The following is a 57,671-nucleotide window of genomic DNA, read 5'->3' on the forward strand; positions in this document are numbered from 1 at the left end:
ACACGCCATCCCTTCATCGCTCTGCGTCCCGGACACGCCGGACGGGTTCGCCTCGCTCCTTGGGGATGACGACAAGGCGCGCGACTATCTGCTCTCGCTGGCCTGGCCCACGGGAGACACGTTCTGTCCGCGCTGCGGACACCGCAAGGTCTATACCCTGTCGGGCGAGCGGCTGCGCTGCGCCAGCTGCAAGTACACGTTCCAGCCCTTTTCCGGGCGCTGGATCAACAACGGCGCTCTCTCGCCCTCGGAGTGGCTGAGGCTGGTCTCGCTTTTTGTGGATGAGTGCTCGGTACACCGGATGAAGGAGCAGCTCTCCCTGTCCTACAATACGGTATACAAGGCCCTCACCGCCATCCGGTTCGCCATCCTTGCACACGCCATCGACGCCCGCGCGCTCATCTCGCCGGCCACGGGCCTCGATTCTTATCTCAAGGGAAACCGGCTCACCGGCGGGCCGCGCGAGATGCGTATGGACACCATCCCCGTCTACGGCATCCTGCGCAGGGACGACCTCGTCTTCATCGACCTCGTGCCGGGGTTTCACGCGGAGACGCTCTTTCACTTCCACATGAACTTCCACCTCAAGCTCATCCGCACCGGCAATCTGGTATACACGGATCGCTACAAGGAATACGACGCGCTGCTCTTCTGCGGCAACGACTCGCTGCCCTACGAGATCATCCGGCGCTACGACGAGCCCCCGCACATCGACGCGGTGAGCGACGATTTCTGGGAGTACGCCCAGCAGCGCATCAAACGCTTCCGGGGCATCTCCTGCCAGCGTTTTCCGCTGTATCTCAAGGAATTGGAGTTCCGGTTCAACAACCGGGACAAGTCCATCGCCGAGATCATCGCCGCCTATCTCTGCGCCCTGGTTCCCGACCTGGACGAACCGACCGGTGTGGGGCGTTGAGCCGGGCGCGCTGCGCGCCGCTTCGATCCCTTCGAGGGCCTGACTAGTTCCTGCCCCACATGCCGTTCTGGACCCAGCCCAGGTGCTGCCGGGCGATGAAGGCCGCCACCTGCTTGGCCTCGTCCAGGCCGAAGGTGGGTTGTTTGGTGTCCACGGCAACGTCGGAGACCATGGCGATCAGCTTTCTGTCGACCTCGTTGCCGCTTTCGCAGAGGGGGCGGTCGTGGGCGTCGGAGCGGTGGATCTCGATCTTGGGAAAGTCCGAGCGGAAATACCCCTCGGCGATGACGAGCTGGCGGTCGGCGAAAAATTCTTCGAGGAGTTCTTCGAGGGTGAGTTCGCGCTGAACCGTTTTGATCACGGCCACACGCTCCGGGGAGGAAACGCAGACCGTTTCCGATCCGGCCTTGCGGTGCCGCCACGAGTCCTTGCCCTCCGTGTCCATCTCGAAGGAGTGGGCGTCGTGCTTGATGGTCCCCACGGAGATGCCGAGGGCTTTGAGCTCGGGGAGGAGCTTTTCGATGAAGGTGGTCTTTCCGGACTGTTTTTTGCCGACGATGCAAATGAGGGGTGCTGCCATGGATGAACCTCGTCAGTGTGAAAGCTGGAGTAAAAGGGCGAACGTTGCGCCGCCGTGCCGAGTGTCAGTATAGGATAGGAACGGGAAAAACGCCATGGCCGGGGGGAAGGATTCGGCCGGGAGGATGTCATGGAATCCTATGATTACGTGGTACAGGAGTACCGGGGCGGTTTCGTCCGCACTGATATCAAGTCCATTCGCGAGGTGCCGCTGACCATCATGCTCAACGGGCGTGAGGTGGTGACCCTGCTCTGCACCGCCAAGTATCCGGAGTACCTCGCCGTGGGCTTCTTGAAATCGGACGCCTTCGTGACCGCGCCGGATCAGATCACGGACCTGACCATTCGTGATGAAGGCGATCGCCTGGTGGCCGAGGTGGAGACCTGCCACGACCCGTGGAAGGATCGGGTCATGGAGCGTTCCATCACCTCGGGCTGCGGCAAGGGCACCAACTTCGGGCGCAACGTGGCCACCGTATCCAAGCGGCGGCTGGGCGGCGACATCCGGGTCACGCCGGAACAGATTCTCAGCCTGGTCCGGGAGCTGCACTCCCGCTCCGAGCTCTATTGCTCCACTCGGGGCTGTCACAATTCCTCCCTGTGCACGCCCGAGGAGATGCTTCTGTTCCGGGAGGACATCGGGCGGCACAACGCCATAGACATGATCTGCGGCCAATGCTTTCTGGACGACGTGTCCGTGGAGGACAAGATGATCGTGTCCACGGGCCGCGTGGCCTCGGAGATCCTGCTCAAGGTGGTGCGCATCGGTGTGCCCATCCTGGTCTCCACGGCCGTGGCCACCAGCTTCTCCGTGGAGCTGGCCCGCAAGACCGGCATTACCCTGGTCGGCAACGTCAAGGAGGACAGCTTCTGGGTCTATAATGACAAGGGGAGGATCATCGGTTTCTAGACGACGATCCCGTGCGGAACCGTCTCGGCAAACTTATCGGTAGCACTTTTTTCAAAGAAGATTTATGGATGGGGTCATGAGTGACAGCACCGTTTCCCGCAGCCGAGCCCTCCGACGTCTTTCAAAGTACGCCCGGCCGCTGGAAGCGGTGTCTGTTTTTCCAGGGGATGCCGTGGGCCTCGCGGCCTCTCACAACGTGACCGCTCATTCCGACGTGCCGGAGCAGGCCTGCTCGGTTCGCGACGGTTATGCTCTGCATACGGCGGATATCGAAAAGAGCGGTCCCATGCACCCGGTGCGCCTGGCCGTGACCCAGACCGTGCGCGCCGAATCCCTCAGCCCGGCCGAGGTCCTGCCCGGCACGGCCGCCCGCGTCCTTACCGGCGGCCTGGTGCCGCCCGGCGCAGATTGCGTTCTGGCCGAAGAGGACGTGGAAGAGATTACGGACGGGGAGGGCACCGCCATCCTTGTCCGCACACCGGTCCGTCCCGGCTGGTTCGTGCGCCCGGCGGGCGGCGAGATAGCCCGGGAGTCCGTCATTCTTCGCGCGGGCAACGTGGTCACCCCCCAGGCCGCGGCAGTGATGCTGCGCACCCGCGTTCCCTCCCTGCACGTACGTCCCCGCCCCAGGGCGCTCTCCCTGGCCCTTGGCAGCGAACTCTACGACCCTACCGACCCCACCGCCACAGGCCGGGTTCCGGCAGACAACCTCCTGCTCACACGCTCCCTCCTGGAACAGGCCGGGGCCGTGGTCACGGGCACGGGTATCGTCCCGGACGAGGAGGAGCGTCTGGTCGAGGCCCTGTCCTCCGCCGATCTGCCGGACATGGTCCTCACCACCGGCGGCACCGGACGGAGCGAGCGGGACCTTGCCCGGTCCTGCGCCCGCAAGGCCGGGTTCGAGACGATTTTCGACCGGTTGGATATCCGGCCGGGGAGGCACATGTTCGTCGCCCGCCGCGACCGGACCCTGCTCTTTTGCCTGCCCGGTCCGCCGCCCGCGGTCTTTGCCTGCTTCCATGTGGCGGTCCTGCCCGCCGTCCGCATGCTGCGGGGGCTCGGCGAGCTTCCGCCTGTCATGGCGAGGCTGGATCAGGGCCTTTCGGCCCGACCCGGCGGCGAGTGGGTCTTTCCTTGCGCCCTGGAACGCCGGGGCGCGGCGCTGGCCGGGACGCCGCTGACGGGCAAGGAACATCCCCCCATGCTGGCTTTGGGCCGAGCCCGCGCCGTGGCCGTGCTCAAGGGCGGGGACTCCATCCTGCCCGGCGGTGATGTGGAAATTCTGACCACCCTTTTCGAGTAGCCGCACGTTCCGTGCGGACGACCTTCTCCCGTATTTCGTTATCGGCGTAGTCCCGCCAGGGCCGCATCCAGGGCGTCCAGAGCGCTGGCCTTGCCCGAAGGAAGCCTGACCTTGAGGGGCAGGTGGTTGGAGGCATGGTTGGCGAGGAACAGGCCCCGCTTCAGCTCTATGCCTTCGAGCATCTCGCGGATTTCGGTCAGCAGGCCCGAGACCGTAAGGGGGACGAACTCGCCGCGTTCGGCCCTGGCGTACAGTTCCGTGCCCGGCACGAGCATGAGGGAGAGGGCGCCGATCTGATCGGGCTGCATCCGGGTGAGGGCTTGGGCCGTGGCCCCGGCGTGGCGTGAGGAGCGCTCCGCACCGCCCAGGCCGTTGATGACCGTGACGTTCAGCTTGAACCCGGCCTCGCGGGCGCGGCGTCCCTGTTCGATGATGGCGGCGGCGGTGCCGTGCTTGCGCATCTCGGCGAGGATGGCGTCGTCGCCCGACTCAAGGCCCATGTAGACGATGCCGATGCCCGCTTCCTTCAGTTCGCGCAGTTCCGCGTCGCTCTTCATGGCCAGGGACTTGGCGCTGGCATAAGTGCCGATGCGGGTCAGCCACGGCAGCCCTTCGCGTACCTCGGCCAGGATGGAGAGCAGCTTGCGCTGGGGGATGATCAGCGCGTCCCCATCGCAGAGAAAGAGGTGGCGCTGCCTGCGGCAGTAGGTCGCGGCGAACTCGATGTCGCGCCGGATGGTGGCCTCGTCCTTGATGGCGAAGCGCTTGCCCTGGTACGCGCCGCAAAAGGCGCACTTGCCGTGAGAGCAGCCCAGCGTGACCTGGAGGAGGATGGAGTCCGCCTCGCTGGGCGGCCTGATGATCATGCCCTGGTGGTCCATGGCCGCAGGATAGCATCGGGTTCGCCGGTTGAAAACCTCGGAGAGAAGGAAGAATCATTGACCAATTCATGATGATCTTTTAATGTTTTTACGGTGTGAAATGCCTTACGCCCCAGGACGGGCTCATGGCCGAAAGCCTGTAAAAATTGGACTGCTCCATGCCTCTGAAGAAGAACCCCGCCAAACCCACCTCCTACGTCTCCCTGGACGAAACCTCGCGCGCTCTGCTCGATTCGTCTGTGGAGTCGGCCTACGTCATGGACGTAAGCGGCTATGTCCTGGCGGCCAACGACGCGGCGGCCCGGATGTTCGACCTGGAGAAGGGCTCGGCCCTTGAGCAGAACAATGTGTACGACCTCCTGCCGGAGGGGGCCGCCGAAGTGCGCAGGGCCAAGGTCGGGGAGGCCGTGGCCTCCACCAAACAGGTCCGTTTCGAGGAAGAGGTCGCGGGCAGGGTGCTGGTGCACTCCATCGTGCCCGTCCCGAACCCCTGGGGAGAGGTGGGCAGGCTCGCGGTGTCCACTCTGGACCTGACCGAGTTGCGCCGCACCGACGAGGACCTGCGCCGCGAGCAACAACGCCAGATTTTCTTCATGGAGTCCCTGCCGGGCATCGTCTACCATCTCTACCCGGACAAGAGCATTCGCTACGCCAACCGCTACTTCCGCAAGTATTTCGGCAGCCCCAGGGGCAAGGATTGCGAAGCGGCCCTGAACTGTTCTGCGGACTCCTGCCTGGGATGTCCGCCCATGGAGGCCATGGAAACGGACCGGGCCGTGGAATGGGACTGGACGGACAACAAGGGCCGGACCTTTCATCTCCAGTGCAGCCCCATGACCGACTCGTCGGGTGAGCGCATGATCATGGTCCTCGGTATCGACATCACCGCGAGAAAGAGGGCCGAGGACGCCCTTAAGCTGGCTCACGACAAGTTGGAGGACCGGGTCCGCCAGCGCACCAGGGACCTGGAGAAGGCCAACACCCAGCTGGTCAACAAATCCCAGCGGCTGGTCACGGCCATGAAGAAGGCGGACGCCGCCACCCGGGCCAAGTCCGCCTTCCTGGCCAACATGAGCCACGAGATCCGCACTCCGCTCAACGCGGTGCTGGGCATGGCCGAGCTGGCCCTGCACACGGGCGACGACGGGAAGAAGGACACCTATCTCAAGCAGGTCATGGAAGCTGGCAACTCCCTGCTTTCCGTCATCAACGACATCCTTGATTTCTCCAAGATCGAGGCCCGCAAGATGACCTTGGAGAAACTGGACTTCGACCTGAAGGCCACCCTGGACGCGGCCCTGGACATCCACCGCCTCCAGGCGGCGGAAAAGGGGCTCAACCTGAGCTTTTCCGTTGCCGACGACGTGCCCCGAACCCTCTGCGGGGACCCGGCCCGGCTCAAGCAGATTCTCATCAACCTGATATCCAACGCCATCAAGTTCACCGAGCAGGGCGGGGTGGACGTGGGGGTTTCCCTGGTCTTCGCGCCGGTCGAACTGAAAACCGGCGAGGCCGTGGTGCTGGAGTTCGCGGTGTCCGACACGGGCATCGGCATTCCGAAGGACAAGCAGGAGGATGTGTTCAAGTCCTTTCTCCAGGCCGACGACTCCATCACCCGCAAGCACGGCGGAACCGGATTGGGCCTGGCCATCTGCACCCTGTTGGTGGAACTCATGGAGGGTGAGCTGAGTCTGGTCAGCGAGGTGGGCGAGGGGTCCACGTTTTCCTTTACCGCCGGGTTCACCCTGGGCGACCCCGAAGGGATCGTTCGCGAGGGTGGGGAGGCGGCCCAGGACGCCGTCAACATCCCCAAGCTCAAGGTGCTGCTCGCCGACGATAACGCCCTCAACCGCGAGCTGGCCTCCACTCTGCTGGAGGAGCAGGGGCACGAGTGCGTCCGGGTGGAAAACGGAGCGCAGGCCCTGGAGGCGGTCAAGGAGGAGCATTTCGACGTCATTCTCATGGACGTGCAGATGCCGGTCATGGACGGCATATCGGCGACGCGAGCCATTCGCGATCCCAACTCCGGCGCGCTCAACCCGGCCATTCCGATCATCGCCATCACCGCGCACGCACTGGTCGGCGATAGGGAGCGGTTCATCGCCGCGGGCATGAACGATTACATTTCCAAGCCGATCAAGATGGCCAGCTTCTACCATGTCCTGGCCCGGACCGTGGGCCAGGTGCCACCGTCCGGCATACCCCATCCTGAAGAAAGCGGCGCAGAGCCCGAATCGGCCAAGTTCGAGCGGGAAAAGGCGCTGGAGATGCTCGGAGGGCGTGAGGACCTGCTCGGCCGCATGGACGCTATCTTCCTGCGCGACGTGCCCGGCGAGTTCGAGGAGTTGTGCTCCTTTTGGGAAAATCGGGATTGGGACAACGCCAAGCGCATGGCACATTCCATCAAGGGCTCCGCCCGCACCGTGGGAGCCCAACGCGCAGGCGCCGTGGCCGAGCAGATGGAGTTCTTCTGCAAGCACAAGGATGCGGCCTCGGCCGGGAAGGAACTGAAAACTCTTGAGTCGGAAGTAAAAAACGCGTTAGAATTCATACAGAACGCAACGAACTCTTGACCGGCGAATCCGCCATTAGCGAAGGAGCGGAAGGATGAAAACCATTCTTGTTGTAGATGATGCCCCGATGATCCGGGAGCTGCTCAAATCGGTACTGGAAGCCGAAGGCTTCGCCGTGATTGAAGCCGCCGACGGGGAAGAGGCCATCAGGCTGTGCCGGGACAAGGACGTCGACCTGTCCATCATCGACATTTTCCTGCCCAAGAAGGGCGGCCTCCAGGTCATGGGGGAACTGATCAAGTCGGACAAGCAGCACAAGTTCATCGCCATCTCGGGCGGCGAGGCCTTCAATCCCGAGGCCATCGTGGAGCTGGCCAAGGTCTTCGACGTGGTCGAGACCTTCACCAAGCCCATCGACACGCGCAAGCTGGTCGAGACGGTCAAGGCCGCACTGGAAGACTAATCCAGGCGGACTGCGGTTGCCTCGCCATGAAGAAAGCCCCGGACCGTTATAGTCCGGGGCTTTTCTCCGATTTTTCTTCGGGAAAAACATTCTGTGACGGTCAGGCCGCCCTGCACAGTCAGCTCACGTCCACGGTGATGCCTTCGTTGACGTAGAAAAGCACCTTGAACCTGCGTTGCAGCTTGACGACCACTTCCTCCACGGAGCTCTCGCCAATGCCCTCCACCCGGATATAGGTGATTCGGGTGCCGCCGTCGCTGGCGGTGAAAACGTTGGAGCAGGTCAGCCCCATGTCGTGAATCTCGCTCAGGAGTTCGAACAGGGGCGCGGTCTGGGGATCGATCCGGAAGGCGAGCCGTGTGCCGGAGTTGGTGGACCCGGACACCGAGCAGAGAAAGCGGAGAATGTCGATCTGGGTGATGATGCCGGTCAGTATGCGTCCTTCCAGCACGGGCAGTCCGCCGATCTTGTGTTTGACAAGAATTTCCGCAGCCTCGTCGAGGGAGGTGTGCGGTGAGACGGTGATGGGATCAGTGGTCATGATATCCCCGGCGGTCAGCGTGTAGAGGCCGCCGCTCCTGCCCGAGGTCACGTCGCCGGGAATGAACTTTGAAGGCATGGCGTCGCGGATGTCGCGGTCGGAGACAATGCCCACCAGCTTGTCGCGGCTGTCCAGAACGGGGAACTGGCGGATGTTCTTTTCGCGCAGGATCTCCGCCGCATCCATGACCGAGGAATTCACCCCGAGCGTTATGACGTTTCTCGTCATCCAGTCTCTGACAAGCATTCTTTCCCGCCTTTGTTGTCCCTCGCGACTTCTGCATGAAGCCGAATTGATTTCTTGTAAGCGGTCGGGAAACAAAATGCAACGTGTCGGCACGTCACAAGGTTTTTGATTTTTCCCTGACTTCCCTGACCAGGGCCAGGAATTGCGGCCTGAGCGCTTCTACTTCCGGCCTGATTTCTTCCAGGGGCTCGCTGTAGCACTGCTTCTCCAGCGCCCTGGCCCGATGCACTATTTCCATGGCAAGCACGTGGCTGGCTATGTTGGTGATGGAGTGGACGGCTTCGCCCAGTTCGGTCATGTCCTCCGTCCGCAACGCGTTGTCGAGCTTGTCCAGCTTGGCATCCGCTTCTTCCAGGAAGAGTTCGAGGATTTCCTTGAGTAGCTCCGTGTTGCCCTCGAAGCGGCTGATCAGGCTGTCCATGTCCAGGCTCACGGTTTCCTTGCGGGCCGCCGGGCGCGAGGGCATGGCCGGCTTGGAGCGTGGCTCGTTGGGGGTGTGCGCCGCCACTGTGCGGGCAATGGCGGCCGAAAGCTCCTTCATCTCAACAGGCTTGCTCACGTAGTCGTCCATACCCGCCTCGAACATGCGCTCCTTGTCACCTTTCATGGCATAGGCGGTCAGGGCGATGATCGGGATGGAGGGGTCGACTCCTTTGGCCCTGCCTTCTCGGATGCACCGGGTGGCGTCGATGCCGCCCATTTCCGGCATCTGGATGTCCATGAGTACGAGGTCTGTTTTTCTCCCGGTTTCCTCCAGGAGCCGAATGGCCTCCAGTCCGTTGCCTGCGACCGTGACCCGGTGGCCGAACATGGTCAGGAAATGGGTCAGGAATTTCTGGTTCAGGGGGTTGTCCTCGGCCAGCAGGATGTCGAGGTGCAGCCCCGCGGGCAGCACGGCCCGTGCGGGCTCGCACCTGGGTGCCGTGGTTGCGGGGACGTCCATCCAGGCGGTGAAGGAGAAGACGGAGCCGAAGCCGTCAGCGCTCTTGACGCTGATGTCCCCTCCCATCATCCGAACGAATTCCCTGGAGATGGTCAGGCCGAGGCCGGTGCCCTGGTGTGTTTTCGCGGAGGAACTGTCCACCTGCGTGAAGCTGTCGAACACGGTGGCCAGCTTGTTCTCGGGGATTCCTATGCCCGAGTCCTGCACGGTGAAGAGGAGACAGACCCGCTCTTCCTGTCTTTCCGAAATCTCCACCGAGACGTCCACATGGCCGCGTTCGGTGAACTTGACGGCGTTGCCGATCAGGTTGCGGAGAATCTGCCCCAGCCGGTCCTTGTCGCCGCGAAGGGTTTCGGGGACGTCTCCGGCTACCGCCTGATTGAGGGCGATGGGCTTCTTCTCCACTGCCGGTGCAAAGTGGCGGGTGGTGGTTTCCAGCAATTGCCGGATATCGAAATCCTCGGGCTTCAGCTCCATCTTGTGGGCCTCGACCTTGGAGAGGTCGAGGATGTCGTTGACGATGGAGAGCAGGGACCGGGCAGCCTCGCGGATCATGTCCATGTGCTCCCGCTGCTCCTTTGTCAGGCCCGTGGTGATGGTCATCTCGGCCATGCCCAGGATACCGCTGATCGGCGTACGGATCTCATGGCTCATGTTGGCCAGGAAGCGGCTCTTGGTCCGGTTGGCCTCCTGCGCTGCGATGCGGGCCTCTTCCGCCGAGCGGTTGGCCTCTTTCAATTCGTCCTCCATGCGGTCGCGCAGGATGGCGGCCCCGAGTATGTCGGCCAGCATGGTCATGGACTCGATTTCCACGGGCATCCACTCCCGCTCCTCCCGGCTGTTCGTCAGGCCGAAGAAACCCCACCAGGTATTGCCCACGAAGACAGGGACGAGGATGACCGACTGGGTTTGCAGCCGTTCGAAGAATATCCGCTCGCCGGTTTGGAAGTCCCGGACGTTTCCCGCCACGATCTTCCGCTCGCCCAGGATGGTCTTCCAGCGGTCGAAGGTTGGGGAAAAGGGCTGGTCCTGGAACTCAGGGGATTCGAGGAGGGGCGTGACCTGTCCGTCGGTCCACTCATGGATCATGGAAAAGACGGTATTGTGCGAGGCGGGGCTCTCCTTCCGCCGGAACAGAAAGCTGCGGGAGACCTCCGAGACCTTCCCCAGGTTGGCCATGGCCTCCCCCAGGCCGGACCGCCAGTCCGGATCCCGCAGCACTTTGGAGGCGAAAGATGCGACGATCTGGAGAATTGCGTCCCTGCGAAAAAGGAAGTTCTCGAACTCCCGCTCGGGCGTGACGTCGCGGATCATGCCGAGGACCCTGTTTTCGCCGCTTTCGCTGTCGAACTCCACCTGGCGGTGCAGACTCAGGTAGCGGATTTCGCCGTTGTCCAGCACCACGCGGTATTCGAAATCCAGCGACCAGCCCTGCTGGAACGTGGCCTTGTTGGCCTGCTCGAAGATTTCGAGGTCCTCCGGATGAACCAGCGTGCGCATGCTTTCGAAACTGTCGGTCAGCCGCTCGTCGTCGCCCAGGATGCGCCGGAGCCCTTCGGACCAGCGGGTTGTGCCATCCTTTTCGATTTCCCAACTGCCCAGCCTGCCGCTCTTCTCCTGCCAGCGGAACAGCCGTCTGTCGTCTTCGAGCTGTCGCTGCAGTTCCCGTTGCCGGGCGAGGTGTCGAAGGCAGCAGGCCATGCCTTCCGGAGAAGCGCTGAAAGGGTCGAAATAGGCGAAAGCTCCGGCTTCCAGCGCCACCTTGTGCATGCCGCCCGGATCCGGTGCCAACAGCAGGGTTTCACGCTCGTATTCCTCCCTGATGCGGCGGATGGCGCGTCGCCAGGAATCGTCGTCCGGGCCCGGCACGAGAATGACCAGGTCTGTTTTGCGGCCTTCCAGTTCCCGGACCCCTTTGGACACCGTGTCGTAGGACAACGGCTTCGTGTAGCGTTCGGCCAGCAGTCTACGCAACAACCCTCGGTCGGCTTCCTTGTGGGCGAGGATGAGTATGCCCTTTTCATTATTCACTTTTTTGGCCTCCGGCGTGAGCTGCATGGTGGAGCTTCATCACTCCCTACCATCTTTACTATCCGCACTTTCCCGTGAGTACAACCGCTTTGCCCCTTTTCCGTGTTTTCCATGTCGTCTCGGAAAACCCAACCGTGATCGTCTGAAATGACAACGTGTTATCCTGTCAGCTCCCTTGCTTTCTCCTGGTGGCCGGTTTACCTTTGGGGCAGGCTCGGTTTTTTCCGCGCCGGACGGGGCCTGAGAGCCGGACGGAGGCCTCTCCATTGGGGAACCGGCGCTTCGGGTGCGGTCGGGCCGTCCTGTCTTCGCGTCGGCGGGGTACGGGCGAGACGCAAACACGGCGGGGACTCATGCGTTTTTTCAGTTGGTTTCTCTCCATTCTCCTGCACGTCGTGGCGGCGGTGCTCCTGATCCAGGCCGTCCGTCTGGCCCCGCCGGAAGCGCCGGAATGCATGGAGCTGGACCTGACCAGGCTGGAGCGGCCGGAGGAAGCACCTCTTCCTGTGCCCGCCCCGCTTCCCGCCCCTGCGCCCGCGCCGCTCCCTGCGCCAGCCGAGCAGGCTCGGCCCGAGCCCGCTCCTCTGCCCATGGACAAGACCGTGGTGCTGGACGACGCACCACCACCTCCTCCCGCCGAGGCCCCGGCTGCCGTTCCGCAATCATGGCCCGAGCCCGGCGTGGCGGAGATCAGCCCGGTCAAGGTGCCCCGGACCGAGCCTCTGTCCAAGCCCGTTCCTCCGCCTGCTTCAGGCCCTGATCCCGATGCGGGCAAGATCATCGTGCGCAAGGACGACACTATCGTGCACCGGGGACACGAGGCGCGTTTCGGCCGCTCCATGATGGCGGACTACTATTCATACTCTTCCTCGGAGTTTTCCGGCCAGTTCCGCACCAGGGATGACCGGACCATCTCCATCATCGACGCACGAAACACCCAGTACGGGCGGTTCCTCCTCTACGACTCCAAGCACAAGACACTGCGGCGGCTCAAGGAATTCGGCAAGTACGTGTACACCATCGGCCCGTCGGCCTGGGAGGACGAGCCCGTGGTGGGCACCATCACCTTCCTGGCCAAGAACGACCGCATCGAGCGATTCATACTGACCACGGACGATGACCGCCTGGCACACTTCCCGGTCAAGGTCCATGTCCGTGAGGAGGAGGTCCGCTTTCCCACCAACGCGGGGATCAGGAGCGGCTATGTTTCCCTTCCGCCCGAGGGCGAGAAGGGGCGGGGCGTGGTCGCCGTCCATGGCAATAGGTGCGTGGAGCAGGGGCTCCTGCTGGGCTTCACCCGGACCCTGTCCGCGAGGGGGCTCGCCTCCCTCTCCTTCGAGCCCCGGGGGTGCGAGGACGGGAGCGGAACGCCCGAGTCCGTCGAGACGCTGGTCTCCGACACCCGGGCGGCGTTGAGTCATTTCGGCGAACTTGCTCCGGTGGATTTCCGCAAGGTCGGGCTGTGGGGATACGGGCCGGGCGTGCCGGTTGCCGTGGAGGCGGCGCACGGCGGAGCTCTCTCTCCGGCATTCCTGATCTGCGTCCTTGACGACGCGCTGCAGGTGGAGGCCTTCCCTGGAAAGGAGATCCTGTCGCGGCTGGATATGCCGGTTTTCTGGCTGATCACCGGGAGAGACGTATCCCGTTGGCAGGGCGCAGTGGCCACGCTGGAGTCCCTGCGAGACGGCGGTAAGCGGTTCACGGTGGTGATTTCCCCGGTTCGGGAAAATTTCGGGACCGACGGCTCGGCCCAGGCAGCCTGGGTGGAGCGGGTCACGGAGAACCATGTCCGCCTTGCCGTGTCCTGGCTGGAAAATCTGGGGCTTTGACGGGAACGGACTCGAATTACGCCCCGTTATTTGAAAAATGAGAACCTCCCCTTTTCATTACAGAACATTCGCGTTATATTTAATGTACCTATGCGAAATTTGAAACCGGAAGCCCGGATGCGATACCGTGAAGCACACCGATGAAGCCCCCATTGATGCCGGCCCGACGGCAATGGATTTGACCCCGGACCTGTTCCGGAAGGTCATGGAGGTCTCGGGAGTGGCCATGGCCATTCGCGGGCCGGACCTCAAGCCCATCTACGCCAACAACGCCTTTCTTTCCCATTACGGGTACACCCGGCTGGAAGTCGACACGCTCTCGGCGGAGAAGGTCCTTCCCGATGAGACTATTGCCCTGTACGCCGAGGAAGTCCTTCCGGCCATTCGGGCCGGGGAGAGTTGGGAGGGCGAACACGCCATACGGACCAAGAGCGGCCGCCAGTGCGTGGTCTGGAGTCGGTTCGATCCGGTTCTGGATTCCCAGGGCAGGGTCACTCACGTCATTTCGGTCATGCGGGAGGCCTCCGACTCCGGGCTTGTCCGCAGCGCCCTGTCTATGACAGAGCGCCATCTGCACTTTCTCTCCGAGAATACCCGCGACTGTCTGTTCCGTCTGAATCTGGAGACCGGGACTTATGACTACATCAGCCCCGGAGTGACCTGCATGACCGGGTATACGCCTCAGGAGTTCTACGGCGTGGTCCGCCCCCTCCGGAACATGGTCCCCGAAGAGTGGCGCAAGGTGATGGACGAACGTTGGGAGGAGCTTCTGTCCGGCCGGACCGATCCCGAGCACGTAATGCCGATCGTGAACAAGAACGGTACGCTCCGGTGGCTCAGTCTCCGGTTCACCCTGGTCCGGGACTGCTGCGGAAAACCCGTTGCCGTCGAAGGGATCATGACCGACGCCACCCAGACCAAGCTGGCGGAAGAGGCGCTCAAGGCCAATGAGCAGAAGTACCGGCTGCTGGTGGAGAACATTTCCGACGTTGTCTGGACCCAGGACGACGCGCGCCGTTTCACCTACGCCACTCCGTCGGCGGAGTTCCTGTGGGGGTACCCGCTGGAAGAGCTGCTTCAACTGGATCACAGGGAGTTGTTTACCCCGGAATCCCGCAAACGGATGGAGGCCATCAGCCAGGCGCGCATGCAGGACGAGAAGGAGGGGCGTTACTCCCTCAATCGTGAAGTCTACGAGCATCTGCGCAAAGACGGTACCAGCATCTGGGCCGAATCGGTTGTTCGTCGGACCTTTGACGAAAAAGGGAATCCACTGGGCTATCTGGGGATGACCCGCGATATCACGGAACGAAAGCAGGCGGAGGATGCGCTGCTGGAGAGCGAGACCCGCTTCCGCACTCTGTTCGAGGACTCGCCCATTTCCCTCTGGGAGGAGGACCTGACTCGGCTCAAGGCGTATTTTGACCAGCTCAAGACCGAGGGTGTGCAGGATTTCCGGCAGTTCTTTTACGACAACCCGGACAAATTGGCTCATTGCGCCACGCTGGTGGACGTGGTGGGGGTGAACAAGGCCACCCTGGAGTTGCTCCGGGCCAAGTCCAAGGAGGACCTGCTTGGCAACCTGGACAAGGTTCTGACCGAGAGTTCCATGGCCGCCTTCACCGAGGAGATGATTCTTCTGGCGTCCGGGGGGTGCGAGTATTGCGGAGAGATCACGCACCGCACGCTGGAAGGCGACATCATCTGGGTCGTGGTCCACTTCCTGGTGCCGCCCGAGTATGAGGATTCCCTTTCCAGAGTCATCGTCTCACTCATCGACGTCACGCCGCGCAAGCGGGCCGAGCAGGCGCTCATGGAATCCGAGGAGCGCTATCGGGTGGTGGTGGAGAACACGCGGGAAGGCGTGGCCGTGGTCAAAGGCGCCGAGACGGTTTTCGTCAATGAGGCCATGGGCCGGATTCTGGGCTATTCCGGTGAGGAACTGAAATCGGTCAGCCCATTGGACAGGGTTCACCCGGAGGACCGGGAGCTGGCCCGGAAGCGTTTTTCCGACCTGGACTCCGGCAGGGAAAAGGAGGGCGTCGCGGTCCTGCGGATCGTCACCGGACAGGGGGCCTTCCGCTGGGTCACCCTCAACGTCAAATCGATCATGTGGGGCGGCGAAGAGGCGAGGCTGAAGATGCTGTCCGATATCACCCCGCACAAACGGCTTGAGGAAGAGCTTCGGGTCGCCCACGCCGAGATGGAGAAGCGGGTCCGCCAGCGCACAGCCGAGCTCTCCGAAAGCAACGCCAAGCTGACGCGGGAGATTCAGGAGCGGGAAAAGGCCCAGGCTCACATTCTTTCCCTTACCCAGCAGCTTATCCGCATTCAGGAGGACGAACGTCAGCGCATCTCCTGCGATCTCCACGACAAGGTTGCCCAGGACCTCTCGTCCACCGTGCTCAGCATGGAGACCCTGTTCGACGGCTACACCATCATCGATCCGGAGATACTGGCCAGGGGCAAGGCCGTGGCAGGTGTCGTACGCCGGACCATCGCCGAGGTCCGTGATATCGCCTATGGCCTTCGGCCTCCGGCCCTGGATCAGCTCGGGTTGACCCGCACTCTGGAGCAACTCTGCTCGGATACTGCGGAACGCTCCGGTTTGAACATTGACTTTTCCGCCGTGGGCATTGAAAATGTATCGTTGGATTTTGATACTGAAATCAATATCTATCGAATGATTCAGGAGGCGTTGACCAACGTGGTCAGGCACGCCGGGGCCACCGGCGCCACGGTCCGGCTGGTCAAAAGCCATCCCGATCTCCTGGTCCGGGTCTCGGACGACGGCCGGGGCTTCGAGCTCAACAGGCGCAGGGCCGAGATCGTGGCGGAACGGCGCATGGGGTTGACCAGCATGGAAGAACGTGCGCGCCTCATCGGCGGGGCCATGGAAATCCGCTCCCGGCTGGGAGCCGGCACAAGGATCATCTTGAAAATACCGTTGACCGCTGCCAGGAGGCGATGAATATGGAACTCATGATTGTCGACGACCACCCGCTGTTCCGGGAAGGGCTGAAGACCATCGTCAATCGCAACCGGAACTATTCGGTCGTGGCGGAGGCCGGCAACGGCAAGGATGGCGTGGCCCTGGCCAGGGAACTCAGGCCGGACATCATGCTGGTGGACATTTCCATGCCCGGTAAGAACGGCATCCAGGTCATCCGTGATCTCAGGCAATTCCTTCCCGAGACCCGGTTCATCATCATTTCCATGCATTCCGAGGCCGACTACATCGTGGAGGCGTTTCGTGCCGGGGCCACCGGCTATATGATCAAGGAGTCCGCCGCCGAAAACCTGATCAAGGGGCTGGATACCGTGGCCAGGGGCGAAATGTTTCTGGACAGCGCCCTTTCCCAAGAGGTGGTCTTCAAGCTCCTTCAGGCCAAGGACGACGCCGGCGAATCACGGAAGGACCCCTACTCCACGCTCACCCCCCGTGAGCAGGAAGTCATGCGCATGCTTGCCGAAGGACTGACCTCCAAGGAGGTGGCGGCCCAGCTTTTCATCTCGCCGAAAACCGTGGAAAACCACCGAACCAACCTGATGAAGAAGCTTGGCCTGCACTCCACGGTGGAACTCATTCGCTATTCGGCCCGGCTGGGGCTTATCGACCTTGATACGTGGGCCATCTGACCTTGCCGCCTTCGGTTCGGCGGATCGGACCCGGCAGAATGTGTTGCAATTGGGGAAAATAGTTGCCATTGTGTGCTTTAGATCGATTTCAGCCGGAAGCCCCGAGCCTTCGGAATCCTGAGAGGTAAGGCATGTTCAAAGACGTCAGTTTGAAGTGGAAAGTTCTCGCCCTGGTCATTCTCGGCCCCATCTTCGTTGCCTGTGTGCTTGCGGTTCAGCAGGTGATGCAGATCAGGGAAGCCGGGCATGAAGATATCCTGCACCAGGGCAGGGCCGTCATCCTCATGGCCGAGGCGGCTCGCGAGGAGATGTCCGCTAAACTGGCCGCTGGCGTCATGCGCCCCTTTGACGAGATCAAGTCCAGGGAACAACTTCTTCAGGCCGTTCCCATCATCACCGCCATCAACATGGCCCAACGCAACGCCAAGGCTCTGGATTACGCCTTCAGGGTTCCCAAAGTCTCTCCGCGCAATCCGAAGAACGAGCCGACCGAACTGGAACTTTCCGTACTCAAGCGGTTGAAAGAGGAGAAGCTGGAAGAACTGGTCGTGGCCGAGGAAGATCAGATTCGCTATTTTCGCCCCATCCGGCTGACCAAGGAGTGCCTCTACTGCCACGGCGATCCCAAGGGCGGCAAGGACCCGCTCGGCGGCATCAAGGAAGGATGGCGCGAGGGTGAGATTCACGGCGCTTTCGAGATTATTTCATCCCTGGAAACCGCCAAGGCCAAGAGTCTGAAATCAGGCATCTACACTGCGGTGGAGACCGCCGTCATTCTGTTACTCGTGGGTATTGCCTCATGGTTCATGGTCAAGCGGGTCATCGTTACCCCGCTGTTCCGTATCCGCGACTTCGCCCGTGATGTGGCGTCCGGCGATCTTGATGCCCACCCGGGAGGAGCCTTCGGAGCGGAGCTTGGAGTAGTTCGAGACGCCATCTCCACCATGGTGGACAACCTCAAGGCCAAGATGCTTGAAGCCTCCCAGAAACAGGAGGAGGCCGAAGCGGCCAAGGGCGAGGCCGAGGTGGCCATGAACGAGGCCAAGCAGCAGGAGGCCCGGACCAACGAGCTTCTTTCCAAGATGCAGCGCATTGCAGGGGACGCTTCGCTTATCGCTGAGCAGGTGACCAGCGCCGCGGACGAGCTTTCCGCCCAGGCCGACCAGGTCAGCAGCGGCGCGGAGATACAACGCGAGCGCACCGCCCAGACCGCCACGGCCATGGAAGAGATGAACGCCACTGTTCTGGAGGTGGCCAGGAACTCCGCCAACTCCGCCGACTCGGCCCAAAATGCCAAGGAGCAGGCCCAGCAGGGCGCGGACGTGGTCAAGAACGCGATCTTCGCCATCGAGGAAGTGCACGAGCTGACCACCACGCTGAAGTCCTCCATGGCCTCGCTTGGCGGGCAGGCAACGGACATCGGCCAGATCATGAACGTCATCGAGGACATCGCGGACCAGACCAACCTCCTCGCGCTCAACGCGGCCATTGAGGCGGCTCGGGCAGGTGAGGCCGGTCGCGGCTTTGCGGTTGTCGCCGACGAGGTGCGCAAGTTGGCTGAAAAGACCATGGACGCCACCAAGGAGGTGGGCAACGCCATCCAGAGCATTCAGGATGGTGCGGAAGCCAACATCCGAAGCGTGGATACCGCGGCCGAGGCCGTGGACAGGGCCACGGAGATGGCCAACCAGTCCGGGGAGTCCCTTGGACAGATCGTCCATTTCGCCGACGCGACTTCGGGGCAGGTGCAGTCCATCGCCACCGCCGCGGAGGAGCAGTCAGCCGCCTCGGAAGAGATCAACCGCGCCGTGGAGGACATCAACCTGATCGCCTCTGAAACGGCCGAGGGCATGAACCAGTCCGCCGAGGCCATTACCGAACTCGCACGCCTCTCCAATGAGCTGAGGCTGCTCATCAACGAGATGAACGAATAGCGGGCCGTTCAAGATTCGCCTATTCCAGGGCTCCGGCTTATCAGGTCGGAGCCCTGTTTCATTTCCGCTCAGCGCCTTTACATTTCGGGCGAAGGTGCTAGGCTTGCCCCATGTCAAACCATGCCCTCGCCAACGCGGCCCGCGTCCTGCGGGAGTCCCGCTGCACCCTGGCGTTCACCGGAGCCGGTATTTCCGTTGAGTCGGGAGTCCCCCCGTTCCGGGGGCCCGGTGGGGTCTGGGCCAAGTATGACCCCGCCAAGTTCGAGAAGGCCTACTTCCGGCGGAACCCGGAAGAGGTCTGGCCGCTGCTGAAGGAGATCTTCTACAGCCGCCTGGTCCACGCCAAGCCCAATCCAGCCCACTACGCGCTGGCCGAACTGGAGCGCGCGGGCATGCTGGATGGCATCGTGACCCAGAACATCGACGGGCTGCATCAGGAGGCAGGCAGCCTGGTGGTCCACGAATACCACGGCTCCACCCGGCGCATGCAGTGCATGAAATGCCGGGAGTTTTTCGACGCTTCAAATATTTCCCTTGAAAAGCTGCCGCCACCGTGTCCGGTCTGCGGCGGCCTGCTCAAGCCGGACTTCGTCTTCTTCGGCGAGGGCATCCCCACCGACGTGCACCGGGCCGCGACCGACCTTGCCGGGCGGGCCGAGGTCTGCCTGATCGTGGGCACCGGGGGCACGGTGGTGCCTGCCGGACGCATCCCCTACATCGTCAAGAACCGGGGCGGCGTCCTCATTGAGATCAACCTCCACGACACCAGCTATTCGTACACCGTCTCGGATTACTATCTCCAGGGCAAGGCGGGCACCCGACTGCCGGAACTGGTGGCCGCGACCCTGGGTTGACCCGACCCCGCAAAAAGGAATGAGCCCCGGCGTAATAGCAATAGCCGAGGCTCTCTAACCCCGTACCTTCACCTGATCCAAGCGCTCGGTTACGGAGGTGTTCTATCTGTTTTTCGGAAATCCCATAGGAGAAACCCGGGACGGATCTGATGATCCGCCCCGGGAGGTTGGTTGTTCGTCCTAGCCGGCCATGCGCTTGACCGGACGACCGAGCCTAGCCAGGAACTGCTTCCTGGTCATGGGGCCCTTCTTGATGGAGGAGGCGTCCGCGGACAGCATCTCATAGTAGCTGTCGGGATCCGTCTGCACCAGGTAGATGACCCTGACTTCGTCGGGATCGACCAGTTCCGCGTCCGGGAACTTCTCCTGGGCCTGGGCCAGACGCTCCTCGGCCAGGGTGAGCATGTCCTCGCGTTCGCCGAAGTTCATGGCCCCGGTGGGACAGGTCTGCACGCAGGCGGGCAGCATGCCCACCTTGACGCGGTCGATGCACATGTCGCACTTCACGATCTGGCCGGTCTCCTCGTTGACGCGGGGAATCTCGTAGGGGCAACCGAAACGGTAGGCGTCCTTGTCGGGTTCCTTTGCGGTCAACTCGGTGTAGACCACGGCTCCGGTCTCCTCGTCATGGACGATGGCGCCGGGCACGGTCATGGAGTCCATGCACGGCGGCTCCACGCAATGGCGGCATTGTTCCGGGAAGAACAGCCACTGGAGCTTGCCGTCCACCTCCAGTTCGTTGAAGCGGACCAGTTTCAGGGTGACGCCGGAGAGGTCCGGAGGATTCTGATGGGAACCCGTATTCTCGGTCTTCTCGGCGGGGAGTTTCTTCCATTGCTTGCAGGCAACCTGGCAACCACGGCAGGCCGTACACTTGGTCAGGTCGATGAAGAATGTCTTACTCATGTCATTCCTCCTTTACGCCTTGCGGACGTTGACCATGAAGGCCTTGGTTTCAGGGATGCCGGTGTTCGGGTCACCGACGGACGGGGTCAGGATGTTGGCGGAGTCGCCGCCGTCCTTGGGCCATGTCCAGCCGAAGTGCCAGGGCAGGCCGACCTGATGAATGGTGGTGCCCTTGATGGTGAACGGCTTCAGGCGCTTGGTCACGATGGCCTTGGCCCAGATGGAGCCGCGCACCGATTCGACCGTTACCTTTTCACCGTTTTCGATCCCTCTGAGTTCCGCAAGTTCCGGGCTCATTTCAACGAAGACCTGGGGCTCCGCTTCGGTCAGCCAGTCGCAGTTGCGGGTCATCAGACCGGTCTGCCAGTGCTCGGTGACACGGTAGGTGGTGCCGATGAACGGGAACTTGGGATCGCACACCGCCTTGGTCTCGTCCTCGTAGGAGAGGGCGGTGGGGTTATGCAGGGTTGAGGAGAAGGGATGCGACTTCACCGGGCATTCCAGCGGCTCGTAGTATTCGGGCAGCGGACCGTCAGCCCGGCCGGGGCCGAAGAGCTGGCCGAAGCCGTGCTTGCGCATGATGAAGGCATATTTGGTGCCCGGAGCCCAACCTCCGTCAGGCACGTCGCCCTTCCACTTGGTCTCGGGACCGGTCCACTCGATGACCGGCTTTTCCGGGTTCCAGGGCTTGCCCTGGAGGTCAACCGAGGCCCTGTTGTACAGGATGCGGCGGTTGACGGGCCAACACCAGGAGAAGTTCGGGAAGAGGCCGATCTTCGCCTGTTCGGGAGTCTGGGCCAGGCTGCGGCGTGCTGCCATGTTGCCCTTGTCCGTGTAGGAGTTGCAGTACAGCCAGTTACCCGAGCAGGTGGAGCCGTCGGCCTGCAGGAAGGCGAAGCTCGGGACCTGCTGGCCCTTCTTGTAGGACTTGCCCTTGATGGTCACGTCCCTGGTGAAGTAGCCGTTGATCAGCTTGGCGGTCTTGTGGGCGTCGAACACGCCGTTGGTGGCGATGTTGTCCCAGGTCAGCCGGGTGATCGGTTCGGGGTAGGCGCCGCCTTCCTTCTCGTACAGGTGCTGAATCTCCTTCATCAGCTCGTACATCATGTCGCCGTCGGGCATCTGCCCTGCGGGCGCGTCGGGGCCCTTGTAGCGCCACTGCATCCAGCGGCCGGAGTTGGTGATGGAACCTTCCTTCTCAATGGAGACCGCGCAGGGGAGGAAGAAGACTTCGGTCTTGATCTTCTTCGGGTCCATGTCGGGACCTTCCCAGAACCAACCGGTCTCGTTGGGGAAGATGTTGACGTTTACCAGCCAGTCCAGCTTTGACAGGGCACGCCTGTTCTTGTTGGCGTTGGCCCCGGAACAGGCCGGGTTCATGCCCCAGGCGAAGAGGCCCTTGAACTGGCCCGCGTCCATCTTGTCGAACAGGGTCAGCCAGGAGTATTCGGCCGCGGAAGCGGAGTCGAGCCTGGGCAGGTAGTTGTAGGCGGTCGCCGGGTCGTCGTCCATCCACATGGACTTGATCAGGGACGCCGAGTATTTGGGATAGTTGCCCCACCAGTTGGCCGACTTCGGGTCGTGGGAGACCGGGGTGTAGGCCTTGTCGTAGTCCGCCAGGGTCGGCTGGGACGCCTTGGGCGTCTTCAGGTAGCCGGGCAGGATGTGGTAGAGCAGGCAGTGGTCGGTGGAGCCCTGGACGTTGGATTCGCCGCGCAGGGCGTTGACGCCGCCGCCAGCCACGCCGATGTTGCCGAGCAGCAACTGGATCATGGCCATGGAGCGGATGTTCTGCACGCCCACGGTGTGCTGGGTCCAGCCCATGGCGTACATGATGGTGCCTGCCTTGTCGGCCTTGCCTGTGGCGGCATAGGTCTCGTACAGGGCGACGAGTTCGTCCTTGCTCATGCCGGAGATCGAGGAGACCTTGTCAAGGTCGTAGCGCGCGTAGTGCTTCTTGAGCATCTGGTAGACGCACTTGGGATCCTTGAGGGTCGGGTCCTTCTTCGGGTTGCCCTCGGCGTCCATGGCGAAAGCCCACTTGGACTTGTCGTAGGACTTGGTCTTGGGGTTGTACCCGGCGAAGATGCCGTCGGTGAAGGAGTAGTTGTCGCCGATGATGAAGGAGGCGTTGGTGTAGTCGACCACGTAGTCCCTGAAGATCAGGTCGTTGTCGAGAATGTACTTGATCATGCCGCCGAGGACCGCGATATCCGAGCCGGAACGGAGGCCCGCATACATGTCGGCCTTGGCCGAAGTCCTGGTGAAACGGGGGTCGACGTGGATCAGGGTCGCGCCCTTTTCCTGCGCCTTGGTCACCCACTTGAAGGAGATGGGATGGTTTTCGGCAGCGTTGCTGCCCATTATCAGAATGCAATCACTGTTCTGGATGTCGATCCAGTGATTGGTCATCGCGCCGCGTCCGAACGACTCTGCCAGAGCCGCAACAGTCGCGCTGTGTCAGATACGCGCCTGGTGCTCTATGTACACCAGGCCGAGGCTGCGGAGCATTGTCTGGTAGGCCCAGCACTCCTCGTTGTCGAGAGCGGCGGAACCGAGCGACGCGATGTTGTCGCAGCGGTTGACCACTTGTCCTTTCTTGTTCTTGTAGGTGAACTCGGCGTCGCGGGTTTCCTTGACCCTGCGGGCGATCTTTTCGAGCGCCCAGGACATGGAGACCTTCTTGAATTCGGTGGAGTAGGGGGCGCGGTAGAGCACCGTGTCCGGGCGCCGGTCGTTGTCGGCCAGCTGCCAGATGGATGCGCCCTTGGCGCACAGCGCGCCTTCGTTGATCGGGTGATCCGGGTCGCCCTCGACGTTGATCGCCTTGTTGTCCTTGAGGGCCGTGTTGACGATGAGACCGCAACCCACGGCACAGTAGCAGCACACGGACGTGGTCTGCTTGCTCCATTTCGGGGTCAGCGCGGCAGCCCTGTCGATCATCTTCGACTTGGGCGTACAGCCGAGCCCGAGACCGCCAAACGCCGTCGCAACAGCGGCGGTGGCGGAGAGCTTGAGGAAGTTCCTTCGGTTGGTATGCATTCGACCTCCTGTTGTTGATGCGGTTCAGCGCCCGCGAATCTCGCGGCCCAACGCCACGAGCAGGGCATAACCGCTCGGCTGCACTACGCTGTCCCAGCTGGGAGTCCTGGCCCACGTACGTCCGGCTCGAACGTACGTGGCGGCCATGGACTTCGCCACTGTCCGCACAGCGTCCAGAGCGAAGCCCAGCCCGTCGAAGGGCATGGCCGCGACACCCCGTGCAGCAAATTTTTTGTGTTTTGCATTGCGCATTAACGTTCCTCTCCCTTTTTTACCTATAGCCGTTATGAGCGTCTGTGGCTTTGCGGGCAACGCAAAGGGTCTTCTCTCAGCTCTTACACAGGGGCAAAGGGCAATTTAATTTTCAACACGCTGATTTGAATGGCGATGTTCTATGCTCAATAGGGCATAGGCGGATTTCTTTGTTGCGGTTTGACACCAATGCAGGTCAGGGTCCGTCTCATGGGCACAAAAAAGGCCCCGGCCGCGTACGCGGGCCGGGGCCTTTCTGTCGATAACTAATCGTTTTATTTGCCGAAGGGGCACTTGGGGAAGGAGCAGGTCTTGCAGGTCATGCAGAAGCCGCCTTCGCCGAGATTGGCCAGATCCTTTCGGGTCAGCGTCTGTCCGGCCAGGAGGCGGGGCAGGAGGATGTCGAAGGCCGTGGTCTTGTAGAAGAGGGCGCAGGCCGGGACGCCGATGATTTGCGCGTTGCGGATCTTGCCCACCAGGCTCATGGTGCCGGGGAGCATGGGCACGCCATAGAGGGCGTCGGTCATGCCTGCGTCGGCCAGGGCCGGGCGGGTGACGTCGTCCGGGTCCACGGACATGCCCGCCGTGGTCACGATCAGGTCGCACCCGGCGTCGAGCATGGCCGTGACCGACTTGGTGATGGTCTCGCGGTCATCGGGCACGATGTCGGTGCGGTGCACCTCGCTGCCCAGCTTGATGACCTTGGAGGAGACGATGGGGATGAACTTGTCCTCGATCAGTCCCTGGAAGACCTCGGTGCCGGTTACCAGCACGCCCACCTTGGCCTTGCGCAGAGGCAGGATGGACAGGATCGGCCCTTCTCCCAGGGCGGTGATGGCCCGCGAGAACTTGTCGCGGGAGATATAGAGCGGGATGGCCCTTGTTCCGGCCACGCCCTTGCCCTCGGGGATGATGGATCCGTCGTGGCGGGTTGCGAGCATGACGTCCGGGGAGAGATTGAACCGAGAGAGGGCGTCAAGATCGATGGAGAGCAGGCCGGTCTTTTCGGCGAAGAAGTTGATTTTGCCTTCCTTGGGGTCATCGTCATAGGTGATGCCGTCACCGGCCATACGCTTGGCAAAGGCCTTGACCGCCTCGTTCTCGTGCACCCATTCGTCGCCAGGCAGGCTTTCGGCGTCGTAGACATGGAATTTGCCGATGCGCTGGAGGCGGCAGACGTCGCCGATGCCGAGCACGTCTCCGGCGCGGCTTACGGGCTCCTTGCTTTCCTCGGCCTCAATACCGGTCATGTCGTGGACCACGGTCTTGCCCACGGCCTCCTCAACGGGAACGGCGCGCATCACAGGGGCGTCGTCGCGGCACTCCACTCCCTCCATGGCAACGTACGGGTCTTCACCCTGGCAGCCGCGGCAGATGGAACCGTCGCTGGAGGGGTAGGCCTCGCCGCAGACGGGACAGACATCGATGGCGGTCATGTGGCCGTGGCCGAGATATTTCTTGTCCACGGTGATGGGCCTGATGGAGCAGATGGTGTCCCCGGCCTGCTCGATTTCGGCGAAAAGTTTCTCGGTATCCTGCTCGGCCTTGGGCTTTTCCTTCATGAACCAGCCTCTGATCTCGGGCCACTGCTCCAGCTTCTTCTGGTCGATGGCCACGCGCACGCCCACGCCCGTGTACTTGTCGTACAACGATACGGCATAGCGGCCGAGCAGTTTGATCTTCATCCAGTTGTTGCCGGCGGAGCAGAGGGTGAGGAGCTGGACCGCGTCGGGCAGACACTTGCCGGACTCCACCAGGGCTTCGAACAGCGTGCCTTCCGGGATGCGGGCCTTGGCCGCCTCCACCATGTAGCCGCCGATGAGCAGGCCGGGCGCGGGGTAGCCGTGGAATTCCTTGGCCTTCTGTTTGAATTCCTCAAAGGTGTAGTTGCCGATATTCATGGTCACCTCGTCTTGTAAATGAGGGTTGGGTGCGTCAAAAGCGACCATCCTATGACACGGTGTCAAGCCCGAGGCAATTATTCCCGGGAAGTTCTTTTTTTCACGAAGTTGGGCGCGTTTGGGCGGAGTCGAGAATAGCACCGGCCGGGGAATTGTGCAAAATGCGAAAAAGGAGGCCTCTGCCCGGCAGGATGCGGGCATCACCTCTTTTGGGTGTGCCTTTCCGTTTCGGCGGTGCGGTAAAGGGATGGCGACAGGTTTTCATCGCCAATGTTGCAGGCCGCAAAAAAGGCCCTGTTCCGGTGGAACAGGGCCTTTCGTATTTGCCTTGGCCTGGCGCGAGGTGACGTTACATGGCCAGGTGGCGGTCGCGGAATCGAGGCTTCCGCAGGGGCCTATTCGGCTTCTTCGGCAGGAGCGCAATCGCAGTGGTCCTCGGTGGAACAACCGCAGGGCAGCACCTGGGAATGACCCATCTCTTCCTTGACGTCCGTGGCGATCTTGAAGAGCACCGTCACGACAAGCGCGCCGGTGGCGTAGATCATCATGGAGACCATCAGTTCCTTGCCGGTGGGCCAGTAAGGCGTGATGGTTTCGAAGGGAGTGGGGTTGAAACCGCCGATGAGCAGGCCGAGGCCCTTGTCGATCCAGGTAGCGATGACCAGGATGACCAGAGTCCAGGGCAGCAGCTTCAGGTTGTTGCGGAACTTCGGGGTGACCAGCAGGGTGATGGAGATCGCCGCGAAAGCGATGAAGGTCCACATCAGGGTCACCAGGCCGGAGCTGGCGTGTTCGAACAGGTACAGGATCGGGTGCATGTGACCCGGGATGTTCGAGTAGAACGAGGTGAAGATCTCCAGGGCGAAGAAGAACATGTTGATGCACATGGCATACGCGATGATCTTGACCAGGGTCTTCAGAGCGTTCTTGGGCATCTTGAAGGTGGTGAACTTCTCCGTGACCATCATCACCAGGAGGAGGATGGCGGGACCGGAGCAGAATGCGCTCGCCAGGAAGCGGGCGGCCAGGATGGCGGTGAGCCAGTAGTGGCGGCCGGGCAGACCCTGATACAGGAACGCGGTCACGGTATGGATGGAGAAGGCCCAGATAACGGACGTGTAGATGAAGGGCTTGAGCCACTTCGGATGCGGCAGGCGCACCCGGTCAGCCTGGAGGCAGGTCCAGCCCACCAGCAGGTTGAGGAACAGGTAGCCGTTGAGCACGATCATATCCCAGAACAGAATGGAGTTCGGAGTGGGATGGAAGATCATGTTCATCATGCGTTGCGGCTGACCAATGTCGACCACGATGAAGAACAGGCACATTATGCACGCGGCAATGGCCATGAACTCACCGAAGATGACCATGTGCTTGTTGGTCTTGTAGGAGTGGAAGTAGTTGGGCAGCACGATCATGACACCGGAAGCCGCCAAACCGACCAGGTAGGTGAACTGGGAGATGTAGAAGCCCCAGGAGACGTCCCGGCTCATGCCGGTGATCTGAAGGCCGTTCATCAACTGGTCGATCCAGGCCGTGGAGCCTATGGCGATCAGCACCACAAGGAAGCTGATCCAGGCGTAATATCTCTTGGAACCTTTGAGAGCTAATTCAAGCATTCTGATTCCTCCTAAATGATGTAGTAGACGCAGGGCTCGGTGCCCACGGAGGGTTTACGGCGGATGGTGAACCGCTCGCGCAGCACCTTGCGGACCGGGGATTCGGGATCGTAGAGATCACCGAAGGCCAGGGCTCCTTCGGACGCTTCCACGCAGGCCGGGTCCTTGCCCTCGGCCAGGCGTTCGACGCAGAAGTTGCATTTCTCGACCACGCCGCGCATGCGGGTGGGGAACTCCGGGTTGAGCTTGCTCAGGTCCAGACCGTGGCGGGGTTCGCCCCAGTTGAACGAGCGGGAGCCGTAGGGGCAGGCCGCCATGCAGTACCGGCAGCCGATGCAGCGATGGTAGTCCATGGCCACGATGCCGTCGGCCCGCTTGAACGTCGCCTTGGTGGGGCAGACGCGCACGCAGGAGGGGTTCTCGCAGTGGTTGCACAGCAACATGTAGTCGCGGTGGTGCACTTCCTCGGCGAGGTGCGGGTTCTCCTGCTCGGGGAAGGTGTGGGCGTAGGTGTCATGCCAGAGCCACTTCACTTCCTTCTTGCCCTCGATGTGCGGGACGTTATGCGTCTTGTGGCAGATTTCGGCCAGCTTGTTGATCTCTTCCGCGCTGTGCAGCTTGGTAGTGTCAACGACCATGGCCCACTGCTTGGCGTGTTCCGCCTTGGCGTTCACCTTGGCCGGCGAGTGCCCGCCGGAACTCGCCACGGCCGCTTTGGGAGCGACGGCGAGGCCGGCCGCAGCAACGGCGGCGAGCTTGATGAAGGTTCTTCTGTTGTTCTTCATTATTTCAAACCCTCCGGCTGAATGTGGCAATCCCAGCAGTAGGGGGTGACGCCGGCGTCGTTATGACATTTGTCACAGAAGTCGGCCTTGGAGTTGTGGCACTTCATGCAGGTGCGCTGCAGGGAAATGGTGAACTCCTTGCCCTGGTGGTTGACATAGGTGCGTTTGCCGTCGCGCAGTGCGTAGTCGCGCCACTCGTTGAGGAGCTGCATGTGGTTTTCACGCATGAACTGCGTGGACTCCACACATTCCTTTTCTCCGGCAGGCAGCTTGACTTCGGGCTGTTTGTACTCCTTGGTCACGGCGGTGCCCAGCGCAAACGGGGCGCAGAGCAGGCCTATGAAGATGACCAGCCCGGCCATGATGGGGAAACCGTAGTGCATTCTCATTTATGCCTCCATGTTCGGGGGAGTCCAATCGTCTTCTTCGTCCTCGAAGCCGGGCAGGTACTCCTGGCGCATGTCCATCTTGCGTACCTCGCCTTCCTCCAGGACCAGGGCATTGGCCACGAGCTCGTGGGTACCGGTGATGGTAACGCCGGGGGCCCAGTAGTCTGCCAGGGGAATCAGGGTGGCGCGGTCGATGGCGCAGATGCAGGCCATGGTGTTGACGCCGTGCTTGTCCCGGACATACCTGAGGGCATTGCCGCGGGGCAGTCCGCCGCGCAGGCGGATTTCCATGATCTCGTCGGTGTTCAGGCCGGAACCGCCGGCGCAGCAGAAGGTCTGCTCACGGGTGGTCTGGGGCGGCATCTCGAAGAAGTTGTTGCACACGTTCTTGATCACGTAGCGCGGCTCATCCAGCAGGCCCATGCCCCGAGCGGGGTTGCAGGAGTCGTGGAAGGTGACGCGCAGGTGGTCGTTGCGGCTGGGATCGAGATTGAGCTTGCCGTTCTTGATCAGGTCGGCGGTGAACTCGGTGATGTGCAGCATCTTGGTTGCGGCAGCGGTGTCGAACACGGTGCCGGTGATCGGGCTCTTCGGGGTCGTCATCTGAGAACCCTGATTGTCGCCGTTCATGGTGTCCATGTACTGGTGGACGACGCGCCACATGTGGCCGCACTCGCCGCCGAGAATCCACTTACAGCCGAGGCGGTTGGCTTCGGCGTACATCTTGGCGTTGAGCTTCTTCATGACTTCGTTGTTGGTGAACGAACCGAAGTTGCCGCCCTCGGAGGCGTAGGTGGACATGGTGTAGTCCAGGTCCAGGTAATCGAAGAGCAGCAGGTAGCCCATGAAGGTGTAGATGCCCGGATCGGCGAAGACGTCGCCGGACGGGGTGATGAACAGGATCTCATGGCCCTTTTCGTTGAGCGGGGCCTTGACCCGGCGACCGGTGACTTCTTCGATGTCATCGACCATGAAGTCGACGATGTCCTTGAAGGCGTGGGGCTGAATGCCGAGGTGGTTACCTGTGATGTTACAGTTGGAGACCGGCTCCATGATCCAGTTGGTGTTCAGGCCGACCAGGTGCATCAGCTCGCGGGCCATCATGGTCATTTCCGCGGTGTCGATGCCGTAGGGGCAGAACAGGGAGCAGCGGCGGCACTGGGTGCACTGGTAGAAGTAGATGAACCACTCCTTGAGCACGTTTTCTTCCATGACGCGGGAGCCCGTCAGCTTGGACAGGATCTTGCCGGCCAGGGTGAACTCGCCGCGGTAGACCGAACGCATCAGTTCGGCGCGGAGCACGGGCATGTTCTTGGGGTCGCCGGAGCCGATGAAGTAGTGGCACTTGTCAGCGCAGGCACCGCAACGCACGCAGATGTCCATGAACAGCTGCAGGGAGCGGAACTTCTTGAGGCGTTCGCGGAAACCGTTGACCACGGTCTCCTTCCAGTTGGCGGGCAGATGCCAGTCAGCCTCGCCGGGAACCCATTGACGCGCCTCGCCCCACAGACCGGGCATCTTGGATTCCATGTACGCGATCTTTTCGGGCTTGGCGGGATAACACCAGTTGCCCGGTGAGAAGTCCACCGGGGTCTCCATCCAGCCTGTGGCCGGCGGAGCGTAGTCTATGCTTTTGAAAAGCTCATCAGCTTTTGGGATGTCGGACATATTTCTTCTCTCCTGATTAAAGAAGTATCACCTTGGGCGACCCCTAGGCGTCGGCCTCTTCAGGGGCCTTGCCGTTCTCGGGGTTATCCAGAGGCAGGCCTGCCTCGGCCATGACGACGCCGAATTCCTTTTCGTAATCCGCATAGGCGTGAGCCTTGATCTTCGGATCGTTCCAGGGATTCACGTGGTGCTTGGCGCGCGTGTCGTTCGGCATGTTCCTGGTGGGCGACAGGAAGACGCCGGGCAGGTGCATGAGTTTGGAGAACGGGAAGTACGCCATGAGGCAGCTGACCAGGAAGACGTGGACGAAGAAGGAGACGTTGATGGACTCGGGGATGACGTAGTGGAACGTCGCCAGACCCATGGTCAGCTCCTTGATCGCGATGACGTCGACCTTGGCATAGTAGCGCATGTAGATGCCCGACAGGGCGATGGCCAGGATCAGGAACAGCGGGAAGAAGTCCGATACATACGAGATGTAGTTGATCCGGGCGTTGATCAGCCTGCGGCCGAGCAGGAGCAGCACGCCGAGCACCAGACCGGCGTCGGTCAGGTACAGGGTGGGCGCACCGATCTGCAGAATGCCGTCAACGAACTCCAGGGCTCCCACAGGCAGGAACGGGATGGGTTCGAGGAACAGGCGCAGGTGGCGCAGGGCGATGATGAAAAAGGAGTAGTGGAACGTGATGGCGAAGAGCCAGAGCCATTTGCTGGACTTGTAGGCCACCACCGGACCGTCCTTGGTCTCGTGCAGAGACACGGCGGTGTTCCGGAACAGGGACCGGAATGCGAAGACCTCGAGAACCATACGGAAGAAGGTCTGCGCCCCGGTCTGGGGACAGTCAAGCTTGTTCTGCTTGAACATGACGGGATCAAAGGATTTGAACTGACCGCCGGTTGTGGGAATCCGGAAAGGTACGTCGGTCCGGGCCCAGGTGAAGACTTTGTATACAAAGCCGATAAGGAAGATGCAGAACGCCAAGTACGGGATGGAGGCGCCGAACAGGGAGTTCAGATGCGCCGCGCCAACCCCGAACAAGGGGATCAACACCAGGAGAAAGACGAACAGAAGTGAGTAAAGAGCATTCATCTACCGTCACCTCGCTTGAAGGTTGGACTTGCCGGGTCTCACGCCGGAAAGCCTGCCACTAACGGGCCGTGCCTAGACGGTCTGGTGCTGAATGAAAAGACGTATTTTGATGCGCGGTTCCGGTCCCCGGTTGCCCCCTGGACCGGCCGCTCAAAAGCCCGACTCTCCCTTAAGCCAACGCCACACCCCTGGGCGCGTCCCTAATCGGCTGACGAATCAGCCGTAACGTCCGCAATCATACCGGCCTTCCTGAGCAGGTTGCTCTGGGAGCGCTTCACTTCGTCCACGCGCATCCGGTATATCTCTTCGCGACCTTTGGAGTAGATGTCGAACGACATCATGGCCAGGTTGTCCACCCTGGCCTCGAATCGGAGCAGGTCCCCGAGCCTGTCCTCCGCCTGCATGGGTTTGAAGAACTCGTCGCGAAGGAGCTTCTTCAGCAGAAAAACGAAACTGATGGCCTGGGACGGGGTGAAGTCCTGCACGGAGCGGATGCGGATGAGGCGGTCCAGCTCTTCGGCGATCTTCTCGGCGTCCTGCCATTCTATGATCAGGTCGACCAGAGCCCGGGTGGCCTCGAAAATGGCCGCCCCGACCGGATTCTGGAACCGATCCTTCTGCCGGACCCATATTTTTTGGGTTTCCTTGGGGTAGGTTCGGAGGATCAGCTCCGCCCATTTCTCCGACAGCTCGTCCTTGCGCTCTGCAAGTTCGGATTCAAATGTCATTATCTACTCGTAAAAACTGGCAAACTTATAGGGGTGGCTCAGCCCTTCACCTGAGAGAGCCCACAGCGTCACCAGTTATGCTTGTGTAAGTTGTGAAAAGCCTCACGTAAAACTTAGGAACCATATTCCAAACCCCCCGCGAAAGGTCAAGGTTTTTTCAAGGAAAACCCGGCCTGTGAGAAGGGTTCTCAAAGGATAACAAGGGGAATGGAAAACCAGGGTCGTCGCGGTGCCGAGGCGGGTTCTAGTTGCCGGCGATGCGGTTGCGACCGCCTCGTTTGGCCCTGTAGAGCGCTTCGTCCGCCCTGTTGAGCACGGTGCCGATGGACATGTCGCCTTCATCCGCGGTGGAGATGCCGATGGAAACCGTGAAGCTCACGGTCTCCTCCTTGGCCTGGACCCGGATGGAAGCCAGGCGGTCACGCAGTCTTTCCGCCACCTCCGTTCCCGTCTCCTTGGAGGTTTCGGGCAGCACGGCCGCGAACTCCTCGCCGCCCAGCCTGCCGAAGATGTCGGATTGGCGCAGCGTCTCCTTGGTGGCGGCCGCCAGCGCCCGGAGCACGTCGTCGCCCACCTTGTGGCCGTATGTGTCGTTGATGGACTTGAAGTAGTCGATGTCGAGCATGAGCACGGTCAGCGGGCGTCCGTAACGCAGGGCCCGTTCCAGCTCCTTTTCTCCCAGTTGGAAGAATTGGTGCCGGTTGCTGGCCCCCGTCAGGGAGTCGGTGGTGGCCATGCGCTTCATTTCCCGCTGCAGGCGGATGCGCTCGGTGACGTCGTGAATGACCGAGTAGAGCAGTTGGTTTCCCTGAACCATGATCGGGCCGGAGTAGACTTCCACGTCGCGGATCTCGCCGTTGGCCAGGATGTGCTTGAAGATGAAGTAGACCCGATTCTCCTTTCTGGCGGAGAACATCTCCTGGTATATCTCCTCGGGAGAGAGGGCGCTGATCTGCTCCATGCGCATGGCCCGCATCTCTTCCACCGTGTAGCCGTAAAATTCGCTCGCAGCGGGGTTGGCGTCAACGATCCGTCCGGTCCTCGGATTCTCTAGGAGCATGATGGCGTGGTTGTTCTCGAAAAAGGCGCGGTACTGCTTCTCTCGTTCGCGCAGGACCTTGTCGGCCTCGAGCCGGGCTGTGATGTCCCGGAACGTGCCTTCCATGGCAATGGGGTTGCCGTCGTCGTCACGGACCACGTGGGCGTTGGCCTCGACCGTGATGGGCGTTCCGTCCTTGGTTGTCGCGGACAACTGCATGCCGGTCACGGCACCGCGGGTCGCCAACTGATGACGGAGATCCCTGCGCTCATCCGGGTTGGAGTAGAGCATGGCGACGGATTCGCCGATCATTTCCTCGCTGGAGTAGCCGAGGAGTACGGACGTGGCCGGATTGATCATCTGGATGACGCCATCCATGTCGGTGACCACGAAACCCTCACGCATGGATTCGAAGATGCGGCGGAATTTTTCTTCGCTCTTGCGCAGGATCGTCTCCTGCTCCTTGCGGCTGCTGATGTCGCGGATGACGTTGACCACGCCCAAGGGCTCGCCATAGTCGTTGATGATCAGCGAAAGGGAGTTCTCTGCGGGAAATATTTCGCCGTTATGGCGTCGGAGGTCGAATTCAAATTCCGCCTTTTCGTTGCGCTCAAAGGCGTCCACGGTGAGCTTGTGATACCGTTCTGACGCTTCCTGGTTGACGTGCAGGTCCTCCACCGAGGTGTGGCGCAATTCCTCGTTGCTCAGCTGGAACATGGCCTCGGCGGCAGGGTTGGCGTCCATTATCTTCCGTTCCGGCGTCAGGATCAGTACCGCCTCGTTGAGGGCTACAAAGGAGCTCCTCAGCCAGATTTCCTTTTCTGCCAGGGCGTGTTCGATCTTCCGGCGTTCAGTGACGTCTGCGCCCGAGGCGAGGATGCCCACCGGCAGGCCGCCTTCATTGCGCAGAATGCGGTTGTTCCACTCGATGAGCAGGCGTCGTCCATCCTTGGTGATGACCGTGTTGGTGCGAATGTCGTCCGTGTCCATGTTGTCGGCCATGATGGAGTAGAAATAGTCCTTGATCTGATCCCTTTCCTCGGGCGGCACGACAAGGTCTATCCAACTCTGGCCGATGATCTCCCAGCTTTCGTAGCCCAAGGTGTCGCACCCGGTCTGATTCAGGAGCAGAACGGAGCAGGACACGTCCATGGCCAGCACTATGGAACCGACCACGTCGAGGTAGTTGGTGGCCTGGTTGTGGTCCTTCATCAACTGGCGTTCGCGTTCCACGGTCGAAGTCACGTCGTCCACCACTACCAGGGTCAGGACGTCGTCGGTGAAAAAGGCGGGATGGGACGAGACCGTGATGCTGAAAAAACGCTCGGTGTCGCCGATGATGGTCGGCAGATCGAATCGGCACTCCCGGTAGCCGCCGTTTTCGCGGCTGGAAGCTTCGAGGGCTTCGTGGAGCCAGGGGATCGCCCGGGCCAGCGATGACCCTCCGTCGTCCGCGCAGAGCGCCGCTGCGGCCTGGTTCCTGGTCACGATGGTGGCGTCCGGCCCCAGGAGGAATACGGCCAGGGTCAGGCTGTCGAGCACGGCCGGGAAGCTGTCGCTCGCGATCGGCATCTCCGGGCTCAACTGCTTGCGCATTTCTTCGGCCACGATACCGGCCAGCGTCAGCCACGGCGCATCGCCCCCTTCCCCATGCAGGGAAAGGCCGAGGCGTTCGGCCTGAAGCCGAATGCGATCAGCAAGCTTTTTTTCGTACACCATAGGAATATCGATTCCACGCCGCCGGAAAGGCGGACCGTGTCTCCCGTCGTTGGCTGAAATAGCAGAAACTCGCCGGAGGGAATAGCACTATTTCCCGTAAGTTTGGCAAAAAAAGGGTGTTTGTGCAATAGTGTGCAGTTTAATGTGCTGGTTGTTGCGCAAGTTTCCGATGCTTCGGCGGTCAGCCGGACGTAACTCGTTGAAAGAAAAGGGGGCCCGGTTTGGTATGCTCCCTGCATTAAATATCAGTTGTGCCATTGTAGTGCACACTAATTTCATACTTTTAAAGTCTAGAATGTGCAAAACTCGGGAGGCAAGGATGAAATCCGGTTTTTCAATCATGTTGTTGGCTCTGGTCATGGCGGCCACGGCTTTGTCCACCGATGCCCACGCCCTGTTCGGCTTCGGCAAATACGCTTCGGTGGAATCCGTGCAGGGCGTAGTGTCCATACCTGTGTCCGAGGTGAGCGACGGCGAGGCCCACTACTACGAGTTCGATCAGGGCGGGGCCGAGGTGAAATTCTTTCTGCTCAAGTCTTCGGACGGACAGATCCGCGCCGCTTTCGACGCATGCGACGTCTGCTACCGCGAAGGCAAAGGGTACACCCAGGATGGCGACTTCATGGTCTGCAACAACTGCGGCCAGCGCTTTCACTCCTCGCGCATCAATGAGGTGCGGGGCGGCTGCAATCCTTCGCCGCTGACCCGGTCCTTCGATCATGAGAACGTGACCATCAAGGTGTCCGACATCCTGGCCGGGCGCGGGTATTTCCAATGAACATCCTGACAATTCCGCTCAGGAATCTGCGCCGGAAGTGGGTCAAAACCCTGCTGCTCCTGCTGGTTTTCTCCCTCGGAGTGACTTCCATCGTGGCGCTCAATTACGTCTCGGACGTGGTCGGCGGTTCCTTGGAGAAGAAGCTGACCGCCTACGGAGCGAATATTCTGATACTGCCCAGGAGCGAGAAACTCACCGTCAGTTACGGCGGCTTTTCCCTTGGTGACATGGTCCTGGGCGTCTCCGACCTGGACGAACGGGCGGTTGAGGAAAGGGCCGCGTCCATTGCCCTCAAGGATCGCATCTCCGTTGTCGCGCCCAAGCTGGTGGCTATGGCCACGGTGGACGGGACCGGCGTGGGCGTTGTCGGCGTCCGGTGGGATAAGGAAAAAATCCTCAAGGGATACTGGGCCGCCGATGGCGTCTTCCCCTCCTCTGATGGCGAGGTGCTCGCGGGGGCCAAGGCCGCCGAGCGGCTCGGTCTGCATCCCGGCTCCGCCGTGGACCTAGGCGGTCGAGCCCTGACCGTCTCCGGCGTGCTCCATCCCACGGGCAGCGACGACGACGCGGTGCTTTTCGCGGATATGGACTTCGCCCAGCGCAGCTTCGGAACGCCCGGCAGGGTCAACTTCGTGGAAGTGGCCGCCCTTTGCGCCGGCTGTCCCATCGAGGACATCGTCGCTCAGCTCAGCGCGGCCATGCCCGGCACGGATATTAAGGCGCTTCAGTCCGTGGTCAAGCAGCGCATGTATTCGGTCAACTTCGTCAAGGAGTTGATCCTCACGGTGAGCGTGATCATTCTGCTCATCGCCTGCTGCATGGTCGGCGTGACCATGCTTGCCTCGGTCAATGAGCGGATCAAGGAGATCGGGCTGGTGCGCTCTCTGGGGTTTTCACGGCGCGGCGTCTTCGCCGTCTTCTGCTTCGAAGCCATGCTCATAGGCCTGGCTGCGGGCGCGTTGGGCTACGCGGCGGGGGTTCTGCTCAGCGCCAAGGTGCTTCAGGTTCTGGACATGACCGAGGGTGCGCACCTCGCCTTCCAGCCCGCGCACATGGCCGCGACCTGTCTGTTCATCGCGACGGTCTCTGTGTTGGCCGCATTCTTCCCTGCCTGGAAGGCGTCGTCCGTCGAGCCGTCGGGCGCACTGATATCCCTTTAGGAGGTATGGCATGTTAGAAGCCAGAAACATCATGAAGATCTTCCGTTCCGAGGGCGTGGAGACCTGCGCCCTGGCCGGGGCGGACCTGACCGTGGAGTCCGGCGAGTTCGTCTCCCTGGTGGGGCGGTCCGGTTCGGGAAAGACGACCTTCCTGAACATCCTGTCCACGCTCCTGAGTCCGGATTCGGGGCAGCTTCTGTACCGAGGCGAGGATGTCACCGCCTTTTCCCCGGCCCGCCTCAACCGGCTGCGCCAGAAGGATTTCGCCGTGGTCTTCCAGTTCCACTACCTGTTGCCGTACCTCTCGGCCCGGGAAAACGTGTTGCTGCCGTACATGAAGGGTATGAAGACGGTCCCGGCGGAGGTCCGCAGGCGCGCAGACGTCTGCCTGGACAGGGTCGGGCTGTCCGGCAAGGGGAATAAACTGCCTGGCCACCTCTCCGGCGGAGAGCAGCAGCGTGTGGCCATTGCGCGCGCCCTGGTCAAGGAGTCCTCGGTGCTCTTTGCGGACGAGCCCACGGGCAATCTCGACAGGGAAACAGGCGACGCCGTCATGTCCCTGCTTGCCGAACTCCGTGACGAAGGGCTTTCCATCGTCATGGTTACTCATGACAACGAGTACGCCGCCATGGCGGACCGGATGGTAGCCATGGCGGACGGCGTGGTGGGATAGACCGGCCTGGGACTTCCGCTATCGGGTACGGGGGATGGGGCTATCGGCGTACTTATTGAGGATGCGTCTGAGCCCGCCGTTGTCTCGGAGAGCCCTGATCCTGGCGTTGATTGACGGAAGCCATCTGTCCCAGCCCGCCACCCGGTTGAAAACGAAGCGGAGTTCGGACGAATCCACCGGCATGGCCGCCACGTGAAAGTCCTCGGGGGAGAAGTCTTCGCTGTTGCGAATCATCCACTTGGCGGTGATGTCGTCCAGGATGGCGGCGTCCACCCGTCCCGCCTTGACCATGCGCAGGAGCAGGATGTCGTGGTTGACATCGTACCGGTGCGCCTTTCCGGTGGTAAAGAGGGCCTCCACCTTTGGGTAGGTGTAGTTGCGGACGCAGCCGATGGTCTTGCCCGCCAGACTCTCCGGGCCATGGTATTCGAAGGGGGCATCGGCCCGCGAGTAGAGGACGTCCGAGATCTTCAGCACCGGCGCGCTCCACCAGTAGTCGAATCCTTCCGGCATCCAGCCCTTGGCCTCCATGCGGGTGTAGACCTTGTCCGAAGGGGAGTGGAGCAGGGTTCTTGGCTTGGGAATGGGCTCAATGTCTTTCTTCATCTCCCGGGGCATGATCGCCTGGAAGATGTCCAGCGCAGCACCACGCATCTCTCCGTCCTTGGTCATTTCAAACGGGGGCCAGCCACGTGGGAAAAAGGCGAAGGTGACGGTCTCTTCTCCAGCGAGAAGGGGCGTGGAGAGCGCGAGAAAGGTCGCCAGCAGGGTGGCCAGAAAGAGGATGGGTGAGTTTGTCATTGCTCTTGTGGGACAGCGGTTCGAACAAGGCGTATCGGATAGTTTGTCGGAACCCAGTGTACCGGGTTGGCCTGGGATTACAACTTCAATTTTGCCCGGTTTCCCCATTGGACAGAATTTGCTTGTCTCGTCATTGTGTTGGGCATAGTTTCCCTCCCATGCGGAATGTCCTCACCCCCGGCATGCGATACATGCTGCTGGGCACCTTTCTCTTCTCCATAGGCTCGCTGCTCATCAAGGTGGCAGGGGAGCGGGTGCCGACAATGGAGCTCCTGTTCTTCCGGGGAGTCGTGGGCCTGGGTTTCTGCTACACCATTCTGCGCCGCTCGGGCGTCTCCCTGTTGGGCCATCGCCGCCTGCTGCTGGCCACGCGCGGCCTGGTGGGCTTCCTGTCGCTGTTCACCGAATTTTATGCCCTGGTTCATCTGCCGTTGGCCGACGCCACGGCGATCATTTTCACCCATCCGGCCGTTGTCGCCCTGCTGGCCTGGGCCGTGCTGGGCGAACGTCTGGGGCGGGGCGGCATCATGGCCGTGGCCGCAAGCCTGGCCGGGGTCGCCCTGGTCTGCCGTCCCGGCTTTCTCTTCGGTGCGGGAGGGACCGACCTCGACCCGCTGGCCGTGAGCGTGGCCCTTGGCGGGGTTCTGGTCACCGCCCTGGCCATTCTCTCCGTGCGCGCCCTGGCCAAGACAGAGCACCCGGCGGTGGTCATGTTCTACCCGCCGTTGCTCATCGTCCTCTTTTCGCCACTGTTTTCAGGGGGATGGGTGATGCCTACTCCGGGTGAGTGGGCGTGCGTGGCCGGGATAGCCTTGGCCATGAACGCGGGCCAGTACTACATGACGCGGGGCTACGCCATCGAATCGGCGGCGCGCATCAGCGCCGTCACCTGTCTGGAGATGGTGTTCGCCGCCATGTGGGGGATTACCTTCCTGGCCGAAATTCCCGATACGTGGACCCTGGCCGGGGGATCGCTCATCGTCTTCGGCGTCCTGTTGCTTGGGCGCGAGGGACAACGGGAAGCCGAGGCTCAGTCCGCCGCGTGATCGCACTTTCCCGGCGCAGCCGTGCTGTCGGTGAACCCGCTAGAACTTTTCGAAAATTTCCATCAATTCGTCGTCTACGACCTCGGGGTCCGAGGCATTGAGCGTAACCAGGCGGTGCAGGAAGGTGAAGCTCAACTCGTCCATTTCCCGGAATCGCATGGCGATGACGCCGTTTCCGGCCCGGATGACGTCGCCGTCGGCCACGATGCGCACGCTGGGCGAAAGCGGGATGTGCAATTCGGCCTTGGTCCCTACCAGGCAGTCGTCGCACCCTTCGAGCAGCGCGCCCTTGAGGCTCAGGTTCCTGGTCGCCACTGGAATGACCACGTCGTCCACGGTCACGTAGGCCTCGAAACCGGCCTCGACGCGGGTGGAGTGTCGCTTTTCGCTGGACATCATCAATCCTCCTTGTGCTCAGCCTACCATAAACCCGACGCGGAAGGGAAATAGGGATTCCTCCCGCGCCGGTTGTTTCACTATTGAATTTGGCGTACTCCGATACCATGGACATGCAACGACTCAATGCCGCGGTGAGGGCCTGGATGCGCGCTCCCGGCAATAACACCATCGCTCCCGATGCGGATGTGCCCGCCTTCGACACCCCGCTGTTGGGTTGTGCGGCAGGGAATGATCCGCTCTTCGCCTTTCTCAAGGACGACATCGGCCCGGACTTCTACTGGACTCCGGCGGATGCTTTTGCTCTGGCCCACCCGGGCGTGTCCGCCTCTCCGGAAGAACTTTCGGTAGTGGCCTGGATTCTGCCCCAGACCGAAGCGACCCGCAAGGCGCACCGCAGGGCCGGAGAGTTCCCGAGCATCGAGTGGAGCCGGGCGAGACATTACGGCGAGCAGGTCAACGAGCGGTTGCGTGCGCACGTGGTTTCCCTTTTCACGGAGGACGGCATTCCTGCCTGCGCTCCGGCGCTCCTGCCCCAGTGGGAGCGGGCCATATCGGCCAAATACGGCTTTGCCTCGCGCTGGTCGGAACGGCATACGGCCCACGCCTGCGGCCTGGGTACCTTCGGTCTCTCCGACGGGCTGATCACCCCTGCGGGCAAGGCCATTCGGGTCGGTTCCGTAGTCGTCCGCGCCCGCCTTGAGCCTACGCCGCGTCCCTATGCGCATCACAACGAGTGGTGTCTGTTCCATAGCAGGGGCAAGTGCGATGCGTGCATGAAACGCTGCCCGGCCGGTGCCATCACCCCTGAGGGTCACGACAAGGAGAAGTGCCGGGTCTACATCCGGGGCGTCACCGCCCCCTTTGTGGAGCGAGAGCAACTCGGCTTCAAGGTCAACAGTTGCGGCCTGTGCCAGACCAAGGTCCCCTGCGAGTTCCGCAACCCCACCACCCGGCGTCAAGAGGGTTGATTCGACTCTGCCTGTGCGGCGCTGTCAGTTTTCTCGTTTGAAATCAGATGGGGAAGCCGCCTTCGGCGGCATTTTCGGGTGATTTCGCCTCCGGCGGCCAAAGGGGCGGCCCCCCTTTGGAAACCCTGTCTCGCCTTCGGCGAAGCCCTAAAGTGATAATACGTGTCGATCGGCCTCATACATGAGGCCCCTATCCAATACCAAACATCGAAACGTACTCGGCACGAAAGCAGACAACGCGAGAATCTGAGCGAAGCGAACACAAAAAGTTTGGGAGAGTCCAGAGGACCTTTTTCAAAAGGTCCTCTGGTTCCGCCGAAGGCGACCCCCGGTAGGGCCGCCGGAGGACTCTTGCACTCCAACAAACGCGAGCGGGCAACAAAAAAGGCCGGAACCCGAAGGTCCCGGCCCGTCATATCTTGTGATGAATCTGCCTAGTCGTATTCGACGGCGGAGAACTTCATCAGCGCATCCCAGTTGTGGATGGCTTCCACGTAGCGGATGGTGCCGGTCTTGCCGCGCATGACCAGGGAGGAGGTCTCTGCGCCGTGGCCGTGGTAGGTCACGCCCTTGAGGAAGGTGCCGCCGGAGATGCCGGTGGCCGCGAAGAAGAGGTCCTCGGACTTGACCAGGTCGCCCACGGTGAGCACCCTGCGCACGTCCATGCCGTATTCGGCCAGGGCGTTCTTCTCGTCCTGCTTCTGCGGGTCGAGCTTGGCGAACATCTCGCCGCCCATGATGCGGATGGCGATGGCCGAGAGCACGCCCTCGGGGGTGCCGCCGGTACCCATCATGACGTCCACCTCGCAGCGGGGGTCGATGGCCATGAGCGAACCGGTGATGTCGCCGTCGGTGTGCAGCTGGATGCGCGCGCCCGCCTCGCGGATGTCGCTGATGAGCTTCTTGTGGCGCGGTTTGTCCAGGACGAAGACCACGAGGTCGTCCACGTCCTTGTCCAGGGCGCGGGCGATGAGCTTGAGGTTGTGTCCGGTGGGCGCTTCGATGTCCACCACGTCCTTGGCCTGGGCCGGGACCACGAGCTTCTGCATGTAGAAGGACGGGCCCGGATCGAACATGGCCCCGGCAGGGGCCACGCCCACGACCGAGATGGCGTTGGGGCGGCCGTTGGCGAGCAGGTTGGTGCCTTCCAGCGGGTCCACGGCAATGTCCACCTTGGGGCCGTGGCCCAGGCCGAGCTTCTCGCCGTTGTAGAGCATGGGGGCGTCGTCTTTCTCGCCTTCGCCGATCATGACTTTGCCTTCGATCTCAAGGGTGTTGAAACACAGGCGCATGGCATCGACCGCCGCCTGGTCTGCAGAGATCTTGTCGCCTTTGCCGAGCCAGCGGGCGCAGGCAAGCGCCGCGGCTTCGGTGACGCGGACGAGGTCGAGGGCGAGGTTCTTTTGCGGGGCTTCCATAGGTTTCTCCTAGTATTTCTCTCGGATCATGCGGGCAAAGTTCTCGGGGGTGAACCCGTACTTGTCGGACAGGACCTTGCCGGGTGCGCTGGCTCCGAAGTGATCGATGCCGAGCACCACGCCGCCCAGGCCGACATATTTGTACCAATAATCGGTGCGTCCGGCTTCAGCGGCGGCACGGGCCGTCACGTCGGGAGGCAGCACTGCATTCTTATACGAATCCGGCTGTTCGTCAAACAACTTGGCCGACGGCATGGATACGACGCGGACTTTGCGCTTGAAGAGCTTGGCGGTTTCCAGGGCCAGGGAGACCTCGGAGCCGGAAGCGATGAGGATCAGGTCCGGAGTGCCTTCACAGTCCTTGAGGACGTAGCCGCCCTTGGCCGGACCGTCGGTGACCGCCGGGTATTCGGCAGGGTCGAGGATGGGCAGGCCCTGGCGGGTCAGGAAGATGGCCGAAGGCTTTGTCTCATGCTTGAGGGCGAGGTCCAGGCAGGCCTTGGTTTCGTTGGCGTCCGCCGGGCGCAGGTCGATGAGGTCCGGGATGAGCCGAAGCGAGCTGACGTGCTCGATGGGCTGGTGTGTCGGGCCGTCCTCGCCCACCCAGAAGGAGTCGTGGGTGAAGACGTAGAGGACCGGCAGCTCCTGGAGCGCGGACATGCGGATGGCGTTGCGGCAGTAATCGGAAAAGGTCAGGAAGGTCGCGCCGAAGGGCAGCAGGCCGCCGTGCAGCTGCATGCCGTTCATGATCGCGGCCATGGGGAACTCGCGAACGCCCACGGCCAGGTTGCGTGCGCCGTAGCCGTCCACGCCGAAGTCGCCGTAGGTGTTGCGGAAGTTCATGGTCTGGTTGGACGGGTCGAGGTCCGCAGAGCCGCCCACCAGGGTCGGCAGGGAGTCCATGACCGCGTCGAGGCAGGTGCCCCAGGCCTTGCGGGTGGCCATGCTCTCGCCCGGGGTGAATTCGGGCCAGGCAATGTCGAGCTCGGGCCGGGGACGGGTCACGTGGCCCCACATCTCGGCAAAGGCGGCATCGGCCAGCTTGGCGTCCACGCCGTTCTGCCACGCGGCGGCGGTTTCACGCAGGCCGTCGAAGCGGGCGCGGAAGGCGTCGACCACGTCGGCGGGGACATGGAAGTCCTCGGCGGGCAGGCCGAGCTTCTTCTTGGTGGCCGCGATCTCATCGGCCTTCATGGGCTCGCCGTGGGTCTTGTGGCTGCCCTCCAGGGTGGCCGCGCCCTTGGCCATGGTGGTGTGGCCGATGATCAGGGTCGGTTTTTCGGTCTCGAGCTGTCCGGCCTTGATGGCGGCGCGGATCTCGTCGTGGTTGTGGCCGTCCACCTCGATGACGTGCCAGCAGAGACCCTCGAAGATTTCCTTGTGGTTGGTGCAGTCCACCTTGCAGCAGGGACCGGCCAACTGGATCTTGTTGGAGTCGTAGAAGGCGACGATCTTGCCCAGCTTCCAGAGACCGGCCAGGGAAGCCGCGCCCAGGGCGATGGGCTCCTGGATGTCGCCGTCGGATGCCAATACATAAGTGTAATGGTCCATGACGTCGCTGCCGAGCTTCTCGCGCAGGTATGCCTCTGCCGCGGCAAAGCCCACGGACATGGCGAAACCCTGGCCCAGGGGACCGGTGGTGGCCTCGACGCCCGGGGTCAGGTGCACCTCGGGGTGACCCGGCGTCAGGGAGCTGAGCTGGCGGAAGGCCTTGAGGTCATCCATGGACAGGAAGCCGCTCAGGTGAAGCAGGCTGTACTGGAGCATGGACTCGTGCCCGGCGGACAGGATGAAGCGGTCACGGTTGAACCACTTGGAGTCGTCCGGGTTGAAATTGAGGAATTCGGAAAACAGGATGGTGGCGTAGTCGGCGGAAGACATGGCGCCGCCGGGATGGCCGGAGTTGGCCTTGGCAACACCGTCCATGATCAGTCCCTTGACTACGGCAACCGTCTTCTCCGTCAGTTGTGTCATTGTCTTAACCCTTGTTTCGGCCGCCTTTGGTCGCACCGCGGTTGCGGCGTCTCCGGACGGCCCGTGTTTTGACTGCGTTCAGTCCGTTTTATTTCGCAACACTGTCGATGAGGTCGATGCGCCTCTGGTGACGCTCGCCACCGAAATCGGTTTCCAGGAAGGCCTTGAGAATCTCCACGGCCAAGCCCTGGCCGGTGACCCGCTCGCCCATGCAGAGGATGCGGGCGTCGTTGTGCTCGCGGGCCATCCTGGCGAGAAATTCGTTGGTGCACAGGGCGGCGCGCACTCCCATGCGGTTGGCGGTCATGGTCATACCCTGGCCCGTGCCGCAGATGAGCACGCCGAGCTTGGCGTCGTCTTCCTTGATCTTGGCAGCCACGCGTGCGGCGAACAGGGGGTAGTCGCAGGAGTCCAGGCAGTCCGGCCCTTCATCCTCGACAGTGTAGCCCCATTCCTTGAGGGTCTTGATGAAAACCTGCTTGAGGTTGTAGCCGCCGTGGTCGGAGCCGATGACTATGGTTTTACTCACCGTGGGTCTCTCCCGATTGCTTTGACGCTGTCGGCGAAATGCCTTGAGCCGGACTTCCCCCCGGCCTTATCGCCTGGAAAAGCCCATGACCCCGACACGGGGCGGCTGGGCGGACAGCGTCTAGTTGTTTTCGCGCAGGGTGGCCATGCGCGTTTCGCGGTCGGCCGCCAGATCGGCGCGCAGGTTCTCGATTTCCTCTTTCAGGAAACCGATTTGCTTCAGGCAGAGTTCCTTTTCCGCCATCTTGCCCCTGGGCGCCTCGGCGATGCGACCGAGGTTGCCATATTCCTGATTGAGTTCTTTTTCAAGTCTGCTGACCTCGAACCGGGTCAGCGCGGATTTGGACAACCACTTGATTTCGGCCAGCCAGGTGCGCAGGCCGAGCAGAAAAATTCCCAGGATCGTGTCCTCGTTACGTGTCGCTTCACTCATTTCTTGTCCTCGCAAGCGGCTGGAATGCCGGTGCTTCCGGCAGATTTCATCCCGTTGTCAAGCCTGAGCGGGGTGACGTCGCCGGGCAGGGTGAGCCCGGTGGCCTCCGCCGACCAGCCATCAATCTTAAGCTCTCGGGACTTGATGCGCAAGACACCTTTCTCCCCGTTGTCCATGGACAGGGTCAGCATGGCGGGCAGGGGGGACGCGCCGTCCTCTTCGTACCGGTCCACCGCCAGCCGCCACTGCCGTCCGGCGACGCGGGCCGAGGTGGATGTCCCGGCGAGCTCCAGGGGCCTGCCGGTCACGTCGAGTACGACCATGGAGGCAGGCGCTCCGTCGACCGTATAGATCAGGCGGCCTTCCTCCTGCCTGACGGAGCGGTAGGTTTTCGGTGACAGCCCGGAGAAGTCGCCCATGGCGACCTTGCCCAGTTCGTTGAGGGAAAAGGGAAAGGGCATGCCGAGGCGGGTGGCTCCCAGCACCGGATTGACGTGTGCGTAGGCCTTCTTCTCGGAGGGATAGAAGACCAGCAGTCCGCAGTGGTCCTCGCGGATGTGTGCCAGCAGTTTCCCGACGGATGCGGACACGTCCAGGCGCATGGGCCCGCCGAAGTCGCCCCACAGGGAGACCAGGGTGCGGTTGGTGCGCCGGACCGGGTCCGTCCGGGTGTAGTAGAGTGACGCCCGGACGAGCAGCCCCGGCGCCTTTGGGGTGGCGCAGTAGCCTGTGCGGAAGGCTTGCCAGGCCGCTTCCGGGGTGTCCCGGACCGTGCCGTTGACCTTCCTGGCCGCGCAGCCCGCTACGGCCAGCGCCAGCCCGGTCAGGAGCAGCGCCGGGAGAATGCGGGTGCCGATAGATCGGATCATAACGCGTTAAGTTTCCGCTTCACGCTTTTGGCGGACGGGCTATCGAGCTTCAGGGCTTTGGAGTATCCCTTGCGGGCCTCGCTGATTTTGCCCATGGCCTTGGCAATGTCGCCATAGTGTTCCCAGATGGTCGGGTCCTTTCTGACCACGTCAACGGCGTAGCCGATGTTTTCCCACGCCTTGTCGAGCTTGCCCATCTTGAAATAGACCCATGCCACGGAATCAAGGATGTAGCCGTTTTCCGGGTCCAGGCTGGAGGCCTTCCTGACCAGGACCAGCGCGCGGTCCAGGTCGCGGCCCTCCTCGGCCAGGGTGTAGCCCACGTAATTCAGGGCATTGGTGTGGTCCGGGTGGGAGCGCAGTACGGACTCCATGAGCTTGAGGGCCTCGGCACGGCGTCCCGTGGTCTCGTAGAGCATGCCCAGCTCGTAGCTCAGCTCCGGGTTGGCCTTGAGCCGCTCGAGCCCCTGGTCGAAGACGGCCTCCGCACCCTTGACGTCACCCATGCCGCGCATCAGGTTGGCTTCGAGGATGTAAAAGATCGGCCCGTCGGGGAATCGCTTCTTGCCCATGCGCGCCAGCTCCAGGGCCTTGGCATCCTCGCCCTGTGCGTGGTGCAGCTGGGCCTGGAAGCGGAGGGCGTGCGGATAGAGCCGGTCCGTATCCTTGACCTTGGCGAGGTAGCTCAGGGCCTTTGCCGGGTCCTTCTCTCCCTCGTTTGCGATGACGGCCTTATAGAAATAGTATTCCGCCGGGATTTCCCCGCCCGTGGTCAGGGTGTCCAGCACCGTGGAGGCCTGGGCAAAGAAGTCGTCGTTGATGAACATGAGCACCGCGTCGAGCACGAAGGCCTTGGTCGGCGGGCCGTCCAGGGCTACCTTCAGGGCGCGGGCCGGGTTGTTGAGCTTGAGGTTGAGGTTGATCAATCGCAACCGGGCCTCGGGGAAGGGATCTCCCTGGCCCAGGATGCGGGTATAGGTCTTTTCCGCGGACACGTAGTCCTTGTTCAGCTCATACTGATAGGCCAGCTCCACCAGGGCCTCGGTGAAGCCCGGGTCCATCTCCACGGCCTTCCGCAGGTTGCCGATGGCAGCCTTGCGCATGCCGAGGTTGCCCTGAGCGCGCCCCATGCCGTAGAGGGCGTCGGCGTTGCGCTTGTCCTGGGGAATCCGCTTGAATTCGTCCAGGGCCTTGGCGTCCTTGCCCGCGTCCAGGAGCATCTGCCCCATCCGTTCGCGGGCCTGGTAGTCATCGCCATGTCGTTTGAGGTAATCCTCCATGATGTCGATGGCCCCGTCGGTGCGGTTTTCCATGAGGTAGGAGTTGGCCAGATAGACGGTCAGCATCCGGTCGTCGGGGAAGGCTTCGAGCCCTTGGCGCAGGATGCTCCTGGCCTGGGCGGGGCCGCCCTTGTCGTTCCAGAACAACCCTGCCTTTTCGAGGTAGAGCTGGGGAGTTGGTGCGGCCTCGATGAGCCTGCCCAGGGCCGCTTCAGCGTTTTCCCTGAGCTTGAGCACCTCCGCCTTGGTGAGCTTGCTGCTCTTGCCCAAGGCTGCATGTCGCTGGAGTTGCTGCATCTGGTCCTGGTAGACCAGGTAGTCGTAGTTGAGCTGCGCCTCCCTGGTCATGGGCGCGGGCTGCGGAGCCGCGCGTCTGCTCCCTGCGCAACCGGTCAGGGCGGCCAGCGCCAGGATGAGGGCCAGGGCCGCGAGAGCGGCCGGTAGACGGCGGAAATTCATGTTTGCCATATGCGTCCTGTCCTATTCGTGCTCAAGCACCCAGTCCTTGGAAAAATCCTTGATCTTGCCGGTCATGTGTTCCCGTATCTTGGCCAGGAGCCGCGCCTCGATCTGACGGACGCGCTCCCTGGTGACCTCGAACCGCTCCCCAATCTCGCGCAGGGTGACGGGGTCTTCGGAGAGCAGCCGGTCGTCCAGGATGGCCAGCTCCTTCTCGTTGAGGGTCGGCCGGATGGCCTTGATGTTCTCCAGAAGCAGGTCCACGATCTGGTCCGAAGCGATGGTCTCTTCCACGCCGGGGCCCAGTGAGGGCAGGAAGTCCATCTTGGTGGTGTCCGAATCCTCGCCCAGAGGCGTGTTCAGGGACATGTCGTTCTTGGAGAGGCGCTGGTCCATCTCCTCGATTTCCGACTCGGACACGCCCAGGCTCTTGGAGAGCGCCTCGGTGGTCGGGTCGAACCCCAGGGCCTGGAGGCGCTGGCGCTCCTTGTTCAAGTTGTAGAACAGCTTGCGTTGGGTCTGGGTAGTTCCTACCTTCACCATGCGCCAGTTGTCCATGATATACTTGAGGATGTAGGCCTTGATCCAGAACGCGGCGTAGTAGGAGAACTTGATTCCCTTTTCCGGGTCGAACTTGGTCACGGCCTTGAGCAGGCCCACGTTGCCCTCCTGGATCAGGTCCAGGGCGTTCTGCATCCAGCGGCGCTGGAAGTCCATGGCGATCTTGACCACCAGCCGGAGGTGCGAGGATACCAGCTTGAAGGCGGCGTCCTGGTCGTTCTCGTCCTGTACCCGCTTGGCCAGGGCGTATTCCTCTTCGGGATCGAGCATCGGAAAGCGAGCGATCTCCCGCAGGTAGAGCTGAAGGGGGTCGCGCAGGCGCACTTCCTTGGACGAGGGCTGGGCAAAGGCGGGCAGCCGCGTCTCCAGATCCTCCATCTTGGCCGGAGGATTGATCGGCACGCCCATTGAGTCACCGGAATCGTCCTTGGCGTGGGCGTCCTTGAGCGCGTCCTCGTCTATTTCCGTATCGATGTCCTCGTCGATATCCTGTTCAGGATCAACGATCTCGGGCTCCATGGCGGAAGATGTCTTGACTGTATCTGTATCGGGTGTCGGCATGCTATCTTGTGGCGGGCTCCAGTTGCCCGGTTCAATACTAAATATAAGAACAAGGAAAGAAGACTATAGTTTTTACCGCCCCTTTTCAATATTTTTCACCACAGGCAATCTTGTGCAATTTCGTGTCTGTTTTCCCTGGCCTCCAGCGGGGGGTGCGGTGGAAAAGGGGTTGATTTTTGGTTGGACAAAGACTATATCTGGATATATTGATATAAGAATCAAACAGCCCCAAAGCGGGCTTTCAGGAGAGCGACGTGCCCGATTTCAGGTCCATACTCGGTGATGACAAGGTCTATTTTTTTGACGGCGGCTACGGCACCCTGTTGCAGAGCCGGGGGCTGCCCGCCGGGCTGTCGCCCGAGCTGTGGGGCCTGCGCGCGCCGGACGTCATCCGGGGCGTACACCGCGACTATGTGGAGGCCGGAGCGAATATCCTGACCACCAACACCTTCGGCGGCTCGCGGCCCAAGCTCGGGCTGGACGCCGATCCCTACGAGCTGAACAAGGCCATGACCGCCATTGCCCGCGAAGTGGCCGGCGACTCGGTCTTCGTGGCCGCGTCCATTGGTCCTACCGGGCATTTCGTTGAGCCGCTGGGCGACCTGACCTTCCGCGAGCTGGTGGACATTTTCAAGGAGCAGATCCGGGGCTGCGTGGACGGCGGGGCCGACCTGATTCTGGGCGAGACCCACTTCGACCTGGCCGAGGCCAAGGCCGTTGTGGTGGCCGCCCGCCAGGTCTGCAACCTGCCCGTGGCCATGTCTATGACTTTCGAGGGCGAGGCGTCCCTGACCGGGACCAGCCCGCAGACCTTTGTGGACACCATGCAGAACCTCGGCGTGGAGCTCATCGGCACCAACTGTTCCGCCGGACCGGAGCAGATGCGCGAAACCCTCAAGGCCTGGGCCCCTCGTCTGGAAACCCCGACCTTTGCCGAGGCCAACGCGGGCCTGCCCGAGCTGGACGACGACGGCAACACCACCTTCCGCCTGCCTCCCGAACCCTTTGCCGAACAGGCCTGCCAGTTTGTGGATCTGGGCGCCAAATTCATCGGCGGCTGCTGCGGCACCACGCCAGACCACATCCGCGCCCTGCGCGCCAAGGTCGGAGACGCCCCCTGGAAGCGGCCTCAGAAGACCGACGACGCCCAACTGGTGCTGACCTCCCGGGCCGTGTCCGTACCCGTGGGTTTCAACCATCCCGGCGTGGTCATAGGCGAGCGCATCAACCCCACGGGCAAGAAGCAGCTCACCGCTGAACTCCAGGAAGGCGTGTTCACCGAGGCTCTTCGTTTCGCTGCCGAGCAGATCGATCTCGGCGCGCCCGTCCTCGACGTCAACGTGGGCGCGCCCATGGTCGAGGAGGTCACGCTCCTCCCCGAGCTGGTCAAGACCCTGGCCGGACGCTTCCCCACGCCCCTGTCCATCGACTCCAACGACGCCAAGGCCGTGGAGGCGGGCCTCTGGGTCTACCCGGGCTCGCCCCTGGTCAACTCCATCTCCGGCGAGCCCGGCAAGATGGAAGAGCTCGGCCCCCTGTGCAAGCTTTTCGGCGCGCCGTTCATCCTGCTGCCCATCGTGGGGCGCAAGCTGCCCGTCACCGCTGCAGAGCGGCTGGCCGTCATCGAGGATCTGCTGATCACCGCAGAGAGCCTCGGCATTCCCAAGCGGCTGATCATGGTGGACGCCCTGGCCCTGACCGTCTCCTCCAAGCCTGAGGCCGCGCGCCATTCCCTGGAGGTCATGCGCCACTGCCGCGACGAGTGGGGCCTGCCCACCACCATCGGGCTGTCCAACATCTCCTTCGGCCTGCCCGCCCGCGAGCTGCTCAATTCCACCTTCCTCTCCCTCTCCATGGTCTCCGGGCTCTGCTCCTTCATCTCCAACCCCAACTCCGCGCGCATCCAGGAATCCCTGCATGCCGCCGAGGTGCTGCTCAACCGCGACCCACAGGCCGAACGCTACATCTCCAAATTCTCCGGCTGGACCGGCGGTGGCGGCGTACAGACCGTCTCACAGGCAGGTCCTGCGGGCGCTGCCGACGCCTCCCTGCCGCCCGTGCAGGCCGCCGTCATCAAAGGCGACAAGGATAATGTGGTCGCCCTGGTCGAGACCGAATTGGACGCGGGCAAATCCGCCATGGAGATCGTCAACGACCTGCTCATCCCCGGCATCCTGGCCGTGGGCGACAAGTATGAGCGCAAGGAATACTTCCTGCCGCAGCTGCTCCAGTCCGCCGAGACCATGCAGACCGCCTTTGCCCGGCTCAAGCCCCTCCTTGAAGAGGACGAGGCCGCCGGTGAAAAGCCGGTAGTCATCATGGCCACTGTGGAAGGCGACATCCACGACATCGGCAAGAACATCGTCTGCCTCATGCTCAAGAACTACGGCTTCGAGGTCGTGGACCTGGGTAAGGACGTCAAGGCCGAAACCATCGTGAATGCCGCTGCCGAACACAACGCCGCCGTCATCGGTCTGTCCGCGCTCATGACCACCACCATGGTGCGCATGGAAGATACCGTGCGCATGGTCAAGGAACGCGCCATGAACACCAAGGTCATCATCGGCGGTGCGGTTGTCACCGAAAAATTCTGCGACGCCATCGGCGCGGACGGCTGGTCCACCGACGCCATCGCCGCCGTCAAACTGGCGCAGCGTTTGACGCAGTAAGGCGGGTGCCTCCGGCGGCCAGGGGGGAAGGGGAAGAGGGGAACCCTTTGCAAAGGGCTTCCCCTCTTCCCCTTCCCCCCTGGACCCCCCAACCCCATCTCCCCTCCTAAACTCTTTGGCGCGCCTTCGGCGGGGCGAAAGTGGGCGGGAGGGGATGCTTTTTTGCGGGGTGTCGCTGCATTGGGTGAATAAAGGAGGGGAAATCAGGGAAAGAATTTCTTCTACTTTTTGGCTATTGAAGCTGCTTTGTGTGTGTTTTCGGAAGATACGTGGGATTGCCCCTCGTATCTTTATTGTTTTCAGGACTGATTGTTGTGCACGGCCAAAACAAGCGACAAACATTTTTTATACCCCGGCGCAAAACGCCATTCGTCACGGCGAGGTCGGGCGAACAGTCGGCCCCTGCAGAAGCGGCACAGGCTTAGCTCCCGCACGGCTCTGAGCGAAGCGAACATGGAAAGTTTGGGAGGGTCCAGGGAACCCTTTCCAAAGGGTTCCCTGGCCGTCGGAGACGCCTCGCCGGCGAGGCGACCGCCAGTAGGCTCTGCGGAGCAGTCCCCGGCAGGGCCGCCGGAGGCATTCCTACTCCAGCAGATCGAGCAACGACCCTTGGGAAGGGCCGTCCTCGCCCTTGGCTGCGGCGAGTTTGTCCCACGCGCCTTCAAGCCTGAGCAGATATTCCTTGAGCGCCAGCCCGCCCTGGGCGCTGAAGCCGACGAGCGCGCCGTCTTTGCCCACAACCCGGTGGCAGGGATAGAGGAGCGGGAACGGGTTGGCGGCCATGGCCTTGCCGATGGCCTGGGCACCGTGCGGGCTGCCCAGTGCGGTTGCCAGTTGGCCGTAGGTGCGCACCTCGCCTTGGGGAATGTCTCTGAGCGCTTGTACGGCCCGCCGCTGGAAGTCGGTCAGTTGCGAGAAATCGAGGGGCAGGTCCGGCCAGGGGAGAGCTTCGCCGTTGACGTAGCGGGCGAGTGCGTTTGCCAGGGCTTCGGCGTGAGGGGAGAGCGAGGCTGTCGGCGTGGCGTCTTCGGTCTGGCCGAGATGAATTTCCGTGATGACGCCTCCTGCCCAGCAGATGGTAAGGGCGAGGGGGGCGGCGATGACGGTCTCGGTGTTTTTGTAAGATGCATTGTCGGGTGAAATCATTCGATAACACCTCGATATTCCGGGTCAAACCAAGGTGGGATAGCGTCTCCGGCGCCGTTGTGCTTGCCCTGCCAGACGTCGTGTTTTTCGAAGTGGCTGCGGACGGCGTTGTGCAGGCCACGCATGTTGGCGGCCCAGTCCGGGGCGAGGAGTTCGCCTTTGCCGGGGTTGCCGTTGAGCCGGTGCACGACCGTGGTGGGCTTCAGGCGCATGAGCGCGGCTGAGAGCATGGTCAGGTATTCGTCCTGGGAGAGTGGAACGTACTGCCCGGCTTCGTAGAGTTTGGCCACGCCGGTGCCCCTGCAGACGTAGAGGTTGTGAAATTTGATGCCGCTCACCGGGAGCGTGTTGATGAAGTCGATGGAGTCGAGGAGTTCGGCCTCGCCTTCTCGTCCGTTCGGGGTGGGCAGCCCCGCGATGACATGCCCGACCACGGTGAGGCCGTGGGCTGCCGCCTCTTTGACGGCTTCGGCAAATTCGGCGGCGGTATGGCCTCGGTTGATGTACGCGAGGGTGGTGTCGCTGGCCGATTGCAGGCCCAGTTCCAGGGTCACGTCCGAGAGTCCGAGTTCGTCGCGCTGGCGGGCCAGGAGTTCGAGCTTGGCCTTGTCCAGGCAGTCCGGCCGGGTGCCGAGGCTGAGGCTCTCCAGCCCGGGCAGTCCCTTGAGGCGCGTCAGGGTCTCGGCCAGTTTTTCGATGGGGCCATGGGTATTGGAATAGGATTGCAGGTAGGCGGTGAAAAGGGAAAGGTGATGTCTTTCCACGTGGATGGAGCGCCAGAACTCCCACTGCTCGGCCAGGGACTGCCCCTGCGCGCCGAAGCCGGAGCCCGAGCCCTTGGGGTTGCAGAAAAGGCAACCGGCCCGCGAGAGGGTTCCGTCACGGTTGGGACAGGAGAACCCGGCGTCCAGGGGAATCTTCTGGACCCGCTGTCCATAACGCCGCCGAGTGTGCGCGGACAGGGAATAGTAACGCTTCATGCCATATTTAGAAAAAGTTGAGAAAATGCTGTGAAACCGCCCCCAGCGTATTGCCTGAGCGGTTTACATTTGGTACTCATCATCAACTCAAATTGTACGCTAGCGCACTTCCGTGCCGTTGGGAAGTGCGACAAACGCATAGGGATGTGAACGAATTTCGATAGGAACGGGGGTTTAATGGGTAACCTGCTCAACAGAATTATCGGCTCTTTCTCAAACGATCTGGCCATCGACCTCGGAACGGCCAACACCCTTGTCTATGTGAAAGGCAAGGGCGTTATGCTGTCCGAGCCGTCCGTGGTGGCGGTGAAGAAGGATTCGCGCGGCGGAAAGGCCGTGCTCGCCGTCGGTGCCGAAGCCAAGAAGATGCTCGGCCGCACCCCCGGCAACATCGTGGCCATCCGGCCCATGAAGGACGGCGTTATCGCCGACTTCGAGGTCACCGAGGCCATGCTCCGGCACTTCATCTCAAAGGTCCACAACTCGCGCCGTCTGGTCCGCCCGAGGATCATGATCTGCGTGCCCACGGGCATCACCCAGGTGGAGAAGCGGGCCGTTCGCGAGTCCGCCCAGTCCGCCGGTGCTCGCGAGGTCTATCTCATCGAGGAGCCCATGGCCGCGGCCATCGGTGCCAACCTGCCCATTACAGAACCGACCTCGAACATGATCGTGGACATCGGCGGCGGCACCACCGAGATCGCCGTCATCTCTCTTTCCGGCATCGTCTACGCCCGCTCCGTCCGTATCGGCGGCGACAAGATGGACGAGGCGATCATGCAGCACGTCAAACGCAAGTACAACATGCTCATTGGTGAATCCACGGCCGAGCAGATCAAGATTCACATCGGCTCCGCCTATCCCCTGGGGGATCAGGAGCCGGTCATCGAGGTCAAGGGCCGCGATCTGGTCACGGGTATCCCGCAGAACCGGCCCATCACCGCCGAGGAGGTCCGCGAGGCCATCAGCGAGCAGGTTGAGGGCATTGTCCAGGGCGTGCGCATTGCATTGGAGCAGACCCCGCCTGAACTGGCGGCGGACATCGTCGACCGGGGCATCGTGCTCACCGGCGGCGGAGCGCTGCTCAAGGGATTGGATCAGCTTCTCCAGCATGAGACGCAACTCCCCATTACCGTGGTGGAGGACCCGCTTACCGCGGTCGTGCTCGGCTCGGGCAAGGCGCTGGACAACATCGATCTCTACAAGGATATCACCACCGACTAGTTTGGCATTGCCCATGACCAACAAACGGTTGTCCCCAGGCGCACGATTGCAGGTCAAACGCAATCGTGCGCCTTTTGACGCCGCAGGAACGCAATAGTGACCAGGCCCAAGAAAATCGCAGCCGTCTTCGTCGCAGGACTCTTCGTGTACCTGTCCATGTATACATGGAACCTGCGCACGGGGCATCTTGATGCCCTGTCCAGCTATACGGGGCTGGACATATCGGGATTTCTCCTGCGGCCCGGCCTGTGGGTCAAGGAGAGCGTGACCGGGTTCTGGGAGCGATACGTCTACCTGGTGGACCTCAAACGCAAGAACGATGAACTCGTCGCTTCGGTGGCCGGGCTCAAACGTGAGAATCTGCTCCTGCGGGATAAGGCCGAAGCCTCGGAACGCCTGGAGCGGATGCTGGGATTCCGTCCTCCCGAAGGGTGGGACTTCAGCGGCGCTCGGATCATCGCCCATCGCATGGGGCCCGCAGGGGTGCTCGACACCATGACCGTGGATCAGGGCAGCCTGGACGGGGCGGAGCGGGATATGCCCGCCGTCACCCTTGACGGCGTGGCCGGACGCGTTCTGGAGACGGGAGCCAAGACTTCCATTTTACTGCTGCTGACCGACCCCAACTCCCACATCGCGGTCCTGGGCGAGAGCAACCGGTCCCCGGGCATGCTCACCGGACAGGGTTACGGCCAGCCGCTCAAGCTGCGTTTCGTCAATCTCAACGCCAGCATCGACCCCGGCGAGATTCTGGTTTCCTCCGGGCTTTCCGGCATCTACCCCAAAGGGCTGCCCGTGGCACGGGTGACCAAGGTCCAGCGTTCGGATATCTCGCTGTTTCTTTCGGTCGAGGCCGAGCCGTTGGTGGATGTCTCCAAACAGGAGGAGGTCCTCCTGCTTGAGCGCAGAACCGATGACGGCGAACCCGAGCTGGTCAACGAAAATGGCAACGGCGGCGGAGAGAGCGGGGAAGGAGATGCCGGTGCCGAGTAGATTCTCCGCCATCCTCTGGTGGGCCGTGTACACAGTGCTCGGAGTCTGGGCCCAGCGGTTCGTGCCCGGCGTGGATTTTCTCGCTCCGGGCATCGTGCTTTCCATGCAGCGTAACGGTCCCTCCGGCACCTTCTGGCTGGCTCTTTCCTGGGTTCTGCTCCAGGAGGGCATGGGCAACCTGCCCTTCGGCTACGGCGTGGCCTGGTACGGCATGCTCGTGATTTTCTACATCATGGGGCGGTGGCTCTTCGAGGCCCGCTCCTTCCTGTTCATGTGCCTGCTCGGTCTCGGCCTGGGGCTGCTCCATCCTGTCCTGGCCTACAGCCTGGCGCGGTTGGCCAACCTGGCCGTGGATCTACGTGTTGCGGCTCTGGAGGGTGCGGTTCAGGCCGCGATCTTCCCCATGGTATGGGTCCTGGCGGAAACCGCTTTCCCCCGGAGGGTGCGGCAGCATGTCGGATCTCTATAACCAGGCCGCCCAGCAACCTCCTCGCACCGGACTTTTCCTGCTCCAGGCTCTGATCCTGGGCGTGTTCTGCCTCTTCTCGGTCCGGCTCTGGTATCTCCAGATCCATCAGGGCGAAGATTTCGCCCGCCGCGCCATTGAAAACCAGCTTCGCCAGGAGTCGGTGTTTTCTCCCAGAGGACTCATTCGTGACCGTAACGGCGAGTTGCTGGCAGTAAACGAGCCCGCCTACGCCCTGGGACTCATCCGTGAGGACTGTCCGGACATCGACAAGACCCTGCACCAGGTGGCCGCCTGGACAGGCGCGGACTTCGAATCGCTCAAGGCCGTGTACGCGAAAAAGAGAAAGCGGGTGAAACCCTTCGAGCCTCTTACCCTGGTGCCGGACCTGTCTTTCGGCCAGGTCGCCCTCATCGATGCCAACAAGCTGCGCTGGCCCGGGCTGGAGGTCCAGGTCAGGCCTCGCCGCCGCTACCTTTACGGTAAACTCCTGGCCCACGTGCTCGGGTACGTGGCCGAGGCCAACGAGGAAGAGCTGGGCAAGGAGCCCGAGCTGGCCCTGGGCGACAATGTGGGCAAGCAGGGTATCGAGTACATGCTCGAGGACCGCATGCGCGGGGTCAAAGGGCTGGTCCAGTACGAAGTGGACGTCAACGGCAGACGGCTGCAGGAGCGCGTTCTCAAACACCCCCGCGCCGGACACGAAATTTCCCTGTCCATCGATCTCGGCCTCCAGAAGGTGGCCATGGACTGGCTGGCTGAAGAGGCAGGCGGCGTGGCGGTCATCGACGCCGATACCGGCCAGCTCTGGGCGCTGGCCACTTCCCCGTCCTACGACTCCAACGATTTTACGGTCGGGCTTTCGTCCAAGCAGTGGGCCGCGCTGCGCGACGATCCGCTCCACCCCATGCAGAACCGCGTCATTCAGTCCGTGTACCCGCCAGGATCGGTCTTCAAGCATGTGGTCGCCGGGGCAGGACTCCACTACGGGGCCATCGACCCTTATGAAACCGTGGTCTGCAACGGCGCGGTACGGCTCGGCAAGCATATCTTCCGCTGTTGGCGCAAGGGCGGCCACGGCAAGGTCGACATGGAAAAGGCCCTGGTCCAGTCCTGTGACGTCTATTTCTACAAGCTCGGCAAGAAACTCTCCGTGGACCGCATGTCCGAGTTCGCCCAGGCCTGCGGTTTCGGCGAGAAAACCGGTATCCTGCTGCCGCATGAGAAGGGGGGGAACATCCCCACCCGCGAGTGGAAGCGGAAGCGGTTCGGCGAGGCCTGGCAGGGGGGCGACAACCTGAATATGGCCATCGGCCAGGGCTACACCCTGGTCACCCCGCTTCAGGTGGCCCGCTTCTTCGCCGGCGTCCTTAACGGCGGCAAGCTGCTCAAGCCGCTGCTGCTCAAGGACGAGAAGACCGAGGTGCAGGGAAAGATCCCGCTGACTGGCAGCCAGCTTGCACGGCTCAGGAATGCCCTGATCGAGACAGTGAACGACGACCACGGCACCTGCCGCCGCATCCGCACCAAGGGCGTGGCCGTTGGCGGCAAGACCGGCACGGCCCAGGTGG

General features: G+C 62.1%; 45 protein-coding genes (2 of these 45 cut by a window edge). 20 read left to right on the forward strand and 25 right to left on the reverse strand.

The annotated features are described in order from the left end of the window. Window positions 1-916, forward strand: partial view of a transposase gene (locus tag GM415_RS06475; RefSeq protein ID WP_422393764.1) — the 3' portion only. 8 nt of this gene lie to the left of the window's left edge; the window shows 916 of its 924 coding nt (coding positions 9-924); its start codon lies off the left edge, out of view; the stop codon is at window positions 914-916. A gap of 43 nt (window positions 917-959) precedes the next feature. Here the strand turns inward: GM415_RS06475 and mobB are convergent, their stop codons facing one another. Beyond that, window positions 960-1,496, reverse strand: coding sequence for a molybdopterin-guanine dinucleotide biosynthesis protein B (gene mobB, locus GM415_RS06480; protein ID WP_158947006.1), 537 nt, complete (start codon window positions 1,494-1,496; stop codon window positions 960-962). Between the two features lie 129 nt (window positions 1,497-1,625). Between mobB and fdhD the strand changes: the two genes are divergently transcribed. Together fdhD and GM415_RS06490 are read left to right on the forward strand one after the other, a co-directional pair. Continuing rightward, window positions 1,626-2,405, forward strand: a complete 780-nt coding sequence (gene fdhD, locus GM415_RS06485) for a formate dehydrogenase accessory sulfurtransferase FdhD (RefSeq protein ID WP_158947007.1) — start codon at window positions 1,626-1,628, stop codon at window positions 2,403-2,405. Between the two features lie 76 nt (window positions 2,406-2,481). Continuing rightward, the gene (locus tag GM415_RS06490) at window positions 2,482-3,708 is read left to right on the forward strand and encodes a molybdopterin molybdotransferase MoeA (RefSeq protein WP_158947008.1); all 1,227 of its coding nucleotides are present in this window, start codon (window positions 2,482-2,484) and stop codon (window positions 3,706-3,708) included. Window positions 3,709-3,746: 38 nt separating this feature from the next. Here GM415_RS06490 and GM415_RS06495 read toward each other — a convergent pair whose 3' ends face one another. Beyond that, the gene (locus GM415_RS06495) at window positions 3,747-4,574 is read right to left on the reverse strand and encodes a radical SAM protein (protein ID WP_242012384.1); all 828 of its coding nucleotides are present in this window, start codon (window positions 4,572-4,574) and stop codon (window positions 3,747-3,749) included. A 173-nt stretch (window positions 4,575-4,747) separates the two neighbouring features. Between GM415_RS06495 and GM415_RS06500 the strand changes: the two genes are divergently transcribed. Continuing rightward, window positions 4,748-7,162: a response regulator gene (locus tag GM415_RS06500; RefSeq protein WP_158947010.1), complete on the forward strand. Its 2,415-nt coding sequence runs from the start codon at window positions 4,748-4,750 to the stop codon at window positions 7,160-7,162. A gap of 34 nt (window positions 7,163-7,196) precedes the next feature. Beyond that, window positions 7,197-7,565: a response regulator gene (locus GM415_RS06505; protein WP_158947011.1), complete on the forward strand. Its 369-nt coding sequence runs from the start codon at window positions 7,197-7,199 to the stop codon at window positions 7,563-7,565. 118 nt (window positions 7,566-7,683) lie between these two features. On the opposite strand, the gene GM415_RS06510 is transcribed toward GM415_RS06505, so the two are convergent. Beyond that, a complete protein-coding gene (locus GM415_RS06510; protein WP_158947012.1) occupies window positions 7,684-8,352 on the reverse strand; it encodes a CBS domain-containing protein in 669 nt (222 codons plus the stop codon). Between the two features lie 94 nt (window positions 8,353-8,446). Then, window positions 8,447-11,326 carry a hybrid sensor histidine kinase/response regulator gene (locus GM415_RS06515; protein ID WP_158947013.1) on the reverse strand — a complete coding sequence of 960 codons (2,880 nt, stop codon included), beginning with the start codon at window positions 11,324-11,326 and terminating at the stop codon, window positions 8,447-8,449. A gap of 353 nt (window positions 11,327-11,679) precedes the next feature. Between GM415_RS06515 and GM415_RS06520 the strand changes: the two genes are divergently transcribed. The 5 genes from GM415_RS06520 (at window position 11,680) to GM415_RS06540 (ending at window position 19,582) form a co-directional block, all read left to right on the forward strand. Continuing rightward, complete coding sequence (locus GM415_RS06520) at window positions 11,680-13,155, forward strand: alpha/beta hydrolase family protein (protein ID WP_158947014.1); 1,476 nt, start codon at window positions 11,680-11,682, stop codon at window positions 13,153-13,155. A 127-nt stretch (window positions 13,156-13,282) separates the two neighbouring features. After that, the gene (locus GM415_RS06525; protein WP_242012385.1) at window positions 13,283-16,126 is read left to right on the forward strand and encodes a sensor histidine kinase; all 2,844 of its coding nucleotides are present in this window, start codon (window positions 13,283-13,285) and stop codon (window positions 16,124-16,126) included. A gap of 2 nt (window positions 16,127-16,128) precedes the next feature. Further along, window positions 16,129-16,794, forward strand: a complete 666-nt coding sequence (locus GM415_RS06530) for a response regulator (protein ID WP_158947015.1) — start codon at window positions 16,129-16,131, stop codon at window positions 16,792-16,794. A 131-nt stretch (window positions 16,795-16,925) separates the two neighbouring features. Continuing rightward, on the forward strand, window positions 16,926-18,728 hold the full coding sequence (locus tag GM415_RS06535) for a methyl-accepting chemotaxis protein (protein WP_158947016.1): 1,803 nt from the start codon (window positions 16,926-16,928) through the stop codon (window positions 18,726-18,728). Between the two features lie 110 nt (window positions 18,729-18,838). Then, on the forward strand, window positions 18,839-19,582 hold the full coding sequence (locus GM415_RS06540) for an NAD-dependent deacylase (protein WP_158947017.1): 744 nt from the start codon (window positions 18,839-18,841) through the stop codon (window positions 19,580-19,582). Window positions 19,583-19,762: 180 nt separating this feature from the next. Here GM415_RS06540 and GM415_RS06545 read toward each other — a convergent pair whose 3' ends face one another. From GM415_RS06545 to GM415_RS06590, 10 genes are all read right to left on the reverse strand, one after another. Beyond that, the gene (locus GM415_RS06545) at window positions 19,763-20,488 is read right to left on the reverse strand and encodes a 4Fe-4S dicluster domain-containing protein (RefSeq protein ID WP_158947018.1); all 726 of its coding nucleotides are present in this window, start codon (window positions 20,486-20,488) and stop codon (window positions 19,763-19,765) included. A 12-nt stretch (window positions 20,489-20,500) separates the two neighbouring features. Further along, window positions 20,501-23,530: a formate dehydrogenase-N subunit alpha gene (gene fdnG, locus GM415_RS06550; protein ID WP_158947019.1), complete on the reverse strand. Its 3,030-nt coding sequence runs from the start codon at window positions 23,528-23,530 to the stop codon at window positions 20,501-20,503. 527 nt (window positions 23,531-24,057) lie between these two features. After that, window positions 24,058-25,683 (reverse strand): FmdE family protein, encoded by a 1,626-nt coding sequence (locus GM415_RS06555; RefSeq protein ID WP_158947020.1) that lies wholly within the window; start codon window positions 25,681-25,683, stop codon window positions 24,058-24,060. 395 nt (window positions 25,684-26,078) lie between these two features. Next, window positions 26,079-27,299 (reverse strand): sulfate reduction electron transfer complex DsrMKJOP subunit DsrP, encoded by a 1,221-nt coding sequence (gene dsrP / locus GM415_RS06560; protein ID WP_158947021.1) that lies wholly within the window; start codon window positions 27,297-27,299, stop codon window positions 26,079-26,081. Window positions 27,300-27,310: 11 nt separating this feature from the next. After that, on the reverse strand, window positions 27,311-28,084 hold the full coding sequence (gene dsrO, locus GM415_RS06565; RefSeq protein ID WP_158947022.1) for a sulfate reduction electron transfer complex DsrMKJOP subunit DsrO: 774 nt from the start codon (window positions 28,082-28,084) through the stop codon (window positions 27,311-27,313). Next, window positions 28,084-28,473 carry a sulfate reduction electron transfer complex DsrMKJOP subunit DsrJ gene (dsrJ, locus tag GM415_RS06570; protein ID WP_158947023.1) on the reverse strand — a complete coding sequence of 130 codons (390 nt, stop codon included), beginning with the start codon at window positions 28,471-28,473 and terminating at the stop codon, window positions 28,084-28,086. Before dsrJ ends, dsrO begins: the two co-directional genes overlap by 1 nt. Continuing rightward, the gene (dsrK, locus tag GM415_RS06575) at window positions 28,474-30,141 is read right to left on the reverse strand and encodes a sulfate reduction electron transfer complex DsrMKJOP subunit DsrK (protein WP_158947024.1); all 1,668 of its coding nucleotides are present in this window, start codon (window positions 30,139-30,141) and stop codon (window positions 28,474-28,476) included. A 43-nt stretch (window positions 30,142-30,184) separates the two neighbouring features. Continuing rightward, on the reverse strand, window positions 30,185-31,231 hold the full coding sequence (gene dsrM, locus GM415_RS06580; protein ID WP_158947025.1) for a sulfate reduction electron transfer complex DsrMKJOP subunit DsrM: 1,047 nt from the start codon (window positions 31,229-31,231) through the stop codon (window positions 30,185-30,187). Window positions 31,232-31,431: 200 nt separating this feature from the next. Next, on the reverse strand, window positions 31,432-31,959 hold the full coding sequence (locus tag GM415_RS06585) for an RsbRD N-terminal domain-containing protein (protein ID WP_158947026.1): 528 nt from the start codon (window positions 31,957-31,959) through the stop codon (window positions 31,432-31,434). Between the two features lie 244 nt (window positions 31,960-32,203). Next, complete coding sequence (locus GM415_RS06590) at window positions 32,204-34,717, reverse strand: PAS domain S-box protein (RefSeq protein WP_158947027.1); 2,514 nt, start codon at window positions 34,715-34,717, stop codon at window positions 32,204-32,206. Between the two features lie 319 nt (window positions 34,718-35,036). Between GM415_RS06590 and GM415_RS06595 the strand changes: the two genes are divergently transcribed. Genes GM415_RS06595 through GM415_RS06605 form a run of 3 tightly spaced genes read left to right on the forward strand, consistent with a single transcriptional unit; the run spans window position 35,037 to window position 37,328 of the window. Beyond that, entirely contained in the window at window positions 35,037-35,495 is a 459-nt protein-coding gene (locus GM415_RS06595) for a DUF2318 domain-containing protein (protein ID WP_158947028.1), read from the forward strand. Continuing rightward, on the forward strand, window positions 35,492-36,655 hold the full coding sequence (locus tag GM415_RS06600) for an ABC transporter permease (protein ID WP_158947029.1): 1,164 nt from the start codon (window positions 35,492-35,494) through the stop codon (window positions 36,653-36,655). Before GM415_RS06595 ends, GM415_RS06600 begins: the two co-directional genes overlap by 4 nt. Window positions 36,656-36,665: 10 nt before the next feature. Further along, window positions 36,666-37,328: an ABC transporter ATP-binding protein gene (locus tag GM415_RS06605; RefSeq protein ID WP_158947030.1), complete on the forward strand. Its 663-nt coding sequence runs from the start codon at window positions 36,666-36,668 to the stop codon at window positions 37,326-37,328. An 18-nt stretch (window positions 37,329-37,346) separates the two neighbouring features. Here GM415_RS06605 and GM415_RS06610 read toward each other — a convergent pair whose 3' ends face one another. Then, entirely contained in the window at window positions 37,347-38,129 is a 783-nt protein-coding gene (locus tag GM415_RS06610; protein WP_158947031.1) for a substrate-binding periplasmic protein, read from the reverse strand. Window positions 38,130-38,287: 158 nt separating this feature from the next. Here GM415_RS06610 and GM415_RS06615 point away from each other — a divergent pair, with 158 nt between their 5' ends. Then, a complete protein-coding gene (locus GM415_RS06615; RefSeq protein ID WP_158947032.1) occupies window positions 38,288-39,175 on the forward strand; it encodes a DMT family transporter in 888 nt (295 codons plus the stop codon). Window positions 39,176-39,214: 39 nt separating this feature from the next. Here the strand turns inward: GM415_RS06615 and GM415_RS06620 are convergent, their stop codons facing one another. Continuing rightward, window positions 39,215-39,574: a PilZ domain-containing protein gene (locus tag GM415_RS06620; RefSeq protein ID WP_242012386.1), complete on the reverse strand. Its 360-nt coding sequence runs from the start codon at window positions 39,572-39,574 to the stop codon at window positions 39,215-39,217. 110 nt (window positions 39,575-39,684) lie between these two features. On the opposite strand from GM415_RS06620, the gene GM415_RS06625 reads away from it, so the two are divergent. Then, the gene (locus GM415_RS06625; RefSeq protein WP_242012387.1) at window positions 39,685-40,542 is read left to right on the forward strand and encodes a 4Fe-4S ferredoxin; all 858 of its coding nucleotides are present in this window, start codon (window positions 39,685-39,687) and stop codon (window positions 40,540-40,542) included. A 434-nt stretch (window positions 40,543-40,976) separates the two neighbouring features. On the opposite strand, the gene glpX is transcribed toward GM415_RS06625, so the two are convergent. From glpX to GM415_RS06660, 7 genes are all read right to left on the reverse strand, one after another. Then, window positions 40,977-41,960 carry a class II fructose-bisphosphatase gene (glpX, locus tag GM415_RS06630; RefSeq protein WP_158947034.1) on the reverse strand — a complete coding sequence of 328 codons (984 nt, stop codon included), beginning with the start codon at window positions 41,958-41,960 and terminating at the stop codon, window positions 40,977-40,979. 9 nt (window positions 41,961-41,969) lie between these two features. Continuing rightward, on the reverse strand, window positions 41,970-43,934 hold the full coding sequence (gene tkt, locus GM415_RS06635; protein ID WP_158947035.1) for a transketolase: 1,965 nt from the start codon (window positions 43,932-43,934) through the stop codon (window positions 41,970-41,972). Window positions 43,935-44,022: 88 nt separating this feature from the next. Continuing rightward, window positions 44,023-44,463: a ribose 5-phosphate isomerase B gene (gene rpiB / locus GM415_RS06640; protein WP_158947036.1), complete on the reverse strand. Its 441-nt coding sequence runs from the start codon at window positions 44,461-44,463 to the stop codon at window positions 44,023-44,025. 120 nt (window positions 44,464-44,583) lie between these two features. Next, window positions 44,584-44,895, reverse strand: coding sequence for a hypothetical protein (locus GM415_RS06645; RefSeq protein ID WP_158947037.1), 312 nt, complete (start codon window positions 44,893-44,895; stop codon window positions 44,584-44,586). Next, window positions 44,892-45,764: a hypothetical protein gene (locus GM415_RS06650; RefSeq protein ID WP_158947038.1), complete on the reverse strand. Its 873-nt coding sequence runs from the start codon at window positions 45,762-45,764 to the stop codon at window positions 44,892-44,894. Before GM415_RS06650 ends, GM415_RS06645 begins: the two co-directional genes overlap by 4 nt. Further along, window positions 45,761-47,512 carry a tetratricopeptide repeat protein gene (locus GM415_RS06655; protein WP_158947039.1) on the reverse strand — a complete coding sequence of 584 codons (1,752 nt, stop codon included), beginning with the start codon at window positions 47,510-47,512 and terminating at the stop codon, window positions 45,761-45,763. Before GM415_RS06655 ends, GM415_RS06650 begins: the two co-directional genes overlap by 4 nt. 12 nt (window positions 47,513-47,524) lie before the next feature. After that, on the reverse strand, window positions 47,525-48,625 hold the full coding sequence (locus GM415_RS06660) for a sigma-70 family RNA polymerase sigma factor (protein WP_242012388.1): 1,101 nt from the start codon (window positions 48,623-48,625) through the stop codon (window positions 47,525-47,527). Window positions 48,626-48,879: 254 nt separating this feature from the next. On the opposite strand from GM415_RS06660, the gene GM415_RS06665 reads away from it, so the two are divergent. After that, entirely contained in the window at window positions 48,880-51,294 is a 2,415-nt protein-coding gene (locus GM415_RS06665) for a homocysteine S-methyltransferase family protein (protein ID WP_158947040.1), read from the forward strand. Between the two features lie 582 nt (window positions 51,295-51,876). Here the strand turns inward: GM415_RS06665 and GM415_RS06670 are convergent. Continuing rightward, complete coding sequence (locus GM415_RS06670) at window positions 51,877-52,440, reverse strand: methylated-DNA--[protein]-cysteine S-methyltransferase (protein ID WP_158947041.1); 564 nt, start codon at window positions 52,438-52,440, stop codon at window positions 51,877-51,879. Continuing rightward, window positions 52,437-53,420, reverse strand: a complete 984-nt coding sequence (mnmL, locus tag GM415_RS06675; RefSeq protein ID WP_158947042.1) for a tRNA modification radical SAM protein MnmL/YtqA — start codon at window positions 53,418-53,420, stop codon at window positions 52,437-52,439. Before mnmL ends, GM415_RS06670 begins: the two co-directional genes overlap by 4 nt. Before the next feature lie 177 nt (window positions 53,421-53,597). Between mnmL and GM415_RS06680 the strand changes: the two genes are divergently transcribed. From GM415_RS06680 to mrdA, 4 genes are all read left to right on the forward strand, one after another. After that, the gene (locus tag GM415_RS06680) at window positions 53,598-54,641 is read left to right on the forward strand and encodes a rod shape-determining protein (RefSeq protein WP_158947043.1); all 1,044 of its coding nucleotides are present in this window, start codon (window positions 53,598-53,600) and stop codon (window positions 54,639-54,641) included. A 96-nt stretch (window positions 54,642-54,737) separates the two neighbouring features. Continuing rightward, window positions 54,738-55,634: a rod shape-determining protein MreC gene (gene mreC, locus GM415_RS06685; protein ID WP_158947044.1), complete on the forward strand. Its 897-nt coding sequence runs from the start codon at window positions 54,738-54,740 to the stop codon at window positions 55,632-55,634. Then, the gene (locus GM415_RS06690) at window positions 55,618-56,103 is read left to right on the forward strand and encodes a hypothetical protein (RefSeq protein ID WP_158947045.1); all 486 of its coding nucleotides are present in this window, start codon (window positions 55,618-55,620) and stop codon (window positions 56,101-56,103) included. Before mreC ends, GM415_RS06690 begins: the two co-directional genes overlap by 17 nt. Beyond that, a protein-coding gene (mrdA, locus tag GM415_RS06695) for a penicillin-binding protein 2 (RefSeq protein WP_158947046.1) crosses the window boundary here: on the forward strand, window positions 56,087-57,671 show its 5' portion. The gene runs 326 nt beyond the window's last position; 1,585 of the gene's 1,911 nt are visible here — the first part of the coding sequence; the start codon lies at window positions 56,087-56,089; the stop codon falls past the right edge of the window. The genes GM415_RS06690 and mrdA overlap by 17 nt, the downstream gene beginning before the upstream one ends.

Source organism: Pseudodesulfovibrio cashew (genome assembly GCF_009762795.1).
In the GTDB taxonomy this organism is placed as follows: domain Bacteria; phylum Desulfobacterota; class Desulfovibrionia; order Desulfovibrionales; family Desulfovibrionaceae; genus Pseudodesulfovibrio; species Pseudodesulfovibrio cashew.

What these genes read in the sequence shown, in the direction of transcription:
- dsrK (WP_158947024.1), bottom strand. Translation starts at nt 30,141, where the DNA reads ATGTCCGACATCCCAAAAGCTGATGAGCTTTTCAAAAGCATAGACTAC.
- GM415_RS06605 (WP_158947030.1), top strand. Translation starts at nt 36,666, where the DNA reads ATGTTAGAAGCCAGAAACATCATGAAGATCTTCCGTTCCGAGGGCGTG.
- GM415_RS06670 (WP_158947041.1), bottom strand. Translation starts at nt 52,440, where the DNA reads ATGATTTCACCCGACAATGCATCTTACAAAAACACCGAGACCGTCATC.
- dsrO (WP_158947022.1), bottom strand. Translation starts at nt 28,084, where the DNA reads ATGAAGAACAACAGAAGAACCTTCATCAAGCTCGCCGCCGTTGCTGCG.
- GM415_RS06620 (WP_242012386.1), bottom strand. Translation starts at nt 39,574, where the DNA reads ATGATGTCCAGCGAAAAGCGACACTCCACCCGCGTCGAGGCCGGTTTC.
- GM415_RS06590 (WP_158947027.1), bottom strand. Translation starts at nt 34,717, where the DNA reads ATGGTGTACGAAAAAAAGCTTGCTGATCGCATTCGGCTTCAGGCCGAA.
- GM415_RS06500 (WP_158947010.1), top strand. Translation starts at nt 4,748, where the DNA reads ATGCCTCTGAAGAAGAACCCCGCCAAACCCACCTCCTACGTCTCCCTG.
- fdhD (WP_158947007.1), top strand. Translation starts at nt 1,626, where the DNA reads ATGGAATCCTATGATTACGTGGTACAGGAGTACCGGGGCGGTTTCGTC.
- dsrP (WP_158947021.1), bottom strand. Translation starts at nt 27,299, where the DNA reads ATGCTTGAATTAGCTCTCAAAGGTTCCAAGAGATATTACGCCTGGATC.
- GM415_RS06540 (WP_158947017.1), top strand. Translation starts at nt 18,839, where the DNA reads ATGTCAAACCATGCCCTCGCCAACGCGGCCCGCGTCCTGCGGGAGTCC.
- GM415_RS06660 (WP_242012388.1), bottom strand. Translation starts at nt 48,625, where the DNA reads ATGCCGACACCCGATACAGATACAGTCAAGACATCTTCCGCCATGGAG.
- GM415_RS06595 (WP_158947028.1), top strand. Translation starts at nt 35,037, where the DNA reads ATGAAATCCGGTTTTTCAATCATGTTGTTGGCTCTGGTCATGGCGGCC.
- GM415_RS06510 (WP_158947012.1), bottom strand. Translation starts at nt 8,352, where the DNA reads ATGCTTGTCAGAGACTGGATGACGAGAAACGTCATAACGCTCGGGGTG.
- glpX (WP_158947034.1), bottom strand. Translation starts at nt 41,960, where the DNA reads ATGGAAGCCCCGCAAAAGAACCTCGCCCTCGACCTCGTCCGCGTCACC.
- dsrM (WP_158947025.1), bottom strand. Translation starts at nt 31,231, where the DNA reads ATGAATGCTCTTTACTCACTTCTGTTCGTCTTTCTCCTGGTGTTGATC.
- mobB (WP_158947006.1), bottom strand. Translation starts at nt 1,496, where the DNA reads ATGGCAGCACCCCTCATTTGCATCGTCGGCAAAAAACAGTCCGGAAAG.
- GM415_RS06585 (WP_158947026.1), bottom strand. Translation starts at nt 31,959, where the DNA reads ATGACATTTGAATCCGAACTTGCAGAGCGCAAGGACGAGCTGTCGGAG.
- mnmL (WP_158947042.1), bottom strand. Translation starts at nt 53,420, where the DNA reads ATGAAGCGTTACTATTCCCTGTCCGCGCACACTCGGCGGCGTTATGGA.
- GM415_RS06505 (WP_158947011.1), top strand. Translation starts at nt 7,197, where the DNA reads ATGAAAACCATTCTTGTTGTAGATGATGCCCCGATGATCCGGGAGCTG.
- GM415_RS06650 (WP_158947038.1), bottom strand. Translation starts at nt 45,764, where the DNA reads ATGATCCGATCTATCGGCACCCGCATTCTCCCGGCGCTGCTCCTGACC.
- GM415_RS06610 (WP_158947031.1), bottom strand. Translation starts at nt 38,129, where the DNA reads ATGACAAACTCACCCATCCTCTTTCTGGCCACCCTGCTGGCGACCTTT.
- GM415_RS06490 (WP_158947008.1), top strand. Translation starts at nt 2,482, where the DNA reads ATGAGTGACAGCACCGTTTCCCGCAGCCGAGCCCTCCGACGTCTTTCA.
- GM415_RS06520 (WP_158947014.1), top strand. Translation starts at nt 11,680, where the DNA reads ATGCGTTTTTTCAGTTGGTTTCTCTCCATTCTCCTGCACGTCGTGGCG.
- GM415_RS06535 (WP_158947016.1), top strand. Translation starts at nt 16,926, where the DNA reads ATGTTCAAAGACGTCAGTTTGAAGTGGAAAGTTCTCGCCCTGGTCATT.
- GM415_RS06555 (WP_158947020.1), bottom strand. Translation starts at nt 25,683, where the DNA reads ATGAATATCGGCAACTACACCTTTGAGGAATTCAAACAGAAGGCCAAG.
- GM415_RS06545 (WP_158947018.1), bottom strand. Translation starts at nt 20,488, where the DNA reads ATGAGTAAGACATTCTTCATCGACCTGACCAAGTGTACGGCCTGCCGT.
- GM415_RS06680 (WP_158947043.1), top strand. Translation starts at nt 53,598, where the DNA reads ATGGGTAACCTGCTCAACAGAATTATCGGCTCTTTCTCAAACGATCTG.
- GM415_RS06625 (WP_242012387.1), top strand. Translation starts at nt 39,685, where the DNA reads ATGCAACGACTCAATGCCGCGGTGAGGGCCTGGATGCGCGCTCCCGGC.
- GM415_RS06615 (WP_158947032.1), top strand. Translation starts at nt 38,288, where the DNA reads ATGCGGAATGTCCTCACCCCCGGCATGCGATACATGCTGCTGGGCACC.
- GM415_RS06530 (WP_158947015.1), top strand. Translation starts at nt 16,129, where the DNA reads ATGGAACTCATGATTGTCGACGACCACCCGCTGTTCCGGGAAGGGCTG.
- dsrJ (WP_158947023.1), bottom strand. Translation starts at nt 28,473, where the DNA reads ATGAGAATGCACTACGGTTTCCCCATCATGGCCGGGCTGGTCATCTTC.
- GM415_RS06495 (WP_242012384.1), bottom strand. Translation starts at nt 4,574, where the DNA reads ATGATCATCAGGCCGCCCAGCGAGGCGGACTCCATCCTCCTCCAGGTC.
- GM415_RS06600 (WP_158947029.1), top strand. Translation starts at nt 35,492, where the DNA reads ATGAACATCCTGACAATTCCGCTCAGGAATCTGCGCCGGAAGTGGGTC.
- GM415_RS06690 (WP_158947045.1), top strand. Translation starts at nt 55,618, where the DNA reads ATGCCGGTGCCGAGTAGATTCTCCGCCATCCTCTGGTGGGCCGTGTAC.
- GM415_RS06645 (WP_158947037.1), bottom strand. Translation starts at nt 44,895, where the DNA reads ATGAGTGAAGCGACACGTAACGAGGACACGATCCTGGGAATTTTTCTG.
- GM415_RS06655 (WP_158947039.1), bottom strand. Translation starts at nt 47,512, where the DNA reads ATGGCAAACATGAATTTCCGCCGTCTACCGGCCGCTCTCGCGGCCCTG.
- tkt (WP_158947035.1), bottom strand. Translation starts at nt 43,934, where the DNA reads ATGACACAACTGACGGAGAAGACGGTTGCCGTAGTCAAGGGACTGATC.